Source organism: Methanothermococcus okinawensis IH1 (assembly GCF_000179575.2).
GTDB lineage: Archaea > AGJL01 > Methanococci > Methanococcales > Methanococcaceae > Methanofervidicoccus > Methanofervidicoccus okinawensis.
In genome coordinates this window covers 1-57,671 of record NC_015636.1, presented here as the reverse complement: position 1 = coordinate 57,671, position 57,671 = coordinate 1, and the positions used below count along the sequence as shown (strand labels likewise).

The 57,671-nt window shown below is 28.3% G+C and carries 59 protein-coding genes and 1 pseudogene (1 of these 60 running past the window's edge); 30 read left to right on the top strand and 30 right to left on the bottom strand.

Features of this window, described 5'->3' with window-relative positions:
- A protein-coding gene (locus tag METOK_RS00295; protein ID WP_013866243.1) for a hypothetical protein crosses the window boundary here: on the top strand, nucleotides 1-183 show its 3' portion. 627 nt of this gene lie to the left of the window's left edge; the window shows 183 of its 810 coding nt (coding positions 628-810); its start codon lies beyond the left edge, outside the window; the stop codon is at nucleotides 181-183.
- Between the two features lie 47 nt (nucleotides 184-230).
- Here METOK_RS00295 and prf1 read toward each other — a convergent pair whose 3' ends face one another.
- Nucleotides 231-1,490: a peptide chain release factor aRF-1 gene (prf1, locus tag METOK_RS00290; RefSeq protein ID WP_013866242.1), complete on the bottom strand. Its 1,260-nt coding sequence runs from the start codon at nucleotides 1,488-1,490 to the stop codon at nucleotides 231-233.
- Between the two features lie 534 nt (nucleotides 1,491-2,024).
- Here prf1 and galU point away from each other — a divergent pair.
- The 15 genes from galU (at nucleotide 2,025) to METOK_RS00220 (ending at nucleotide 18,226) form a co-directional block, all read left to right on the top strand.
- A complete protein-coding gene (galU, locus tag METOK_RS00285) occupies nucleotides 2,025-2,882 on the top strand; it encodes a UTP--glucose-1-phosphate uridylyltransferase GalU (RefSeq protein ID WP_048057970.1) in 858 nt (285 codons plus the stop codon).
- A 91-nt stretch (nucleotides 2,883-2,973) separates the two neighbouring features.
- Nucleotides 2,974-3,891 carry an SDR family oxidoreductase gene (locus METOK_RS00280; protein ID WP_048057808.1) on the top strand — a complete coding sequence of 306 codons (918 nt, stop codon included), beginning with the start codon at nucleotides 2,974-2,976 and terminating at the stop codon, nucleotides 3,889-3,891.
- Between the two features lie 38 nt (nucleotides 3,892-3,929).
- Complete coding sequence (locus METOK_RS00275) at nucleotides 3,930-6,668, top strand: nucleotide sugar dehydrogenase (protein WP_048057807.1); 2,739 nt, start codon at nucleotides 3,930-3,932, stop codon at nucleotides 6,666-6,668.
- Entirely contained in the window at nucleotides 6,665-7,645 is a 981-nt protein-coding gene (locus METOK_RS00270) for an NAD-dependent epimerase/dehydratase family protein (RefSeq protein WP_013866238.1), read from the top strand. Before METOK_RS00275 ends, METOK_RS00270 begins: the two co-directional genes overlap by 4 nt.
- Nucleotides 7,646-7,672: 27 nt before the next feature.
- The gene (asnB, locus tag METOK_RS00265) at nucleotides 7,673-9,607 is read left to right on the top strand and encodes an asparagine synthase (glutamine-hydrolyzing) (protein WP_013866237.1); all 1,935 of its coding nucleotides are present in this window, start codon (nucleotides 7,673-7,675) and stop codon (nucleotides 9,605-9,607) included.
- A complete protein-coding gene (locus METOK_RS00260) occupies nucleotides 9,589-10,761 on the top strand; it encodes a glycosyltransferase family 9 protein (protein WP_013866236.1) in 1,173 nt (390 codons plus the stop codon). Before asnB ends, METOK_RS00260 begins: the two co-directional genes overlap by 19 nt.
- A gap of 26 nt (nucleotides 10,762-10,787) precedes the next feature.
- Complete coding sequence (locus METOK_RS00255; RefSeq protein ID WP_013866235.1) at nucleotides 10,788-11,777, top strand: class I SAM-dependent methyltransferase; 990 nt, start codon at nucleotides 10,788-10,790, stop codon at nucleotides 11,775-11,777.
- Entirely contained in the window at nucleotides 11,774-12,793 is a 1,020-nt protein-coding gene (locus METOK_RS00250) for a glycosyltransferase family 4 protein (protein WP_013866234.1), read from the top strand. The genes METOK_RS00255 and METOK_RS00250 overlap by 4 nt, the downstream gene beginning before the upstream one ends.
- Nucleotides 12,794-12,819: 26 nt before the next feature.
- A complete protein-coding gene (locus METOK_RS00245; RefSeq protein ID WP_013866233.1) occupies nucleotides 12,820-13,458 on the top strand; it encodes a class I SAM-dependent methyltransferase in 639 nt (212 codons plus the stop codon).
- Nucleotides 13,459-13,637: 179 nt separating this feature from the next.
- Nucleotides 13,638-14,609 carry a glycosyltransferase family 4 protein gene (locus METOK_RS00240; protein ID WP_013866232.1) on the top strand — a complete coding sequence of 324 codons (972 nt, stop codon included), beginning with the start codon at nucleotides 13,638-13,640 and terminating at the stop codon, nucleotides 14,607-14,609.
- Entirely contained in the window at nucleotides 14,602-14,790 is a 189-nt protein-coding gene (locus METOK_RS08770; RefSeq protein WP_013866231.1) for a hypothetical protein, read from the top strand. Before METOK_RS00240 ends, METOK_RS08770 begins: the two co-directional genes overlap by 8 nt.
- Nucleotides 14,787-15,704: a glycosyltransferase family 4 protein gene (locus METOK_RS00235; RefSeq protein ID WP_013866230.1), complete on the top strand. Its 918-nt coding sequence runs from the start codon at nucleotides 14,787-14,789 to the stop codon at nucleotides 15,702-15,704. The genes METOK_RS08770 and METOK_RS00235 overlap by 4 nt, the downstream gene beginning before the upstream one ends.
- A gap of 5 nt (nucleotides 15,705-15,709) precedes the next feature.
- On the top strand, nucleotides 15,710-16,408 hold the full coding sequence (locus METOK_RS08285) for a methyltransferase domain-containing protein (protein WP_013866229.1): 699 nt from the start codon (nucleotides 15,710-15,712) through the stop codon (nucleotides 16,406-16,408).
- Between the two features lie 28 nt (nucleotides 16,409-16,436).
- Nucleotides 16,437-17,501: a glycosyltransferase family 4 protein gene (locus METOK_RS00225; protein ID WP_013866228.1), complete on the top strand. Its 1,065-nt coding sequence runs from the start codon at nucleotides 16,437-16,439 to the stop codon at nucleotides 17,499-17,501.
- Entirely contained in the window at nucleotides 17,498-18,226 is a 729-nt protein-coding gene (locus METOK_RS00220) for a class I SAM-dependent methyltransferase (protein WP_013866227.1), read from the top strand. Before METOK_RS00225 ends, METOK_RS00220 begins: the two co-directional genes overlap by 4 nt.
- On the opposite strand, the gene METOK_RS00215 is transcribed toward METOK_RS00220, so the two are convergent.
- The 7 genes and pseudogenes from METOK_RS00215 to METOK_RS00185 all read right to left on the bottom strand — a co-directional run bounded on the left by METOK_RS00215 (nucleotide 18,173) and on the right by METOK_RS00185 (nucleotide 24,695).
- Nucleotides 18,173-19,447, bottom strand: coding sequence for a lipopolysaccharide biosynthesis protein (locus METOK_RS00215; RefSeq protein ID WP_013866226.1), 1,275 nt, complete (start codon nucleotides 19,445-19,447; stop codon nucleotides 18,173-18,175). The two genes, METOK_RS00220 and METOK_RS00215, sit on opposite strands and share 54 nt — an antisense overlap.
- 17 nt (nucleotides 19,448-19,464) lie before the next feature.
- Nucleotides 19,465-20,652, bottom strand: a complete 1,188-nt coding sequence (locus METOK_RS00210) for a glycosyltransferase family 4 protein (protein WP_013866225.1) — start codon at nucleotides 20,650-20,652, stop codon at nucleotides 19,465-19,467.
- A gap of 214 nt (nucleotides 20,653-20,866) precedes the next feature.
- Nucleotides 20,867-21,394 (bottom strand): D-glycero-alpha-D-manno-heptose-1,7-bisphosphate 7-phosphatase, encoded by a 528-nt coding sequence (locus tag METOK_RS00205; protein ID WP_013866224.1) that lies wholly within the window; start codon nucleotides 21,392-21,394, stop codon nucleotides 20,867-20,869.
- A 122-nt stretch (nucleotides 21,395-21,516) separates the two neighbouring features.
- Nucleotides 21,517-22,425: a bifunctional heptose 7-phosphate kinase/heptose 1-phosphate adenyltransferase gene (locus METOK_RS00200; RefSeq protein WP_013866223.1), complete on the bottom strand. Its 909-nt coding sequence runs from the start codon at nucleotides 22,423-22,425 to the stop codon at nucleotides 21,517-21,519.
- Between the two features lie 83 nt (nucleotides 22,426-22,508).
- Nucleotides 22,509-22,987: pseudogene (rfaE2, locus tag METOK_RS09030) on the bottom strand (D-glycero-beta-D-manno-heptose 1-phosphate adenylyltransferase).
- 55 nt (nucleotides 22,988-23,042) lie between these two features.
- On the bottom strand, nucleotides 23,043-23,597 hold the full coding sequence (gene gmhA, locus METOK_RS00190; RefSeq protein WP_013866221.1) for a D-sedoheptulose 7-phosphate isomerase: 555 nt from the start codon (nucleotides 23,595-23,597) through the stop codon (nucleotides 23,043-23,045).
- 150 nt (nucleotides 23,598-23,747) lie between these two features.
- Nucleotides 23,748-24,695: a hypothetical protein gene (locus METOK_RS00185; protein WP_013866220.1), complete on the bottom strand. Its 948-nt coding sequence runs from the start codon at nucleotides 24,693-24,695 to the stop codon at nucleotides 23,748-23,750.
- Between the two features lie 174 nt (nucleotides 24,696-24,869).
- Here METOK_RS00185 and glmM point away from each other — a divergent pair, with 174 nt between their 5' ends.
- Complete coding sequence (glmM, locus tag METOK_RS00180) at nucleotides 24,870-26,246, top strand: phosphoglucosamine mutase (RefSeq protein WP_013866219.1); 1,377 nt, start codon at nucleotides 24,870-24,872, stop codon at nucleotides 26,244-26,246.
- 75 nt (nucleotides 26,247-26,321) lie between these two features.
- On the opposite strand, the gene METOK_RS00175 is transcribed toward glmM, so the two are convergent.
- The 4 genes from METOK_RS00175 to hdrC all read right to left on the bottom strand — a co-directional run bounded on the left by METOK_RS00175 (nucleotide 26,322) and on the right by hdrC (nucleotide 30,138).
- Nucleotides 26,322-27,311, bottom strand: a complete 990-nt coding sequence (locus METOK_RS00175; RefSeq protein ID WP_013866218.1) for a mechanosensitive ion channel family protein — start codon at nucleotides 27,309-27,311, stop codon at nucleotides 26,322-26,324.
- Between the two features lie 277 nt (nucleotides 27,312-27,588).
- On the bottom strand, nucleotides 27,589-28,356 hold the full coding sequence (dph5, locus tag METOK_RS00170) for a diphthine synthase (protein ID WP_013866217.1): 768 nt from the start codon (nucleotides 28,354-28,356) through the stop codon (nucleotides 27,589-27,591).
- A 208-nt stretch (nucleotides 28,357-28,564) separates the two neighbouring features.
- Entirely contained in the window at nucleotides 28,565-29,461 is an 897-nt protein-coding gene (gene hdrB / locus METOK_RS00165; RefSeq protein WP_013866216.1) for a CoB--CoM heterodisulfide reductase subunit B, read from the bottom strand.
- An 86-nt stretch (nucleotides 29,462-29,547) separates the two neighbouring features.
- A complete protein-coding gene (gene hdrC / locus METOK_RS00160; RefSeq protein ID WP_013866215.1) occupies nucleotides 29,548-30,138 on the bottom strand; it encodes a CoB--CoM heterodisulfide reductase subunit C in 591 nt (196 codons plus the stop codon).
- A 219-nt stretch (nucleotides 30,139-30,357) separates the two neighbouring features.
- Here hdrC and METOK_RS00155 point away from each other — a divergent pair, with 219 nt between their 5' ends.
- The 6 genes from METOK_RS00155 to METOK_RS00130 all read left to right on the top strand — a co-directional run bounded on the left by METOK_RS00155 (nucleotide 30,358) and on the right by METOK_RS00130 (nucleotide 37,536).
- Nucleotides 30,358-31,479 carry a hydrogenase large subunit gene (locus METOK_RS00155; protein ID WP_013866214.1) on the top strand — a complete coding sequence of 374 codons (1,122 nt, stop codon included), beginning with the start codon at nucleotides 30,358-30,360 and terminating at the stop codon, nucleotides 31,477-31,479.
- Nucleotides 31,480-31,637: 158 nt separating this feature from the next.
- Nucleotides 31,638-32,018 carry a CBS domain-containing protein gene (locus tag METOK_RS00150; RefSeq protein ID WP_013866213.1) on the top strand — a complete coding sequence of 127 codons (381 nt, stop codon included), beginning with the start codon at nucleotides 31,638-31,640 and terminating at the stop codon, nucleotides 32,016-32,018.
- 4 nt (nucleotides 32,019-32,022) lie between these two features.
- The gene (locus tag METOK_RS00145) at nucleotides 32,023-32,235 is read left to right on the top strand and encodes a heavy-metal-associated domain-containing protein (RefSeq protein WP_013866212.1); all 213 of its coding nucleotides are present in this window, start codon (nucleotides 32,023-32,025) and stop codon (nucleotides 32,233-32,235) included.
- 172 nt (nucleotides 32,236-32,407) lie between these two features.
- The gene (locus METOK_RS00140) at nucleotides 32,408-34,705 is read left to right on the top strand and encodes a heavy metal translocating P-type ATPase (RefSeq protein WP_048057806.1); all 2,298 of its coding nucleotides are present in this window, start codon (nucleotides 32,408-32,410) and stop codon (nucleotides 34,703-34,705) included.
- Nucleotides 34,706-34,828: 123 nt separating this feature from the next.
- Nucleotides 34,829-36,415: an NAD(P)H-hydrate dehydratase gene (locus METOK_RS00135; protein ID WP_013866210.1), complete on the top strand. Its 1,587-nt coding sequence runs from the start codon at nucleotides 34,829-34,831 to the stop codon at nucleotides 36,413-36,415.
- A gap of 230 nt (nucleotides 36,416-36,645) precedes the next feature.
- On the top strand, nucleotides 36,646-37,536 hold the full coding sequence (locus tag METOK_RS00130) for a PHP domain-containing protein (RefSeq protein ID WP_013866209.1): 891 nt from the start codon (nucleotides 36,646-36,648) through the stop codon (nucleotides 37,534-37,536).
- Nucleotides 37,537-37,588: 52 nt separating this feature from the next.
- Here the strand turns inward: METOK_RS00130 and hisH are convergent, their stop codons facing one another.
- The 7 genes from hisH to METOK_RS00095 form a co-directional block, all read right to left on the bottom strand.
- Nucleotides 37,589-38,203, bottom strand: a complete 615-nt coding sequence (gene hisH, locus METOK_RS00125; RefSeq protein ID WP_013866208.1) for an imidazole glycerol phosphate synthase subunit HisH — start codon at nucleotides 38,201-38,203, stop codon at nucleotides 37,589-37,591.
- Between the two features lie 9 nt (nucleotides 38,204-38,212).
- Nucleotides 38,213-38,758, bottom strand: a complete 546-nt coding sequence (locus tag METOK_RS00120; RefSeq protein WP_013866207.1) for a TATA-box-binding protein — start codon at nucleotides 38,756-38,758, stop codon at nucleotides 38,213-38,215.
- A 122-nt stretch (nucleotides 38,759-38,880) separates the two neighbouring features.
- On the bottom strand, nucleotides 38,881-39,186 hold the full coding sequence (gene rpl12p, locus METOK_RS00115) for a 50S ribosomal protein P1 (protein WP_013866206.1): 306 nt from the start codon (nucleotides 39,184-39,186) through the stop codon (nucleotides 38,881-38,883).
- Nucleotides 39,187-39,301: 115 nt separating this feature from the next.
- Nucleotides 39,302-40,318, bottom strand: a complete 1,017-nt coding sequence (locus METOK_RS00110; protein ID WP_013866205.1) for a 50S ribosomal protein L10 — start codon at nucleotides 40,316-40,318, stop codon at nucleotides 39,302-39,304.
- A 12-nt stretch (nucleotides 40,319-40,330) separates the two neighbouring features.
- On the bottom strand, nucleotides 40,331-40,972 hold the full coding sequence (locus tag METOK_RS00105; RefSeq protein ID WP_013866204.1) for a 50S ribosomal protein L1: 642 nt from the start codon (nucleotides 40,970-40,972) through the stop codon (nucleotides 40,331-40,333).
- Between the two features lie 180 nt (nucleotides 40,973-41,152).
- A complete protein-coding gene (locus METOK_RS00100) occupies nucleotides 41,153-41,458 on the bottom strand; it encodes a DNA-directed RNA polymerase subunit L (RefSeq protein ID WP_013866203.1) in 306 nt (101 codons plus the stop codon).
- A 196-nt stretch (nucleotides 41,459-41,654) separates the two neighbouring features.
- Nucleotides 41,655-42,272 (bottom strand): DUF2067 family protein, encoded by a 618-nt coding sequence (locus METOK_RS00095; RefSeq protein WP_048057805.1) that lies wholly within the window; start codon nucleotides 42,270-42,272, stop codon nucleotides 41,655-41,657.
- A 294-nt stretch (nucleotides 42,273-42,566) separates the two neighbouring features.
- On the opposite strand from METOK_RS00095, the gene METOK_RS00090 reads away from it, so the two are divergent.
- Both METOK_RS00090 and METOK_RS00085 read left to right on the top strand, forming a co-directional pair.
- Nucleotides 42,567-43,517: a tyrosine--tRNA ligase gene (locus METOK_RS00090; RefSeq protein ID WP_013866201.1), complete on the top strand. Its 951-nt coding sequence runs from the start codon at nucleotides 42,567-42,569 to the stop codon at nucleotides 43,515-43,517.
- 155 nt (nucleotides 43,518-43,672) lie between these two features.
- Nucleotides 43,673-44,734, top strand: a complete 1,062-nt coding sequence (locus tag METOK_RS00085) for a mechanosensitive ion channel family protein (protein WP_013866200.1) — start codon at nucleotides 43,673-43,675, stop codon at nucleotides 44,732-44,734.
- A 36-nt stretch (nucleotides 44,735-44,770) separates the two neighbouring features.
- On the opposite strand, the gene METOK_RS00080 is transcribed toward METOK_RS00085, so the two are convergent.
- Complete coding sequence (locus tag METOK_RS00080) at nucleotides 44,771-45,574, bottom strand: TatD family hydrolase (protein ID WP_013866199.1); 804 nt, start codon at nucleotides 45,572-45,574, stop codon at nucleotides 44,771-44,773.
- 190 nt (nucleotides 45,575-45,764) lie between these two features.
- Between METOK_RS00080 and fucA the strand changes: the two genes are divergently transcribed.
- Entirely contained in the window at nucleotides 45,765-46,322 is a 558-nt protein-coding gene (gene fucA / locus METOK_RS00075; protein WP_013866198.1) for an L-fuculose phosphate aldolase, read from the top strand.
- Here the strand turns inward: fucA and METOK_RS00070 are convergent.
- The 3 genes from METOK_RS00070 to cbiD all read right to left on the bottom strand — a co-directional run bounded on the left by METOK_RS00070 (nucleotide 46,291) and on the right by cbiD (nucleotide 48,558).
- The gene (locus METOK_RS00070; RefSeq protein WP_013866197.1) at nucleotides 46,291-46,569 is read right to left on the bottom strand and encodes a UPF0147 family protein; all 279 of its coding nucleotides are present in this window, start codon (nucleotides 46,567-46,569) and stop codon (nucleotides 46,291-46,293) included. The two genes, fucA and METOK_RS00070, sit on opposite strands and share 32 nt — an antisense overlap.
- 135 nt (nucleotides 46,570-46,704) lie before the next feature.
- Complete coding sequence (locus METOK_RS00065; protein WP_013866196.1) at nucleotides 46,705-47,076, bottom strand: 30S ribosomal protein S6e; 372 nt, start codon at nucleotides 47,074-47,076, stop codon at nucleotides 46,705-46,707.
- 336 nt (nucleotides 47,077-47,412) lie between these two features.
- Nucleotides 47,413-48,558, bottom strand: a complete 1,146-nt coding sequence (cbiD, locus tag METOK_RS00060) for a cobalt-precorrin-5B (C(1))-methyltransferase CbiD (RefSeq protein WP_013866195.1) — start codon at nucleotides 48,556-48,558, stop codon at nucleotides 47,413-47,415.
- A 214-nt stretch (nucleotides 48,559-48,772) separates the two neighbouring features.
- Here cbiD and METOK_RS00055 point away from each other — a divergent pair, with 214 nt between their 5' ends.
- Entirely contained in the window at nucleotides 48,773-49,543 is a 771-nt protein-coding gene (locus METOK_RS00055) for a 7-cyano-7-deazaguanine synthase (RefSeq protein ID WP_013866194.1), read from the top strand.
- A gap of 25 nt (nucleotides 49,544-49,568) precedes the next feature.
- Here the strand turns inward: METOK_RS00055 and METOK_RS00050 are convergent, their stop codons facing one another.
- Together METOK_RS00050 and METOK_RS00045 are read right to left on the bottom strand one after the other, a co-directional pair.
- Nucleotides 49,569-50,027, bottom strand: coding sequence for a GNAT family N-acetyltransferase (locus METOK_RS00050; protein ID WP_048057967.1), 459 nt, complete (start codon nucleotides 50,025-50,027; stop codon nucleotides 49,569-49,571).
- 46 nt (nucleotides 50,028-50,073) lie between these two features.
- Nucleotides 50,074-51,096 (bottom strand): cobalamin biosynthesis protein, encoded by a 1,023-nt coding sequence (locus METOK_RS00045; RefSeq protein WP_013866192.1) that lies wholly within the window; start codon nucleotides 51,094-51,096, stop codon nucleotides 50,074-50,076.
- 115 nt (nucleotides 51,097-51,211) lie between these two features.
- Here METOK_RS00045 and METOK_RS00040 point away from each other — a divergent pair, with 115 nt between their 5' ends.
- On the top strand, nucleotides 51,212-51,409 hold the full coding sequence (locus METOK_RS00040; RefSeq protein ID WP_232210813.1) for a type II toxin-antitoxin system HicB family antitoxin: 198 nt from the start codon (nucleotides 51,212-51,214) through the stop codon (nucleotides 51,407-51,409).
- Nucleotides 51,402-51,554, top strand: a complete 153-nt coding sequence (locus METOK_RS08760) for a type II toxin-antitoxin system HicA family toxin (RefSeq protein ID WP_232210811.1) — start codon at nucleotides 51,402-51,404, stop codon at nucleotides 51,552-51,554. The genes METOK_RS00040 and METOK_RS08760 overlap by 8 nt, the downstream gene beginning before the upstream one ends.
- 113 nt (nucleotides 51,555-51,667) lie before the next feature.
- Here the strand turns inward: METOK_RS08760 and METOK_RS00030 are convergent, their stop codons facing one another.
- The 5 genes from METOK_RS00030 to METOK_RS00010 all read right to left on the bottom strand — a co-directional run bounded on the left by METOK_RS00030 (nucleotide 51,668) and on the right by METOK_RS00010 (nucleotide 56,980).
- Entirely contained in the window at nucleotides 51,668-52,750 is a 1,083-nt protein-coding gene (locus METOK_RS00030) for a tryptophan--tRNA ligase (protein WP_013866190.1), read from the bottom strand.
- Nucleotides 52,751-52,910: 160 nt separating this feature from the next.
- Nucleotides 52,911-53,834, bottom strand: a complete 924-nt coding sequence (mmp11, locus tag METOK_RS00025) for a methanogenesis marker protein 11 (protein WP_013866189.1) — start codon at nucleotides 53,832-53,834, stop codon at nucleotides 52,911-52,913.
- Between the two features lie 15 nt (nucleotides 53,835-53,849).
- Nucleotides 53,850-54,392 (bottom strand): hypothetical protein, encoded by a 543-nt coding sequence (locus tag METOK_RS00020; protein ID WP_013866188.1) that lies wholly within the window; start codon nucleotides 54,390-54,392, stop codon nucleotides 53,850-53,852.
- Nucleotides 54,393-54,570: 178 nt separating this feature from the next.
- Nucleotides 54,571-56,289: an archaeosine synthase subunit alpha gene (arcS, locus tag METOK_RS00015; RefSeq protein ID WP_013866187.1), complete on the bottom strand. Its 1,719-nt coding sequence runs from the start codon at nucleotides 56,287-56,289 to the stop codon at nucleotides 54,571-54,573.
- 97 nt (nucleotides 56,290-56,386) lie between these two features.
- Nucleotides 56,387-56,980, bottom strand: coding sequence for a stage II sporulation protein M (locus METOK_RS00010; RefSeq protein ID WP_013866186.1), 594 nt, complete (start codon nucleotides 56,978-56,980; stop codon nucleotides 56,387-56,389).
- A 124-nt stretch (nucleotides 56,981-57,104) separates the two neighbouring features.
- Between METOK_RS00010 and METOK_RS00005 the strand changes: the two genes are divergently transcribed.
- Nucleotides 57,105-57,584, top strand: a complete 480-nt coding sequence (locus tag METOK_RS00005) for a phosphatidylglycerophosphatase A (protein WP_048057966.1) — start codon at nucleotides 57,105-57,107, stop codon at nucleotides 57,582-57,584.
- Nucleotides 57,585-57,671 lie beyond the last annotated feature (87 nt).

Sequence of the window (57,671 nt, the reverse complement as noted above, 5' to 3'; positions counted from 1 at the left end):
GGTGGAAAAGGGGGAAAATTTCCAAAGATGGGGAGACATATTTCAAATGTTAAAACAGAAGATGAAATTATTGATATAGTTGATTTAATAGTTGAAAAATATGCGAAATATGGAAAAAAAAGGATATATGATTTAGTTAAAGAGTATAATGTTAATACCATTGAAGATATTGAAAATATTTAAAATAATAGAATGATTAAATATTAGATAGCATAATGGGGCATTTTAATTTAATCTAATCTATATCTCAATATAGCCGCAATGCCCTTAAATGCTTTGTATATTTGGCTTCCCTCTTCAGTATCTGTTGAAACTATTCTCAAATTAGCTCCTGATTCATCACACAATCTTGCAAAATATTCTATTATGTCCTCTATTTTATCGATATAAAGCATACCTCCACATTTTGGACAGGTTTTTGTTTTTAGAGATTCTTCTAATTTTGGAATATCTTCATTTTTTATATTCATCTCTTCCATATAATCACAATTATTACATCTTATCGTTACTCTCGACATATTGATATTATCTGTAATAATAAGTGTATCGACTGCCCCCATTTCAAGATATTTCATAACCTCTTTTTCACCATACGCCGCAAGACCTCCATCCTCTTTTATGAGTTCTTTAAAGAATTTTTGGACAACTTCTTTTTCCTTCATTAAGTCTAAATCTCTTAAAAGACCTGATGCCTTATCTAAAAGTTCCCTAACTCCGAACTCCTCGGTATAACATAAATCGTAGGTTTCCAATATTATCTTTTTTAATTCATGATGCAAATAATCCTTATTTACAAATTCGTTTTTTGTGTTTCCAGGACCTCCAACAAGAATTCCTTTTAATTTTTTTTCTTGAAGTAATGGTAAAAAAGCCTCGTTTGCATATTCCCCCACTCTTACCATGAATTGATTTGCAGCGTCATCAATAAGTCTTTCAAGCCTTCTAGCAGACTGACCTCCTGCTTTGAATTTTCCAGGAACTCCACTTGTTAATCTTTTTAAGATTTGAATGTTTTTTCCTTTAACAAGAGCAAGGGTAGCTTCATTTCTGTCAATAAGTATAATCCCATATATATCCTTCTCCTGAATAAAATCCTCCAACGGTTCTGTATAAAATTGAGAATCACACCTATATACAAATGTTTTTACAGGTTCAGGTGGTTCCAATACATAGGTTTCCATTTTCTCAGTTCCAGGACCTCCCCTCGGAATCATTCCAGCAAATATAATTACTCCTTTTTCAAGGGGTTCTTTTAAAAGTTTTAATCGCTGCAATATTACCTCAATCGCCGATTGGACATTTTTTCTTGTTGTTTTACTTTTAATATTTGAAGATTGTGAGAGCTCCTCTCTTAAATACTGTCCCACATCAGAAAGTCTTTTTCCCGCTGGAATATATAGGCTTATTAATTCCGTTCCTTTTCCTTTTTTGTTTTTTAGTTCCTTTAACGCCTTTTTGAATATATATGTATCAGTTGCCGAATTACTCATTGAAATCACCTTAATTATTAATGATTATTTTAACACTTTTAATATTATTAATATTGCTTTAAAATTTTTAAATTAAACTTTTAGCTAATTTTAGATATTTTTTTGATAATTTTGACTAATTTTATAACTTTTAATTTATCACGCATATATTGTTATATTTAATGTAATAAAAATTAAAAAAGTATGGTAATAAATTATATCATAATATTAATATTATAATATATTCTATATATTTAAATATAAATATAAATTAATTTAGTTCAAATTGGAATTATAAACTTAAAAAAGACCTATATAAATCTAAATAACTGCATAGATGTTGTTTTTATATTTATTTTTGTTTTCATCTACTCACCAATTTAGCAATAATTAGTTAAAAATTATATATATAGTTTTGGATTTTTAATCCTATATTATTTTTTCGAAAATAATAAATAGTTTAGTTAAAAGATAATAATGATAATGGAAAGTAATTAAAGCAATAATACAACAATATATATAAAGTTTAATGATTATGGTGGTATGATGAGAAAAATGATAAAAAAAGCGGTAATACCTGCGGCGGGTTTTGGAACAAGATTATTACCCGTTACAAAAGCCAAACCAAAGGAAATGCTTACGGTTGTGGATAAACCCATTATACAGTATGTAATCGAAGATTTATCCGATGCAGGTGTTAATAATATTTTAATAATTACGGGAAAAGGAAAAAGTGCCATAGAAAACCATTTTGATAAGAATTTTGAATTGGAGGAGAAGTTAAAAAACAGCGGGAAAAAGGAATTACTGAATATGGTTAGAAAAATCGACAATCTTGCAAATATATATTACACCAGACAGAAGGAACAGAAAGGACTTGGAGATGCTATATACTGCGGAAAAGAATTTGTTGGAAAAGAGTATTTTTTAGCCATGGTTGGAGATACGATATATTCCCAAAATGTCGTAAAAAAAATGCTTGAAGTATATGATAAATATAAATGTTCTGTAATTTTGCTTGAAAGAGTTCCAAAGGAAATAGTTTATAAATATGGAGTAATATCTGGAAATGAGATTGAAAAAGGCATTTTTGAAATAGATAATTTAGTTGAAAAACCATCAGTTGAGGAAGCTCCATCAAATTTAATAATAACTGGTGCTTATTTGCTATCGCCTAATATTTTCAAACATTTAAAAAATACAAAAACAGGAAAAGGTGGGGAAATCCAATTAACCGATGCCTTAAGATCCCTTTTAAAAGATGAAAAAATAATAGGGGTTGAAGTAAATTGCAAAAGATACGATATTGGGGATATTGAGGGGTGGTTAAAGGCTAATGTTGAAATAGCATTAGAAAAAATGCCTGAATTTAGAGATTATTTGAAAGGGATTATCAAAGATAAAATAATGTAGCAAAATAATATTAAAATAATATTGAATTGAATAAATGATATTAATATATCCTATTAATATATCCTATTTTATTAATTTTTATGGTGATAATGTGAAAGTTTTAATTACTGGTGGGGCAGGATTTATTGGAAGTCATATTGTTGATAAATTTTTAAATAACAATCATGAAGTTGTTGTTTTGGATAATTTGAGCACTGGAAATTTTAGGAATATTTCTAACAATAAAAATAATAATAAAAATATTGAATTTATAAATAAAGATATCCGCGATAATGACTTAAATCTTGAAGGTATTGATGTGGTTATACATCATGCAGCCCAGATAAATGTTAGAACATCCGTTGAAAAACCAGTTTATGATGGAAATATAAATATTTTAGGAACTATTAATCTACTTGAAAAAATAAGGCAGTATGATGTTAAAAAAATTATATTTGCATCATCGGGAGGGGCAGTATATGGTGAGCCACATTATATGCCTGTTGATGAAAAGCACCCCGTAGCTCCGTTATGTCCCTATGGAATGAGTAAATATTGCGGGGAGGAATACATAAAATTATATAATAGATTATACGGATTAAATTACACGATTTTAAGATATGCAAATGTATTTGGAGAGAGACAAGACCCAATGGGAGAGGCAGGAGTAATAAGTATATTTATAGATAAAATCATGAAAAATCAAAGACCTACAATATTTGGGGATGGAAATCAGACAAGAGACTTTGTTTATGTTGGAGATGTGGCAAATGCAAATTTAATGGCTCTAAATTGGAAAAATGAAATTGTAAATATAGGAACTGGAAAAGAAACATCAGTTAATGAGTTATTTGATGTAATCGCAAGGGAATTGAATTACAAGTACAAACCGATATATGATAAACCGAGAGAAGGCGAGGTTTATAGAATAGCACTAAATATAAATAGGGCAAAGGAGCTCGGATGGAAACCTACTGTGAATTTAGAAGAAGGTATTAAAAGGACTGTTGATTGGATGAAAAGCTTATAATGAAATATGATACTATTAAATATTTTATTGGTGATAGTATGAAAATATCAGTAATTGGAACAGGATATGTTGGATTAATTCAAAGTGTAGGTTTAGCAGAATTTGGATTTGATGTCGTAGGTATAGATATAGATGAAACCAAGGTAAAACATCTAAATAATGGTAAATGTCCATTGTATGAGGATGGGTTGGATGAGCTCCTACAAAAACATGTTGGAAATAAATTAAAATTTACAACATCATACGAAGAGATAAAGGATTCTGATGTTATATTTTTATGCGTGGGAACACCGCAGGATGATGAAGGAAATGCAGATTTAAGATTTATTTATTCAGCTACGGAATCCATTAAAAAAATATTGGATAATGAGCACTATAAAATTATTGTTATAAAATCCACAGTTCCTGTTGGGACAAATAGAAAGATTAAAGCATTATTAAAAGATTATAATGTTGATATAGTTTCAAATCCAGAATTTTTAAGAGAAGGAATTGCAGTTCATGATTTCTTTAATCCTGAGAGAATTGTATTGGGCTTTGAAAATTTAGAGAACAAAAAACCAATAGAGATTATGAAAAAGGTTTATGGCAATTTTAACAACACTCCGTTTATAATTACCGATTGGGAAAGTGCTGAGATGATAAAATATGCATCCAATGCATTTTTGGCAACAAAAATTTCCTTTGTAAATGAGCTCTCAAAGTTATCCGATGAAGTTGGTGCAGATATAAAAACTATAAGTAAAGCCATGGGCATCGATAAAAGAATTGGAAACAAGTTTTTAAACGCTGGAATAGGCTATGGAGGGAGCTGTTTCCATCCTGATGAAGTAATATTTGTAGATTTTGGAAATGGATTGGAATGTATGACATTTAAAGAATTATTTGACGAGCTCAGTAAAAACAATAATAGAAGCGTAAAAATATTATCTATTAATAAAGATTTAAAATTGGATTTGGTAAATCTAAAATTAATAACAAAAAGAGATTATTCCGATGATTTAATTGTTTTAAAAACTTCGATGGGAAGAGAAATAAAAATAACAAAAGACCACCCTATCGTTGTATTGAATGGAAATAAACTACATATTAAATTGGCAGAAGATGTTAAAGAAAGGGATGAAATAGCACTACCTAATGGAGAATTTAATAGTAATTGTAATAAAAATAATAATAACAGCAATAATATTAATAATATCATTACAATCGATGTATTGGAAGAAATAAAAAATACACCATTAATTGAAAAAACATTTTTAAATAATAAAAATATGGTGTTGAATGAATTTGATAATATAAGAGCTCACCTATCGAACAAGTATATCTATGATATAAAGAAGAATGGAACGGTGAGAGTAAAGGATATGCTACCTATAAGAAGCATATTAAATAAATATAACCATAATTCAAATAGGCTATTCACCGTTAGAAGCAAATCTACAACAATTCCATCGGTTATAAAAATAGATGGCGATTTTGCTAGATTGATAGGGTATTACTTAGCAGAAGGTTGGATTTCAGAGGATTGTAATAAAAAAGGTAATGTTAGAAAAAGAATGGGTTTCTCATTCGGAGCTCATGAGGAGGAATATATCAACGATGTTAAAAACATATTGAATAAATTGGATATAAATTACATCGAAAAGATTAAAAATGGTTCTCATGCCATAATAATATCTTCAAAATTGTTGGCATATATATTCGAAAAGGTATTAAAATGCGGAAATAATTGTTATAACAAGCAGATACCACCGCAGATATTTAATTCACCATCAAATATTAAATGGGAATTCTTAAAAGGTATTTTAAGAGGAGATGGTGGTATTGTTAAACTAAACAATAATAAAAATTTAAATATTGAATATGGAACAGTAAGTAAAAAATTGGCAAATTCTTTGATGGTATTATTGCAATCATTCGGCATCATTACATCACTAAAAAGATGCCACAATAACAAAAGCACTACATTGACATATATTATAAGAATAAACGGATTAAATCAGGTTAAAAAAATCGGAGAATTATTTGGGGATAAATGGAATAACTACAAAGAAATTGCAGATAATTATAAAAGGAATATAAAACCTGTTGGTTATAAAAAATCTGATAACTATGCATCGTTGAAGGTTAAATCCATTGAAAGAGAATATTATAATGGAGAGGTATATAGTGTAGAAACAGATAATAATTTGCTAATATCTTCTTATGGATTGTTAGTTCATAACTGCTTCCCGAAAGATGTTAAAGCACTTATAAAACAGTTTGAAAACAACAATATATCTCCAAAATTGATTAAAGCCACCGATGAAGTAAATGAAGAGCAAATAATCTGGTTCTTCGATAAAATTAAAAATTATTATAACAAAGATATAAATCAAAAAACCTTCGCAGTGTTGGGTTTGGCATTTAAACCAAATACCGATGATTTAAGAGAAAGTCGAGGTATAAAATTAATAGATTTACTTTTAAAAGATGGTGCAGTAGTTAAAGGATTCGATTATGTTGAGAAAGCGAGAGAAAATACCATTAATAGATATAAGTTAGATAAATCAAAAGCATTTTATGGATATAACTTATATATATTGGATAATTTATACGAAACCGTAAAAGATGCCGATGCTATTATAATTACCACAGAATATGATTTTAATAATGAAGATTGGGAAAAAATAAATAAATTGGTTAAAAATAAAGTTGTATTTGACGGTAGAAATATTATCGATAGAGATAGAATAAAGAAATTAGGATTTGAATATTATGGGGTAGGTAGGAGATGAAATATAAAAATATTTTAATAACTGGAAGTGCTGGATTTATCGGATTTCATTTAAGCAAATATCTGTTGGAAAATTATAATGATATTCAGATAATAGGAATTGATAATCTAAATAATTATTACAATCCTATTTTAAAGGAAAAAAGAAATGATATATTAAAAAATTATGAAAATTACAACTTTATTAAAATGGATTTTTCTAATTGGCATGATTTAGTCAATAATTTAAAAAATAAGGATATTGATTTAATAATACATCTTGGAGCTCAGGCTGGTGTGAGATATTCTTTGGAAAATCCTTGGGCTTATGAATCATCAAATATATTGGGAACATTAAATATATATGAGCTCGCTAGAAAGTTGAATATAGAGAAGGTGGTTTATGCTTCTTCATCGTCGGTTTATGGAGGGAATAAAAAGATTCCATTCAGTGAAGACGATAATGTAGATAAACCTGTTTCTTTGTATGCTGCAACAAAAAAATCAAATGAATTAATGGCATACACTTACCACCACCTATACGGCATAAAGATGACAGGGTTAAGATTTTTCACAGTTTATGGTGAGTATGGAAGACCTGATATGGCATATTTTAAATTTGCAAAGAAAATAATATCAAATGAACCTATTGATATATATAATTATGGAAATATGGAGAGAGATTTTACCTATATATCGGATGTCGTAGATGGGATAAATTCAGCTATTAAAAAGGATTTTGATTATGAAATTTTTAATTTGGGGAACTCACGACCTATTAAGTTGATGTATTTTGTAGAGCTCATAGAACAATATCTCAATAAAAGTGCAGAAAAGAATTTTTTGCCTATGCAGGATGGGGATGTTTTAAGAACCTATGCAGATTTAAGTAAAAGCAGGAAATTGTTAAATTATAGTCCAAAGGTTTCTATTGAGGAAGGGCTAAAAAGGTTTTGCAATTGGTTTTTGGAAAATAAAGAATGGTTGTTAAAAACATAAATATAAATTATGAGTTCTGGTGGAATAATGTGTGGAATCAATGGCATGATTAGATTTAATGGAGATATTGAAATAGATGAGCTCAGCTCCATGAATGAATCCATAAAACATAGGGGGCCTGATGATGATGGAGTTTTTGTTTATAATGGTATAGATTATTCTGTTGGATTGGGACATGTGAGATTATCGATTTTAGACTTATCGGAAAAGGGACATCAACCTATGGGATATGTTGTTGAAAATGATAAAATTATTTATAACGACAACGACCTAAATAATGCCGATATAGTTATTGCCTATAATGGGGAAGTTTATAATTATTTAGAATTGAAAGAAAAATACCATTTAAAAACTGAAACAGGGACGGATACAGAAATTATTTTAAAATTGTATGCTAAATTTGGTTTTGACTGTGTAAAAGAATTTAATGGAATGTGGGCATTTTGTATCTTTGATAAACGGAAAAATATAATTTTTTGTTCAAGGGATAGATTAGGAATAAAACCTTTTTATTATTATTTTAATGAAAACTCCAAAGAATTTATATTTTCTTCTGAATTAAAAGGAATAATATCAGTTAAACCAGTAAATAAAAAGGAAAATATTAATAAAGATGCTGTCGGATTGTATTTTGCATTAGGATTTATTCCTTCTCCATATTCCATCTATAAAAATGTTTTTAAATTAGAAAGTAGGCAAAATTTAATATTTGATTTAAATAGTAAAGAGATTAAAAAAAATTATTATTGGGAGCTCCCACAATATAATCCAATTCATGATAAAAATAAATTGATTGAAGAGGGTAAAAAGCTATTATATGATGCCGTTAAACTAAGAATGCGTTCAGATGTTCCAGTTGGTGCATTTTTAAGCGGCGGGTTGGATAGCTCCACTGTTGTTGGGGTTATGAAAGAATATACAGATTTAAAAAATTTACATACTTTCTCCATAGGATTTGAGGGAAAATACGATGAAACACCCTATATAAACATAGTCAAGGACTATTTTAAAACAAATCATCACCACCATTATTTTAAAGAGGAAGATTTTGAAGAGCTCATTGATAAATATAGCTGGATTTATGATGAACCTTTTGGAGATTATAGCGGATTTCCAACATATAAAGTTTCTGAAATGGCAAAACAATTTGTTACGGTGTGTTTAAGTGGTGATGGAGGGGATGAGGTTTTTGGAGGATATAAATTTCATCTAATTAGCAAAAGAATAGAATATTTAAAAAAAATCCCCATATCTGTTAGAATGATATTTTTTAACATATTGAACAATAATTTACTAAAAAAAAATCCTACTTTTTATTTAATTAAAGAAGCTATTAAGTTATCCTTAATTAAAAATTATGAAAAATTTTACTCCGAATTACTTGACGGAGATTTTATTATTTCCAGTAATGGTAAAATTTGGATAGAAAAAAATTTAAAATACTGCTTAAATAAAACTAATAGTCAATTATCGGAATCTATTAGAGTTTTTGACTTGTTATTTAGAACATTATCTGATAATTTTTTAGTTAAAGTAGATAGGGCTTCGATGGCAAATGCATTGGAAGTTAGAAGTCCATTTTTAGATTATAGATTTGCAGAATTTAGCCAAAAAATCCCAAATGAATATAAAGTAGATTTCTTTAAAACAAAAAAACTAATGCGAAAGATTATTAAGGACATTTTGCCTGATGAGATAGTTAATAGAGGAAAAGGAGGTTTTGAGCCACCGCTGGATAAATGGATATTGGATGATAAATATAGAGGTTTTTTAGAAAATGGACTTAATATTTTAGAGGCCCTTGGGTTGAAATCTCTTGCTAAATTTTATAAAAACAAGATTTTTGGGTTAAATCAAAAATATATCAAAAATGCAATAAAAGATAATAAAATATGCTCCATTTATAAAATTAGGTTGTTTTTATTTGCTAAATGGTGGGAAAGATGGATAAATACGCAATAAAACAAATGTTGAATTATATAAAATATATAATTGTTAAATTTACAGAGCTCCTATTTTATATTAAATATACAATAACTCCTAAAAAAAATATAGAGTATGCCAAATCGTTTAAAAAAATCGCTTTAATATGTGTAAAACCTATGGGATTAGGGGATTTGATAATGGATACTCCTTTTATAAAGACTCTCAGAAAACATTTTCCTAATGCAGAAATACACTTGATAACTGATAAAGATATATTTGATAATGTACATGAATTGGATAAAATAATTGTAGTCAATGGGGGGATTTTTAGTTTAATGAAGGAGTTTTATAAATTAAGAAAAGAAAACTACGATTTAGGAATAATAATGAATCGATGTATAAATCAAACAATATATTTAGAATTATTAAACCCAAAATACAAATTAGGATATTTAGCAGGTTGGAAAATACTGGCAAATTTCAGATTAAAAAAAGATAATCTCAGATTTACTAAAAATGAACATTTTTGGAATATGTCTCTTAAAATAGCTAAGAGCTTAGGTATTAATGACTTAGAAGAGAAACTTATAGATATCGATTATTCAGAGGATGTAAAAAGAAATGCAAAAAAAGCATTTGATGATTTAAAATTGGACAGTGATAAAAAAACAGTTATAATAAATCCATTTGTATTGTGGAAATCAAGAAAATGGGATGACGATAATTATATTGAATTGATAGAAAAAATACATGGTGATTTTAATATTGTTCTTTATGGGGGACCAGATTCGCTAAAATCAGTTGAATATATCCAGAAAAAGTTGAATGAGAAAGGCATATATATTAAAAGTGTTGCTGGAAAGTTAAAACTCAAAGAAGCATTTTATTTTTTAAAATTTGCGGATTTATTTATTACTTCTGATAGTGGTCCAATGCATTTTGCATTTTTAATGGGAGCTCCGACGCTAGCGTTGTTTGGTCCAGTAAATCCACTTTATAGATTACCAAAAAACTTTAAGAAATATAAAATATACGATTATTTATGGTATCATGATTTTAAACCCTTAAAAAAGTTTTATAATTATGAATACGAATATATAAATAAAGAAATTAACGGGTTGAAGGCGATACCTGTCGAAGAAGTTAAAAATAAAATTTATGGGTTTTTTGAAAAAGGAGAGTTTTATTAACTTAGAGATTATAAACTGGTGATGCCATGGATAGAATTAATTGCCCCTTATGCAATAATAAAAATTATAAAACAATTTTAAAAAAAGATGATTTATCAAAATATTACCATCTTGTAAAATGCAAGGATTGTGGTTTGGTATTTATAAATCCTTTGCCAACGGAAGAAGATTTAAATAGATACTATAATATAGAATATGCAGTGCCAGAATATCAAAAAATAAAATTGATAAAAAAAGCCAATAAAATTTTGAGTTTATTATCCAAATATGGGCTGAGCTCAGATGCAAAAATCTTGGAAATAGGGGCATCTCATGGTTTTTTTTTAAATGAAGCCAAAAAACAAGGGTTTGTCCCCTATGGTGTCGAGCTGTCAGAAAAAGCATGTAATAATGCAAAAAAATATTTTGGAATTAATATTGAAAATGTAGATTTCCTTCAATCTAGTTTTATCAATAAAAAAGAGTATTTTGATGTTGTTGTTTTGTTGGATGTTTTAGAACATCTTACCAATCAAAATGAAATATTAAATGGAATAAATACGGTCTTAAAAAGAAAAGGTATATTAGTACTAACTTTACCAAATATTGATTCATGGGAATTTAAAATCTGTGGAAAATATTGGGAATGGCTGTCCCCTCCTGCACATTTATTTTATTACTCGCCAGACAGTATTGAAAAAATGTTAAAAAAGCATGGTTTTGATATGGTCTATTTAGAGACATATTATGGAGATACTGCTGGAAATATATTGTTTCATATATATCTGTCCTTTAAACAGTTTTTGTTTTATAATCTTAAATATATTGTAGGTAAAAAAAAGTTACTAAAAATTAGGGAAAATATAAGAGATAATTTAAGAAATGAAACATCAAAAGAAGGTAAAGAGTTTGTTGGTATTGATTCCATTGTATTTAAATTATGCAATATTTTATGGAAACCCTTTAATTCTGTGGATAATTGGAGATGCAAAAAAGGAAAAGGACCGTCAATTTTAGTAATTGCGGTGAAAAAATGAATAAAAATATTTATCTGATATCATGGTATTTCCCATCATTCCCAGGAGGTGCTGAAAAGTCCATAATGCAGGAATTAAAAAAATATCAAAAAAATGGATATAATGTTTTTGTAATTTGTTTTGATGAATACTATTCAAAAGGGAAATTTAACATAGATGGGGTGTCAGGAATAAACTACGGTTTAAAATTACAATTTCCATCTATTTTAAGATTTTATGGTTTATTATTTAATAAACGATATATTTGGAATATATTAAATATGTATATTAATAGTATTAAAAAGAGTGAAGTTTTGACTCAAACTCTAATTGCCCCAATAGTAGCCGAATTTTGTATCAAACATAGTATAAAATACACATATTATTTAAGGGATGAGCTCAACCTAAATGAGTTTCATAATTATGAAAAAGGATTTAGAAAAATTTTAAAAACTCTTAAAACAGTAATTGAATTTCCAGCAATACGGTATTATAAAGTTAAAAACATTATTGCACTTAAAAATGCACATAAAATAATATCCAATTCAAAATTTATGCATAATTTGCTTAAAAAAAAGTATGGATTAGATTCTGAAATTATTTATCCTGATATTTGTTATTCTCATCTCGACAAAACTGCCATGAAGAAAGAAAATCAAGTATATATCACATTTATAGGCGGAGAAAATGCCATGAAGGGTTATGATATCGTTTTAAAGATAGCAAAAAAAATGCCTGATGAAAAATTTTTAATTGTAGGGCCTTACCATAAAAAATTTAAAAAAGGAAATATATTATTCATACCATACCAAAAGAATGTCATGGAAATTTATAAAGTATCTAAATTAATCCTGATGCCGTCTCGATGGAATGAAGCATTTGGGAGAATTGTATTGGAGGCTAACTATTTAGGGATTCCAGTAATAGCAAGTAATAGGGGAGGATTACCTGAAGCAAATAACAATAAGGAACTTATCATAAGTGATTTAGAGAATATTGGTGAATGGATAAGAAAAATTAGACAATCAATAAAATAAGAGATAAACCTATATCTGGTGAAAAAATGGGTCGAAATAAAATAATTAAGAAATATATTCAAAATAAGGTAGTTTTAGATGTTGGTTTTTTGGGAGAAAATAAAAAAGTAGAATTTTCATCACTCCACAATTTTATAATAAAAAATTCTAAGGAAGTTTGGGGTCTTGATATTGATAAAGATAGGATAAATAAATTAAAAGAAAAGGGATATAATGTAATATATGACGATGTCCAAGAGTTAAAAAATTTGATGAAATTAAATAAAAAATTCGATGTAATTATTGCAGGGGAGTTAATAGAACATTTGGAAAATCCCGGGGTGTTTTTGGATAATATAAGTGGATTTTTAAATGAAAATGGTATATTGGTACTCACAACACCCAATATGTTTTCATTAAGATATATATTAAGACATGCACTATTTGGACAAGAATCTCCTTATTGGGTAGATAGAAATGCTGAAATAAAATATGGGCATGTTATTGGTTTTTCAAAAATGTTATTAGATAATTTATTATTGCGAAAAGGTTTTGAAATTTTAGAATTTAAATATACAATAAAAGATGAATATGGTGGTTTTAAAGGCAATTTAGAGAAATTTATCTCGTCATTTTTTCCAAGATTTGCTCCATCTTTGATTGTAGTTTGTAGGGTGAGAAAATAAAAATCTTATATTTATTAAACTCAGATTTTGGGGTCAGAAACACCATTGGAGCAAGAGCTCTACCTATAGCTAATGAAGTAGTTAAATATAATACCATAACAATATTGTGCAGAGGATATAATAAAGTCCTAAATAAAAATTATAATATGATTCAAATTTTCCCCTATGCTCCACTAATAATGAAATTCTTAACTGCAATTCCTATTTATATATCAAAAAAATTTCCATCAAATAAAATTAAAAACTATTTATTTGAGTATTTCGCCACAAAAAAATTAAAAAGGTTGGATTTAAATAAAATTGATATTATTCATTCTTGGAATTTTCTGCCAAATGTATATAGTTATTTAAAAGAAAAAAATCAAAATATAAAAATTATTCAGGATGTCCCAATGGCATTTCCAAATGTCTTGAAAGATTTGGAAAATTATAATGCATTATTTAAAGGAGAAAAAACGGAGCTCCCATGCTATATAAAAACTTCTTTAAAATATATTGATTATTACATAGTTCCATCGGACTTTGTAAAAAAATCATTAATTAATGAGGGGATTGATGAATCTAAAATTTTCGTTGTGCCATTTGGAGTAGATATTACTAAATTTAAACCTATTGAAAAGGATTACAGTGGAACATTTAAAGTTGCATTCTCAGGAAATGTCAATAATAGAAAGGGTATTCCTTATTTAATTCAAGCTTGGAAAGAATTAAACCTAAAAGACGCAGAATTAAACATATATGGTAGGGTTTATCCTGAGGTTAAAAAATATTTCAAAGATACTGAAAAATATAATATAAAAGTTCATGGATTTGTAAATAATATAAATAATGAGCTCTCAAAAAATCATCTATATGTATTTCCATCTTTATTAGAAGGTTCTGCAAAATCAGTATATGAGGCATTAGCATGTGGTTTGCCTGTTATAACTACTCCAAACTCTGGAAGTGTTGTTGAGGATGGAAAAGAAGGATATCTAATTCCTACGCAAGATATTGAAATATTAAAAGACAAAATATTATTTTTTTATAATAATAGAGACAAAACAAAAGAGTTTGGAAAAAATGCAAGGAAAAAGGCTGAACAATACACTTGGGAAAATTATGGAAAAAGGATTAATGAAATTTACAATCTGGTGAATAGTTATGAATAAAATCTTGTATGTTCATAATGCAGATTTTTCAAAACCTTGTGCAAATAGAATTCAAGTATTAAATATGTGCAAGGCATTTGAAAAAATTGGAGTAAGTATTACATTAATAAGTTTTAATTGTGATAAAAATATAATAAAAAAATCTATAATGAAGATATTGATTATAATACAATTTCTTTGAAACCTTTTGTAAATTATTATTTTAGAAGTTTATTGTTATTTTTGAGATTTTTGACTATAAAAAATGATTATAAGTATATATATACTAGAGATTTGATATTTGCTTTTTTAGTTTCAAGATTCTTTAAAGATAAAAAAGTAATTTATGAATTACATGATTTATCAAATGGTAAAATGTGGAACTTTCTGTTTAAACGAACTTTTAAAAATTTACAAGGATGTGTGGTTATCAGTAAAGGTTTAAAAGAAGAGTTAATAAAAAATGATTTTAATGGCAATAAAATATATGTATTATATGATGGTGTGGATTTAGAAAAATTTGATATTAACATTTCAAAAAATGAGGCAAGGGAAAAATTAAATTTACCAAAATATAAAACGATAATATCATATACTGGAAGTTTGCAGAGTTGGAAAGGATATGAAACATTTTTAAAGTCTTATGACTATTTAAAAAATAAAGAAAATATTGTTTATTTGGTTGTTGGCGGTAGTAAAGAGCAAGTGAATAAGTTAAGAGAAGAATATATAAATAAAAACATAATTTTTATTCCTTTCGTTGAAAACTCCAAGATTCCATTATTTTTAAAAGCATCGGATGTTTTAGTTATTCCAAATTCTTCTAAATATGAAATTTCAGTTAAATATACTTCCCCATTAAAGTTATTTGAATACATGGCATCAAAAAGGCCAATTATAGCAAGTGATTTGCCAAGCATTAAAGAAATTGTAGATAATAACGAAGTTTTATTTTTTAAACCTGATGATGAAATGGATTTAGCTGAAAAGATAAAGAAATTTATAAAAGATAAAGAATTACAAAACAAATTAGTAAAAAATGCATTTGAAAAGGTTAAAAATTACACTTGGAAGAAAAGGGCTGAAAAAATTGTCGAGATTTTTAATAATTGGTGATATGTATGAAAACATTTATTAAATTATATTCCAAAACATTTATTAAATTTTCGAAAATATTTTCAAGAGAAAATCTTTATAATTACTTAGATGAATCTATTGAAAAATACATTTTACAGAATCCTGATTTTAATACTTGTAATTTAAAAATAATAAATATAGGAGCAGGTGGAGGAATAAGTTATCATTTAAAAAAGAAAATTAAATGTATTGAGATAGATATTGATGAAAAAAGAAAACCTGATTTAGTATTAGATATACAAAATATGAATATAATAGATGATAATTCTATTGATATTATTTTTTGTTTAGAAGTTTTGGAGCATGTGCGAAACCCTTTTAAAGCCGTTGAGGAAATAAAAAGGATTCTAAAACCAGGTGGTATATTTGTAGGTTCAACACCCTTTATTATGCCAATACATGACGAACCTTATGATTATTTTAGATACACGAAATACGGAATTTTGAATTTGTTCAATGAATTTAAATGTTTAGAATTAAAAGAAAGAAATTCATATATAAAATCATGGTATGTCATATTAGTAAGATTGTTAAATATTGGGAATATTAAACAAAGGCTTATTGGAATTATATTATTTCCATTCATGTTATTGCTACTTCCTTTTATATTACTTTTTGATAAAATAATTACTAATAGACAGTCTACAACAGGTTATTTTTATGTTTTTAGAAAAAAACGGTGAAAAAATGAAAATAATTCGGTGATGTAATATGAAAAATATTTTGTTAATAACAAATGAATTGAATACAACAAATGGGTGGGCAACTGTTGGATATCATCTGAATAAAGAGCTTAATAATGAATACAATGTAATAGTTTTATCCCAAAATACCGATAAAAATAATAAATGTAATCTAATAACTTCAAACCATTACTATAATTTTTATAGATTATTGAAAGATTATTCTACTATTAAAAATAGTTTACACAATAAAAACTTTGACTTAATTATATGTAATATAGAACCTTTTTTGCCACTCGCTGTTTTACTTAAAAAATATTTTAATTCAAAATTGATATTATTTGGTTTTGGAACTTATATTTATTATCCTTTTGTAAAATTTCCATATAAATACTATAACAAATTCTGGATTAAATATGTAGATAAAATTATAGTTCCTAGTAAATTTACATATAACAAAGTTAGGGTGTGGTATAAAAAAGATAACTTGTTTATTGTTAAATTGGGTGTCAATATTGATGAATATCATCCTGTAAATATAAAAAAAGAGAAAGCATTTGTATTTGTGGGAGCACAGAAAGAAAGGAAAGGAGTAACATATCTAATATTAGCATTTGATAAATTAGTAAAGGAATATCCTGATGTAAAACTATATATGGTTGGAAAAAAATCAGAAAAATATTACAATTTTGTAAAAAATCATAATTTACATGAAAATATTATATTTACAGGAGAAGTTAATCATAATGAACTATTAGAATACTACTCAAAGAGTTTTGCCCATGTTTTACCATCTATTAATACAAAAAATGCATTTGAAGGATTTGGACTTGTCCATTTGGAAGCAAATGCATGCGGTATTCCTTCTATCGGTTCATTAGGAACAGCAAATGAGGAGGTTATTGTTGATGAATATAATGGTTTTTTATGCCCACAAAAAGATGTTAAATGTTTGTATGAAAGGATGAAAACTTTACTTGAAGATAAACAATTATATTCAAAAATGTGCAAAAATTCTTTAAAATATGCAAAAGAACACACATGGGGAAAAACTGCAGAAAATTTTAAGAGAATAATGGGTGAATTAGAATGAGAAAACTAATATCAAGAATAGTTGAAACTCTGAAACTTATATTTGGACATTATCCTAAAATGAAAATAAATGTTGATTATGATGAATATTGGTTAGTAAAAAGGGGGAAAAATTTAGGATTGTTATCGGATTTTCAAAGAGGGAGGGCAAATGTTATATTAAATCACTTGGAAAATAACACCACTATAAAAGATGTCGGGTGTGGTGATGGCGCAATATTAAATTATTTATCTAAACATATCAAATTTTCAAAAATTTATGGTGTTGATGTTTCAGATATAGTATTGGAACATATAAATAAATTAGGATTTGTTCCAATAAAATTAGACATAAATAATTTAAATGAAATTAAAAATCTCCCTAAAACAGATTATACTTTAGCGTTGGAACTTTTAGAACATTTACCTAACTCAGAGGAAGTTCTTTTAGAGTTGTTGAAAACAACTAATAAAAAACTTATATTTTCAATTCCCAATACTGGATTCATAGGTCATAGATTAAGATTGTTGTTTGGAAGTTTCCCATTACAGTGGAGAACTCATCCTGGAGAACATTTGAGATTTTGGACATATAACGATATAAAATTTTGGTTGAAAGAGTTGGGACTGTCTAAAAACTCAAAAATATATCTTTATGAAGGAATTCCATTATTAAATAAAATATTCCCAAGTTTATTTACCATGGGGATCCTTGTAGTGATAGAAAAAGAAAAAACTAATAAGTAGGTTTGCAAATCTATATAGTATACGTGATATTATCGCACCAAGTAATCCATAATAATATATAAACGCCAGTGCAAAAATGATTAATAAAAAATTTGTAATAAAATACATCTTGTTTAAATAATCTCCTTTTTTTTCTTTTATCAAATAATTATATGGAAGAATGGATAAAAAACTTATAAAGCTCAAATGAAAAATCATACTCAACAAAACATAGTCATAATATTGTGGATAAAACCATTTAAAAATAAACGGAGCTCCTATCCAATATATTAAAATTAAAAAAATAACAACTAAAAAAAACTTTTTAAAATGTTTCATTAATTCTTTTTTACTCATGTCTTTGGAAGCAATCTTTGGAAGAAGCATGGGGCTAAATGCATTTGCAACTATTTTTATTTGATTTGGTAATAATGTAATAATTTTAAAAATAGCTAAATCAGAAAATCCTAAAAAATAAGCAATAATCAAACTATCAAAATTGTTGGCAATATTTGAAAACGCCTGAGAATAACTAATACTTTTTCCAAATTCAATACTATGTTCATCAATTTTGTTGTTTTTTACAAATTTTTTAGCATAAAATAAACTAAAATAACCATTAATAATAATTTGAACTAAAACTGTAATAACGACAATCCAAAAAACACTTTCTGTAAAATACACCGTCACAACTATCAAAATTGTTGAAATAATACCAAAAAATGAAGATAATTTAGCTAAAATATCGAATCTTTTTTTACCATTTATTAAGTTAGGATAAAATCCAGAAATTGCATAAAACGGAAATATGGAAGATAATATTAAAAAAATAAGCATTAAATCAAATTTTCCGTAAAAATATTCGTAAATGGAAAATCCCAACAATAATAAACTTCCCACCCAACTCCATTTAAAAATTTCTTTCAGAGCTCTAAAATATGTTCCTTCATAACCTTTTGCAACAGCTTGAACAACGGCAACGCCCATTCCTGGAAGTGCAAATATCCCGGCGATACCTAAAACTGTCATTGCAAAACTATACTCTCCAAAAACTTCTTTCGATAACATGTTAGCAAAAACTATACTTAAAATAAAGCCCTTCAAAGTTCCAAAGAACTGCCCAATGCTTAACCAAAATCCGCCTTTTATAAAATAGGGAAGGTCTAAACCTACCCTTGAAGAATATTTCTTTGTAAGAATATATATTTTATCTTTTAAATTGTTGTAGTATTTCTTTATCATGCAAATCCCGTTTAATTTTACTTTTGCAATATTTTATTAAAAACTTTTTTATATTTTTCAACTGAGCTCCCCCAATCAAAATTATCATTTATAAATTTTTTTGCATTTTTTCCATAAATTTCCATTAAATCTTTATTTCTAATTAATTTAATAATTCCATCTTTAACTAACTCGGAACTGTTATCTTTCAACAAAACACCCGTGTTTCCATCGATAATAACTTCATCCCCTCCTTCATAAGGACTTGCAACGATAGCCTTTCCACAACACATGGCTTGAAGTAGTGAGCTTGACAAACCACCGCCTTTGTAGGATGAATGAATATATATATCACATGCTTTAACGATGCCTATTGCATCTTTAAAATCTTTTTTCCCAGTGAAATAAATTCCATTGTCTAAATATTCTCCTGAAAGTTTTTTAAGTCTTTGTAGGTCTTCACCATAACCTACAATAATTAAAACAGTTTTTTCTTTTATATCCTGTGGTAGTGCAATATAGGATTTTATAATATTTTCAACACCTTTCCATTTATACAACCTTCCTACAAAACATAATTTAATTTTGTTTTTAAATCTTTCTTTTATATAATTACTTTCTTTTATACTATCAATATATTCTATTTCCAAACCTCGGTATATTACAGGAATATTATCATTATCATCTTCAATGAAATTCTCTACAATAAACTTTTTAACAGCCTTTGATATTGCTATTACATAATCGGATTTTTTAAATATTATATTTCCAATAATTTTATCATAAAAATATGCTACTTTGTTTGTAAATTCATTTTCTACTTTAATAAATGCACTTCCATGCTCAACATGGATTAATTTTTTCCTATTGTATCTAAGTTTTGCAAAAAGAAACCCCAACAATGTATTTGAAAAGAACCTTGTTCTTGTCATTACTATATCAAAATCAATATTATACAAATTAAAAAACATCTTCCAAAATTTAATACTAAATATATTTGGAACAGGGTAATTGGATATAATTTCAAATGCAGGATAACGATAAATCTTAACATTGTTATGTCTTATTTCAAATTCATTATACTTTGGGATATTTGGTGCAAATATATAGATATTGTAATTTTCATCGTTTGATAAATATTTTACGAATTCATCCACATGAGTTTCCAAACCCCCTATATGTGGAACATAATATCCTGGGAAGATAATCAGTTTTATAGCATGCATATTTACCACATTAATAAAAATAATAAATAACTAAAAACTTATTGGGAGGCCATAATATTAACAGTTATTTAAATTATACGTTATGATATTTTATATATATGGTAATGTAATTACAATGCAGAGCTATTAGCATTATATCAAACAATGTTTTTTATAAATGGATTCAAGTATTACCCTTAAATTATATCAACATATGCATTAAAAAATATGCGAATTATATATGAGCTCCTATAATTCCAACACACTCATATAAATTCTTAGCAGTAAAATCTGCATAGCTTTCCTCATTGTCATGTAATATTCTTATAGTTTTACAACCTGAGCTCCTACCACAAATAATATCGCTTTCACTATCCCCAATCATCCAGCTTTTAGCAAAATCTATATTCCATTTTTCCTTAGCCTTTAAAAGCATGCCATTTTTTGGTTTTCTACAATTACATGTTCCCTCCAAATGTGGGCAATAGTATATATCATCTATCTCAGGCAATCGTTTTAACATATAGTTATGAACAACTTTTAAATCGTCTTCTGTCATTATCCCCTTTGCAATACCCTGCTGATTGGTAACTACGATTAATAAATATCCCATTTTTTTAAATTCAATTAATGCATCTTTTACCTTTGGAAGTATCTCAAATTCCCCAATATTTTTAACATAATCCCCAATTAACTGTTTATTGATTACTCCATCCCTATCAAGGAATATGGCTTTATTATTATTCTTATCAATGATTTCCATAATTTCCCATTATTATTTTTTAATTTTGTTACATTATTATTTTATTTACCTTAATAACGATAGTATGTTTTTTAATACTTCTGGAATAAATGGCAATATTATAATTAAAATTACTCACCATATTATACACTAAACAACTCCTCCAAACTAACTGTTGCAGTTCCGACTTTTCCAACTACTATGGAGCTCGCCTTATTTGCCAGATTAACTGCATCTACTAAATCATATTTTTTACTTAAAGCATAGCCAAGCGTGGCAATATATGTATCTCCTGCACCAGAAACATCGTGTATTTCCTTAGCCTCAGTTGGAATGTGATATATCTCACCGTCAAGTGTAATTAGTGTAGAACCTTTTTCACTTCTTGTAATTACCACATTTGCATTATATTTACCCACAATGTCTAATCCAGCTTTTTCAACATCTTCATTGGTGTTTTTTATATCTCTTCCAACAATTCCGGAAGCTTCTTTTAAATTTGGTTTTATTAGATATACATTTTTATATAGGTGTATATTGTCAGGTTTTGGGTCTATCAATATTCTACCTTTAAACTGTTTTTTTATAGTTTCCATTAAATCTTCTGTAATTACTCCTTTTGCATAGTCTGAAATTATCAATATATCGGGATTAAGTTCTACTATTTTATCAACAAACATCTTTGAATAATTACCATTCAATGGGTGCTTTTCCTCATAATCTACCCTTAAAAGTTGCTGATTGTATCCTAATGCAACAAATCTATGCTTTACAATTGTAGGTCTTCCATCGCTTATAAAATAATATTTTATATCCTTTTTTCTGCATAATTCGACCATTTGCCTACCAAAATTACCATTTTCATTACATATTCCCAATAATACAACTTCTTCATTTAAAGATGAGATATTGTTGGCAACATTGCCTGCCCCTCCAAGTGTATATCTTTCTTTGACTACATTTAATACAGGAACTGGTGCTTCTGGATTTATCCTTTCAACCTTCCCGTAGGTATATTTATCAAGCATTACATCCCCTAAAACGCATATCATATTTTCCCTCATTTATTATTTTATTTTCATTCCTTTATATCTTATTTTTTATTTTATCTATTTATTTTTTTATTTTTTATTCATTATTTATTGCCGTATTTCTCCAAAACCCATTCAATTATATTTGTTGTGGAAAATCCCTTAATTAATGGAATTATCTTTATTTCCCCGCCATATTCTTTAATTATTTCTGCTTCTGGCAAATCTTCTTCCTTATAGTCCCCTCCTTTTACATGAATATCTGGCTTTATAATTTTTATTAAATTTATAGGCGTTTCTTCATCAAATGGAACTACAAAATCGATTGATTTTAAATTATTTAATACATATATTCTTGATTCTAATGGAATAATGGGTCTTTTATCCCCTTTTATTTTTTTATGGATTTGTCGGAGTTGATACCAACTATTAAAACATCTCCAAATCTTTTTGCATGATTCAAATATTCAACATGTCCTTTATGGATTATATCGAAACACCCATTTGTAAATACAATTTTTAGATTTTGAGCTTTTAATTCACTTACTATATATTTTAATAGAGCTCTGTTGGTAATTATCATGGTTTCACAGATTTTTTATATTTTTCATTTTTGTTTTTAAATTTTTTATGTTATTTTATAATTCCTTTTCAACTTCTTCACATATCACATGGTATATCGTTAGATGACATTCCTGTACCCTTGCAGTATTATTTGAATCAACAATTAATGGCAAATCCACAATATCCTTTAATTTTCCTCCGCTTTTTCCAAGTAACCCAATGGTGTATATATCCATTTCTTTTGCCTTATTGACTGCATTTATTACATTTTTGGAGTTTCCACTTGTGGATATACCAACTAAAACATCCCCCTTTTTACCAAGTGCTTCAACCTGCCGTTCAAATATTTTATCAAATCCATAATCATTTCCTATTGCGGTTAAAATAGATGTATCTGTTGTAAGAGCTATTGCTGGAAATCCTCTTCTTTCTAATTTAAATCTTCCCACTATTTCTGCTGCAAAATGCTGAGCATCTGCGGCACTCCCACCATTTCCACATATTAATAATTTATTTCCATTTTTTAATGAATCTTTTATTATTTCAATACATTTTTTTAAATTTTCCTCATTTTTATTTATAAAGTTTATCTTCACATTTGCAGATTCTTTAAAGTAATTTTTTAACATGATACACCTCTAATCTTTATAATGTAGTATGAAGAATAGATATGAATTATTACTAAAATCGTTTATTTTTATTTTTATATATTATTATAGCTATTGTTATATTCTTTACTATTATTATATTTTTTATCAAATTAAATACTATATTTTTATTTATTTTTGCTTATTATTGACAAATTTTTCAAATATCTCATAATTCCAATTTCCAAAATAGGTATGTTTTCCAGTTAAATTCAGATGGTTTAATGTTAAGTTGTCTTTGAAATATAAAAGTTTAGGAGCTCTTGCAAAGACATTTATTTCGTCTCCTACAAATATAAAAAATGGTTGCATAAAGTTTATTTTTGGATGAGAATATGATATATTCACAATAGCGGGGTAGTGTTTTCCATCTATGGAACCAAATATCCAACCTTTTACCCTATCAAAAATCGATTGTTTTATATGAATATACTGGCATGGATAGGTTTTGTTATTATATGTGATGGAAGTATATTGAATTTCCATATTGTCCAATTTTTTATTAAATAGCTTTATAGATTTTGCCAATTTTAATTTATACTTCTTAACAAGCTTTTCATCGGGTAATTTTTGATGTATTATGCATTTTTCAACTTCATTATATTTTTTTAGTTTGCAGAGTGCATTTAAGTTTGAAATATATTCCTTTAATTCCACATTATATTCTTCTAAATAATAACATTTTCCAAATATCAGTTTTGGGACATATCTTGCATATTCTTTTGGTATTTTAGCAATAATTTTATTTAATATTATATTTCCAAGTTTATTTCTTTCATTATCGTTTAAATTTACTAATTTAGCATTTGGATTAAATCCATTATTCTTTAAAAATAAAATAGATTGAGATTCACTTTTAAACAGCGGAACTTCGTTAAAATACAACACTGACCTGAACAATGGATAATTTTTTCCATATAACAATAAATCATCTCTTTCAACAATATGTAAATTTTTAAAATAATTTCTATATTTTGATATATCGTTGTTTTTATAGAACCCCCACAATATTTTAGAAAAATAGATTACCTCATCATCATTATTTGATGATACAATATTATATAATACATCGGATAACATACATAGTACCTTTAATTATTACTTATAATCTATTATAATTTATTATATTTATTTTTATACTATATGGTTATATTGTATGGACATATAAAATATTTCTATATCATATTTTTCATTAGTATATCTATTCATTGTTTAATATTTAATTTTAATTTATAAATAATAATGTGTGATATCATGAGATTGTTTGGAACATCAGGCATAAGAATGAAAAATTTAAATCCAGAGATTGCGTATAAGATAGGATTTGCAGTATCTCAAATAGCTAAAAATGTTGTAATAGGAAGGGACACTAGAACAACAGGAGGATTAATTAAAAATGCACTTATTACAGGACTTTTAAATGGGGGAGCTGATATAACAAACATAGGGATTGTTCCAACACCAACCCTTGGTTTTTCGGCAAGGGATTACGATATTGGTATTATGATTACGGCATCCCATAATCCACCAGAATACAACGGCATAAAACTTTTTAACAGGGATGGAACTGCATTTAGACCAGAACAGGAAAAACAAATAGAAAAAATTGTATTCAATAAAGATTTTAAAAGGGCAGACTGGAATTGTATTGGAAATGTTTGGAAGGATGAAACTGCAATAAAGAGATATAGGGATTTTATTCTTAAACATATCGATATAGACAAACATTACAATGTTGTTGTAGATTGTGCAAACTCAGCTGGTTGTGTAGTCTCACCCTATTTATTTACCGATGTCGGAGCTCATGTAATATCTGTAAATGCCCATATCGATGGAAGATTTGTAGGGAGGATGCCAGAACCCAATGAAAAGAATTTATACGAAACTATGAAAATGATTAGGGGATTGAATGAAAGGGATAAAACGGATAATGGCAGTAATAGTAACGGCAATAATATCAATAAAAAATACATAGGTATTGCCCATGATGGTGACGCCGATAGAATGATAGCCATAGATGAAAAAGGAAGATTAACCGATTTTGATAAATTGCTTGCCATATTCTCTCGATATATTGTAGAAAAAACCAATAAAAAAACAATAATTACCACAGTAGATGCTTCAATGTCCATTGATGTGTATTTAAAAGATTTAAATGTAAATATCATTAGAACAAAAGTTGGAGATGTAGCAGTTTCAGAAGCCTTAAATAAATATAATGCCATTTTTGGAGGAGAACCATCTGGAACATGGATTCATAGGGACATACATTTAACTCCGGATGGTATTTTATCGGGATTGAGGATTTTAGAGATGATGGAATTCTACGATAAAAAATTATATGAGCTCATAGATGAAGTCCCATCCTATGTGAATTTAAGGGAAAAATTTCCATGTCCAGATAATAAAAAATTGGATATAATGAATTATGTAATTGAACATGGAGAAAAAATATATCGTGTAATCCCTGAGACAATTGACGGAGCTCGGTTTAATTTAGATGATGGATGGGTGCTTATAAGACCTTCTGGAACTGAACCTTATATAAGGATAAGGGTTGAAGCGAAAAATCCTAACATGGCAAAGGAGCTCTTGGAAAAAGGTATTAAATTAGTTAAAATGGCAAAATAATATATATAATTTTTTATTAATTCATTATTATTTATATGTTATATAGATATTCCCTTCTTATCATTCATTATATTATTATTTATCGTTAATTTTATTATTATTTTCTTTTTTAGGTCGATGTATAACTTCCAAATGTGGGTAGGCTATTTCAACATTATCTTCTTTTTCAAATTTTGCAAGTATATTTCCTATAATTTTGGTTTTTATATCTGCACATTTGAATGCATCAACTAAATACCTTACCTTTATTTCAATAGCACTGTCTAAAAGTTTCATTCTTATAATTGGTTTATCAATAATTTCTGCCCTTGCAAATAACCTTGGTTTATTTTTCCAAACTTCTGCGAGCTCTTGCATGGTATCTCCAACAATATCATTGCAAGCTTCAAAAATAAGCTTTTTAGATTTTCTCCAATCACTTTCATAGGTTATTCCCACAGTAATATAATCCCATATATATAAAGAACCTCTTGTATAATTTATTAGAGCATTTGTTAAGACATACGCATTAGGAATTGTCAAATTTCTTCCTGTTGGTTCATTATCAACTTCTCTTAAATAAATATGCATGATATCTATCTTATATACATCGCCTATTCCTATATCTTTTATGCATATCCTATCGTTAATTTTAAAAGGTCTCATTATAATAAGATATATCCATCCTGCAAAGTTCATAATAGGGCGTTGTAATGAAAATGTTAATGCTGCACCTATAAGACCAAGGGACATTACAAGGGAGCCAATACCTTTATATAAAGTGGAAATTGCAATTAAACCTGTAATAGTCCATATTATATATTTAACTACTGATGAAAACATAGGATAATCTCTTAAATCCCCTTTTTTTTCAAAAAATTTTCTGATTAATTCCATAGATATATCTAAAAATATTAATGTCCCGAGAATTAACACCATCAATATAATAATTTTTCCACTATACTCTCTTAATGTAAATATGTAATTATATACATCTAATTTTGTTCCCAAATAATACAATATAACAAATAAAATTATTATTTTAACTAATATTTTGGTATTAAATATTAAACTTCTGTTAATCATATTTTCCCATTTTAAAGAAATTTAAAATAAAAATATTAGGGTGGGTCATTTTGTATATTCTTTAAATATCAACACTAAATATTAAAACAAATTTAATCGTTCCCATATATGAAAATTAAAAAGTTAATGGAAACGAATTATTATGACCCACGCTAATAAAAATATATTATATTTTACTATTCATATTATTTAATTTTAATATTATTATTTATTATTTAGAATATATTTATTTATTAATCATTATTAATTATAGTTATTATTAATTATTATTTTTTCATTATAAATTTTCACAGAGGTATTTTAAAGCATCCTCCTCCATAAAGTGCAATTTTCCAGGGATAATAATACAATGCAAAGGTTTTCCAAAATCATGCTTTAATAAATCTTTTATTTTCCCATATACTATTTTTGGTTTTAAACTTCCAGCTCTTGCCACTACAATAACCTTTGTATTTTCATTTAATATATTTTCCTTTCTTTTTTCTTCAATTTTTAACAGTATTTCAAGACCTTCATTTGCAGTCATAAATTTATTTTCATCCGCATGTATATCCAAAAGGCATAGAGTATGGTATCCCATTTTTAAGTTTTCTTTTATTACATTATAGGGAGTTTCTGGAAAGTAATTTGGTTCAGGAAATACTATCGAAGTTGTTTTTCCAAATTTATACAATTGCAAACCTGTAATACCTACTGCTGAATATATTGAAGGAGCATTTATAATAATTACTTCAATTCCCTTCTTCCTCGCTTCAACAGCAATATCTACATGTGTTGTTGCTACCATAGGGTCTCCTGCGGTAAGGAACATTACATCTTTATCCTTACTTTCATTTATTAATTTTTCCGTCTCATATTCTACCTTTTCCCTATTTAAAACTGTTATTTCTTTTCCAAGGGTTTTTTCTATTTTTTCAATTGTAGTTCCCGTTAAAACAGCGGTATAAAATTCAGCGTAAATTTTATCTACTTTTTTGGCATATTCTAATGTTTTTAATGTCATATCTTTTTCATCATATAATCCCAATCCTGCAAGTATCAACATGAGCTCACCTTTGATTTTATAAAATTATATCCCTATTAAATAAAACAACTATAAAAATAGTATTAACAGTATTATAAAAATTACATAATAAAATAGTAATTAAATAATAAAAAATCTTTCATATATATTCATATTTTCATTAGCGAATAAAATTTAGAAGAAACATGAAAATAAAATAAAAAGAATAGAAAAAGAAATAAAAATTTAATTATTCTTTTAAACCTAATTTTTCAAGAACAGGGTCACAGGATATAAAGTGTAAATCGAGAGCAACATCTTTTGGTTTCATACCCATAGCAAGACCTAACAACTGTGAATAATGTATGACTGGAACGGAGTATTCTCTTTCAAATTTCTCTTTTATCTCAACCTGACCTCTATCAAACTGTAAATGACAGAACGGACATACTTCTGTTATACAGTCTCCACCTGCTTCAATTACATTTTTGATTTTTGTTTCTGTCATTGTTAATGCCGTTTCTAAGTCTCTTGCTCTTACACCACCACCTGCACCACAGCACATCTGTTTATCCTTGTAATCAACCGAGGTTGCACCAATTGCTTCAACAAGGGCATCGAATGATCTTGGTCTTTCTGCACTTTCTATATTTTTAATGTCTGATGGTTTCAAATAGTGACATCCATAATGAACAGCTACATTTAAATTAATAGGTCTCTCAACCTTTTCAGCTATTGCATCTGTTCCATAATGGAAGTATAATACCTCTGGAAGGTGTCTTACATTTATTATTCCTTTAAATTCATAGCCATATTTTGAAAGGGTTTCATTTACTTTTTTCCTTGTTTCTTCATGTTCTTTTAATATATGATTTGCCTCATACAATGAGCCATAACATCCATTACAAATGGTTAATACATCTAATTCTTTCTCCTCTGCAAGGCATAAATTTCTTGCAGCTAATGTGAGCCATGTTGGCAAATCAAATGAACCGAAAACCCCTGGTGCTGGACAACAGGATGCTTTTTCAAAAGGATGTAATTTTATGCCTAATTTATCCATAGCTTTATAGGTTGCACTTTCTATACCTGGGTATCTATTTGGTGCTATACATCCTAAAAAAAACATGTACTCTAAATCACTCATCTTTTCACCAATTTAATCTATAATATTATATAATAAATAATAAATTAATAAATGACATATATTATTAAAATTAATTAAATCTTAGTTTATTCACTTAAATCTTCCCATTCTATTGGTTTAAGTTCTTCTAATTTTTTTGTTGTTGGACAAATTCCTACCTTATCGCAGAGTCCCATATCATTCATAATTCCTCTTACATCTTCCAAAGCCTCTGGGTATTTGTGGGTTGTTGGTGGAATTTCAGTTAATCCTATATTTTTCCTTACCTCTTTTATCTGGTCATTTACAGGAACTGCATGTCCTGTTAAATAAACATACAATGTAGTTTTTCTATGGGCTAGTGCCATATATCCCATTTGAGATGCAACATTTCTCATGGCTTTGATTATGTCCGTAATTTTTACATTTCTTGGACATCTTTCATAGCAGGTATAACAGGTTGTGCATTTCCAAAGGTCTTCACTTTTTATGTAGTCTCCCAATCCTAACATTGCAGACCTTATTAATTTTCTTGTTCTAAATGCAGTTATTCTTCCACTTGGACAGGAACCTGTGCATGTTCCGCATTGATAACATCTTCTAAATGATTTTGTAGCTTCATCTTCACCGATAGCTTTTCCAGCCTCTATTACTTTCTCTGGAAATTTTGGATTAAAATCTTTTGAACTTAAAACCATATTTTCACCTCTTATATTATGTTGATATAATATGTATATATAAATGACCATACGATGTGCTTTATAATACAACTGTATAATAGTTATTAATATAATAGTTAATTTTATAAATAAAAATAATATACTCTAAAAAAATAATTTATCATAATTAATAATGAAAAATTATATTTATAATTATTATAATTATTGCCTATCATATAAAAAACTAAAAGGGATACCATGTACGAAGGAGAAATCGCAATAGGACCTATTCATTCTGCTATACTTGAACCGCATAGGTTGAGATTATTTATTGAAGATGAAATTGTGAAAGATGCCGAGCTCACCATAGGTGTTAATCATAGGGGCATAGAAAGACTTATGGAAGGGCTCCCACCAGAAAAGGCGTGCATACTTACGGAAAAAATCTGTGGAATATGTTCCCATATACATTTGTGGAATTCTGTCAGGGTTGTTGAAACGGGAAGCAATATAGAAGTTCCAGAAAGGGCTAACTATATAAGGGTAATTGTAGAAGAATTAGAGAGGCTTCATTCCCATACCTTGGTATTTGGTCATGCATTTGAAATACTTGGACATGAGACAATGTCTATGAGGGCATTCATGCTTAGGGAACCTGTAATGCAGATGTTATTTGATATAAGCGGAAGTAGAGTGCACTATTCCTGTCCTATAATCGGCGGGATAAGACCAAGATGTAATATAAAGGACAGCCAGATTTCAGGTCTTATTGAACGAATAGAAAAATATGAGGAAAATTTAAAGAAATTAGCAGATAGGACTATAAACGACCCAATGTTAGTTTCTCGTATGAAGGATATTGGTATTATGGATAGAAAGGTGGCAGCAAAATATCATGCAGTTGGACCTACTGCAAGAGCAAGCAATGTAAAAAGTGACATGAGAAAAATGGGATATGCTCCTGAATACGACCCATTTGAATTTGATGAGATACTGCTCGATGATGGCGATGTTTTAGCAAGAATTATTGTAAGAATATATGAATGCCTTGAAAGTGTTAAGATTTTAAAACAGGCATTGAAGGAGCTCCCAAATCTTCCTGAAAAATTCTACAATCCAAACTATGAAATAACAGAATTTAAGCCTATCGACATATACAACGAAGCACAGAGGGGACAGGTTTATCACTCCTATGGTGTTGATGGAGAAGGTAGAGTAAGACACTCAAAGGTAAGGACACCAACAGCAACGAATTTAGCATGTATGGAAAAAATATTAAAAGGTTATCACGTATCTGATGCTGAATTAATTATAGCAAGTTGTGACCCCTGCTTCACATGCACAGATAGGTTAATTGTATTAAAACAGTGCATTGAGTGATTAATTAAAGGAATGTAAATAATAAATAAAAATAAAATAATAAAATAAAAGAATATATAAATATAAATATATAGATATGTATTATTTATCAATAAAAAAGAGAAAGATGAAGGATATGCTATGTAATAGATGAAAATAAAAATATATAGGGGTATTTTATGGATTTAAAAGTAAAAGATGTAATAAACAAAGAATTTATAAAACTAAGTCCAGAAATGATAGGTGGTGATGCTGTCCAAATCCTGTATAAAAATAAAAAGGCATACGCACCAGTAGTTGAAGATGGAAAACTTGAAGGATGGGTTAATGCACTAGATTTATTAACGGGCTGTAAGCACTCAAAAGTTGAAGATTTAATGCTTTTTGTAGATGAGATAAAAATATTAAATGAAGATGACAAATTAACTGATGATTTGATAAGTGAAATGATTAAAAATGAAGATATTGCATACCCTGTTGTAAATAATAACAACGAAATTGTTGGAACACTGTCTGTTTTTGATATATTAGAATATATTTATAACACTAATTTGAGGTGATATTGTGAAAGAATTAAAACTTAAAATAAGCGGGATGAGTTGTAATATGTGTGTAAAAAGCATAAAAAATCTATTATCTGAATTAGATGGCATAATTGATGTGGGTATAGACTTAGAAGGGGGAATAGGCATTATAAAATATGATGAAAACATAATAACTGAAAATGACATACTAAACAGTGAGGCTTTCGAGCTGTATCCTGCTGAAAAAATATAATGCTTCCGTCATATTTCATTCTATTCTTTATTGTTCTAGGTTATTAATCTTGTTATGATATGAAATGTGATAATTAGATGATTATAAATCATATTAATTAAATCATGTGTGCCTTTTCTTATTTTTTATTTATTTTTTTATTCTACTTATTTTTATGAACATTGGGGATATTATGAATGTTAAAATTAAAATATTCGGCATGACATGTGCAGTATGTGCCAAAACCATTGAAAAAGTGCTGAGCAAAACCGATGGGGTAAATAGCATCACCGTAAATCTTGTAGATGAAAGTGCAGAGGTGGATTTTAATCCCGATGTTATTTCAATTGAAGAAATCGGCAAAAAAATTGAAAAGCTTGGTTTTGATGTTGTTGGAATAGGGGTGGATGAAAATTTAGAGGATGTGGAAGAGCATAAAGAGTTAGAACTAAAAGATAAACTGCATAGGGTAATTGTAGGGGCTGTTTTTTCAGTTATTTTATATTCCATGATGTATATGGATATTCCATACAAACCATGTTTAGCTTTTTTACTGTCTTTACCGCCGTTGATATATGTTGCAATGCCGATATTTAAGGCAGGTTTCACCTCTTTAAAGACTAAATCATTAAATATGGATGTAATGTATTCTATGGGAATGGGTGTGGCATATTTATCCGCCATTATGGCAACGGCTGGGATTCTACCAAAAGACTTCATGTTCTACGATACTACAATAATGCTTGCCACTCTTTTAACACTTGGGAGATATTTAGAAGAACGGGCAAAGGGAAGGACTTCTGAGGCCATCAAAAAGCTTATGGGCTTAAAACCAAAAACTGCGAAAATAATTAAAGATGGTAAAGAGGCTGAAGTATTAATAGAAAATGTAAAAATAGGGGACATAATAGTAGTTAGACCGGGAGAAAAGATACCTGTTGATGCTGTTGTGGTTGAAGGGGAGAGTTATGTTGATGAGTCGATGATTACAGGAGAACCTGTTCCAAATTTAAAAAAATCGGGGGATATGGTTATTGGAGGAACCATAAATATCAACGGAGCTCTGAGGATAAAAGCTGAAAAAGTGGGGAAGGATACTTTATTATCTCAAATTATAGAGCTCGTCAAAAATGCCCAATCATCAAAACCAGAGATACAGGGTTTGGCTGATAAAGTTGTTAGTTATTTTATTCCAACAGTTTTAATAATAGCTTTAATATCTGCCACATATTGGTATTTTTTAAATGGATTTTTATTTGCCATAACTATATTAATATCTGTTCTTGTGGTTGCCTGCCCCTGTGCATTGGGACTTGCTACACCTACTGCAATAACTGTTGGAATAGGTAGGGGAGCTGAGCTCGGTATATTGATTAAAGATAGTAGGGTGTTTGATGTATCGGATAAATTAAATGCCATGATATTTGATAAAACTGGAACTATTACCATAGGGAAACCTGAGGTTATGGATATAATTACAGATATGGATATTGATGAATTTTTAAGAATGATGGCGATATTGGAAAGTAATTCAGAGCATCCCATTGCCAATGCCATAGTAAAAAAGGCCTTGGAGCGGAATTTAGACATTAGTAATAAAGAGGTCGAAAAATTTAGAGCAATTAGTGGAAAAGGTGTAATAGGATTTGTTGATGGTAAGGGGGTATTCATTGGAAATAAATTATTTATTGAGGAATATATGGGAAATAATAATAAGAATAACAATACAGATGATAAAAATAATAAAAATAATAATGAAGATAACGATAAAAATAATAGAAGCAATAAAAATAAAACGAACAATGAAGATGCTGAAAATGATAATAATCATAATTACGAGAATATTGCCCAAAAACTTGAAAATGATGGGAAAACCACATTGATTGTAGCAGTAGATGGAGAAATAAAGGGAGTTATTGGAATATCAGACAAAATAAAAGAGGATGCTAAGGAAACCATTAAAGCACTGCAAAATATGGGGATAAATACATACATGATTACGGGAGATAACGAGAAAACTGCAAAAATAATCGGTAAAAATGTAGGCATTGCAGAAAATAATATATTTGCCAATGTGCTACCGGATGAAAAAGCAAAAATTGTTGAAAAAATTAGAAACAATGTTGATGGCTACGTGGGATTTGTGGGGGACGGCATAAATGATGCCCCAGCTCTTTCAACAGCAGATGTGGGTGTGGCTATTGGAGGGGGGACTGACATAGCTATTGAAAGCGGAAATGTTGTTTTAATAAAAAATAGATTAAAAGATGTAGTCGGGTTTGTAAGGCTCAGTAAAAGAATATTAAAACAGATAAAACTAAATATCTTTTGGGCATTCGCCTATAATTTGATGTTAATTCCTGTGGCAGCAGGTGTTCTTTATCCATATGGTATAGTATTTAGACCTGAGCTCGCTGCATTTGCCATGACATTAAGTTCAATTACAGTTGTAGGTTTGTCGTTGCTGCTGAAAAAGATACAACCCTTATGAAAATGATAGTAATAATTAAGAAAAAATAACAACTAAAAAATATGGTGAAATTATGGATAATTTGGAATTTTTCAATGTTCTTTTAAAAAAGTATGAGGTAAAAAATACATTTCACCAAAAGAGATGAATATTACAGACAACAATTTTGAGTATTTGGGCATGCCAAAAATTGTCCTTATGGAGAATGCTGGAAAATCCATTGCCGATGAGGTAGCAACATATTTAAAACATGAAAAAGGGATTAAGAATAAAATTTATGTATTTTGCGGACTTGGAAACAACGGCGGAGATGGATTTGTTGCAGTTCGTCATTTAATGGGATACTGCGACTATACAGATGAAATCTCAAAATCCTTTGGAGTTACACGATTTCCTTCGCTTCACTCGGAAATAATCGTAATACTACTTGGAAAAGAAATGGAAATAAAAACCTATGAATCAAAAGAAAATTTTAAGATTTTAAAAAATATAAGTGAATTGGATTTCAGATTAAAAATAAAAGAAATAGCGTGTCCAAATGAAGTATTAAAGATAATTGAGGAGATTAAAAAATATAAAAAAGATAACATCATTATTATAGATGCCATGTTGGGAACAGGTATTAAAGGGGAGCTCCGAGAACCATTTAGAACTGTGGTAAATGAATTGAATAATTTAAAAAATAAGGAAAGTAAAAGAAGTAATTTGAAAATAATCTCCGTAGATACCGAAACAAAGGGTATAATGGCTGATATTGTAATTACATTCCATAAATATAAATGGGATAATAATTTAAATAAAACATTTAACATTGATGATAAAAGAATAATACTTAAAAAAATAGGTATTCCACCAATAGCAGAGTATGTTGTAGGATGGGGTGATTTAAAGGCATTATCCAAAATTAATCCAGATTCACATAAGGGGGATAATGGAAAGGTTTTGGTTGTTGGAGGTTCTAAGGAATTTTTCGGAGCTCCGATTTTATCGGCATTGGCATGTTCAAAAATTGTGGATTTGGTAACAGTCGCTTCCGTTAAAAATACCATGGATGCTTTAAGGAATTATCCAGAGTTAATGGGTTATGAAATTGAGGGAGATTATTTTGGAGAGAAACATATAACTGAAATATCGGAGCTCTCTAAAAAATACGATGTTATTCTTCTTGGAAATGGATTGGGTGTGAATAAAAATACAAAAAGCTTTGTAAATGGATTTTTAAAAGAGATGGAAACATTAAACAAAAAGGTCGTAATTGATGCCGACGCCATAAAGGTAATAGATTATAATAATTTTAATTTTAGTGAAAATTTTATATTTACACCGCATAAGAGAGAATTTGAATATATGGGATTTGATATGAATAATATAAAGAATATGGGCAATGGTAATGGAAGTAATTCAGATAATATAAATAATATAATTGATATGGATATATCCAATATAGACTCTACAATAGTTTTAAAGGGAAAATATGATTTAATATTCAATAAAAATAACATAAAAATAAACAAAACAGGCAATGCAGGAATGACTGTTGGAGGAACTGGGGATGTTTTATGTGGAATAATTGGCGGGTTATTTAGTAAAAATGATGCCTTTATTTCGGGATGTTGCGGAGCATTTATAAATGGATATACTGGGGATTTACTGCTTAAAGAAAAGGGATATTGCTACACTGCAATGGATGTATTAAATAAAATTCCACATGTTTTAAATATATTTAATTAATATATATAAATATTGATATATAGCAAATCTAAAAGAAATAATTTATAATATATAAAAGGCAATAGTATAATGAATATAAAATATAATAATATTGGATATAATATATAACATGTTAAAAATATAAAAAACTAAAAAAAGAAAATGTAAATAATTAAAAATAAAATATAATAATCAGTAATAAAATAATAATAAAATAATAATTTAATATAATAAAAATAATGGGGGATTTTATGGAAAATAAATATTCAAAAGCAGATTTACATATTCATTCAAAATATTCTGGGGTAATGAAATATATGGGATTTAAATTTCCAGATTCTGTGGAAGAGCCAAGAAATATTATGAAATACGCCAAAAAAAAGGGTTTGGATGTAATTGCCGTTACAGACCACAATACGATAAAAGGGGGGTTGGAAACTAAAAAACTTGAAAAAGAATTTGGAATAGATGTTGTTGTTGGAAGCGAGATAATGACAAAAGATGGGGAGGTATTGGGATTATATTTAAACGAAGAAATTCCAAAAGGACTATCCGCTGAGGAAACTATTGAAATGATTCATGAACAGAATGGTTTGGCAGTAGCTCCACACCCATATAGTCCAATATGTAAGGCGTTAGGGGATAAGATTTTTAAGCTAAATTTGGATGGAGTAGAGGTATTCAATGCATACCATAGGGATGGAATAGTAAATAATATAGCATTAAAAAGGGTAATGAAAAACTACTATAAAAAACCTGTGGCATTTTTAGGTAATAGCGATGGACATATTGCAAAAATGGTTGGCAATGGATACACCACATTCGAAGGAATTAATAAGGATGATGTGTATGATGCAATAGTTAAAAGAAAGACTTCCTTTGACGGAGCTCCGACTCCACTATGGGATATAATATTGTGGAGTTATAAGGTGGTCTATGTTTCTGAAAAGGCACTTATAAAATCTACCATATCCAAAAATGATGCAAATAAAATAAATATAAGATTCTATAAAAAACTTCTTGCAATGTTTGGTGGTTTGGTATATGTTGCCACACCACTTCCAATAGTTTCAGGCATTTTAGGTAATTACTATTTAAAAAGAAAAGCTAAAAACAAATTAAAAGAGGTAAATTCAGCATAAAGATAATATAAAAAAATGTCATAATGGATATAAATTCAATAAAATAAAAATTTTAAATCAATTCAATAAAATTCTCAATCATTTTTAAGCCTGCTTTACCGCTTTTTTCAGGATGAAATTGAGTAGCATATATATTGTTTTTATTTAATACGCAGGGGAATTTGTAGCCATATTCACACACTCCTGCAATAACATCTTTATTTGTTGGATTTACATGATATGAATGAACGAAATAAAAATATTCATTATTTTTTATACCTTCAAATAATGGAATATCCATTACCTGTTCTACATTATTCCATCCCATGTGTGGTATTTTTTCAACGGTATCTTTAAATTTTATAACATTTCCTTTTATAACTCCCAATCCCTTTGCACCATTACCTTCTTCACTTTTTTCCATCAATAACTGCATCCCTAAACATATACCTAAAAATGGAACTTCATTTACGGACTTGCATATAGCATCTTTTAAGGAGCCCCCATAATCTTCTTTTGAAAGGTTTGCCATGGCATTTTCAAAATTTCCAACACCAGGGAGTATAATTTTATCCGCACTTAATATAATTTCAGGATTGTTGGTTACTACTACATCCTTAGAATATAACTCAACCGCCTTTGCAATACTTCTTAGATTTCCCGCATTATAATCTATTATTGCAATCACATTATCACTTTAAAGGAATTCCTCTTCCATTTCTTTTAGAGTATTTAATATTTTTTCCAGTGCAATATATGCATCTTCTTTATGCTTCAAACCTGTAATTACTACCTTTCCACTTCCAAATATCAATACAACGACTTTTGGATTATCCAACCTATAAACTAATCCTGGGAATTGCTCAGGTTCATATTCAGTCCCTTCAAGGGTAGCTATGTCATCCAAATTAGGTTCAATTCCGAGCTCAGCAGTGGCCACCATGTTTTGAACTTTGACCTCTGGATTTTCGTCTATTTCAAAACCAGCTTCTTTTAAATAACCAATAACCTTTTTTATTGCTATTTCCGCTTCTTCTTTACTTTTTGCACCTGTGCAGTTTAATTTACCGCTTCTAAATATTAATAAGGCAACTTTTGGCTCACTCAATCTACATACTAATCCTGGGAATTGCTCTGGTTCGTATTCTGCATTATCCAATATATCCGCAGCGTATTCCAAATCTATGTCATTTCCAATTTTAGTAGATACTACAACATTTACAATTTTTATATCGGGCTTCACAATTTCACCTAATTGTCTATATAGCCTTTATATATTTTAAATACTATATAAATATTATTTATTATTAATTTAAATGTATGGATTAATATTTTAAAAAAAGAAAGAAATTAAAATGAAAGAATTTACATGAATAAAGCACCGAGACCTGCTGCAGCAGTTGCGGTTGTGTCTTCTTCTTTCTTTTCTTCTTTCTTTTCTTCTTTTGCTTCTTCAGCAGGAGCAGCAGCAGGAGCAGCAGCTGCAACTGGAGCAACAGCAGCTTTTTCGATAGCTTCTTCAATATTTACTCCTTCTAATGCAGCAACTAATGCTTTAACTCTTGCGTCATCTGCTTCTACACCAGCAGCGTTTAATATTGATTTAACAGCATCTTCTGTAATTTCTTTACCTGCGGAATGTAATAATAATGCAGCGTATATATATTCCATACTTACACCTCCAAAGTAAAAATTTATTTTTTTATTGTTTTAATAGATATATAATATTTTCTATCAATTTATTAATTTATTATACTATTATATATTATTTAGAGATTAGTAGAAATTAGAAGAGTAGTCCAAGTCCAGCAGCAGCTGGAGCTTCTTCTTTCTTCTCTTCTTCTTTTTCTTCTGGTGCTTCTTCTTTGACTTCCTCAGCAGGATCTCCTACTGTTGAAGATAATTTTTCTTTTAACTCATCATCGAGTGCTTCATCACTGACTTCTGATGCAAGGGCAAGCATCTGTGAGTATGCTTTGCCAAGTATGTCATCTGTGGTTTTGTCTGTAAGGAATGCACTTTCGATGGATACTGCTTTTGCATCTCTAAATGCTTTCTGTAATATGGTCTCAATTGTTTCTGTGGTTGGTATTGCAGCATTAACTGATAAGTTAAATGCACTGTTAAATGCTTTTTGTATTTTTTGGACAAATTCGTCTTCATCTATCTTCAATACATCAGGAGTATATATAACTCCATCTTCATAAGCTGCTAAAAGGTTTAATCCTACTTTTGTAGGCTTTATACCAAGTGCAGAAAGCACCACTGCAACTTTATGAGGAACAACTTCCCCTTCTTTAACAATAACAGTATCTTCTCTTATTGCTATCTTACCTTTTTCAATAACTGCTGGAAGACCTGCACTTTTTAATTCCCCTAAGAATGGTCCTGGGGGCATTCCAGTTGAACCTTTTTCCACTACAATATCACATGGAGCAACAGCCCCTCCTTTTATAGGTGCTGGAGTTTTGCTTTCTTCTAATGTCTTGTAAAGCTTAAATGGGTTCATATCTGTGACTATAATAGCTGCCCCTTTTGCTATGTGCTCAGCTAACTTAGCAAATTCAGGATTATTAGTTTCTTCGGCAACTTCTTCAATAGCTCTTTTAATCAGAGTATTTCTTGACATTCTCAAAATCATTTTTCCTCTGATTTTGGCTCTAATTTCTTGAAGCTGCCTTGCAGGGACTTCCATCATGTCTGCCAATGCTACTACATTACCTTCTTTAAGCAACTTCTTTAAGTTATTTACTTCTTCAATCTTCCAAGGGGCAATTTTGTGTTCAAATTCTGCTTCTATCATAGTTCCATCCCCTTACTTTTCTATGGGGACTGCTGGTCCCATTGTTAGTTTTGTATAGGCATTTTTAACATGGTAAAGCCCCTTTTCGTATTTCTTAGCTACCGTGTTTAAAACTGCTTCAATGTTTTCAGCTAATTCTTCATCGCTCATTTGTTCAGTTCCAACCAATGTTTTGAACGATGGCTTGTCTCTTGTATTTATAACTACTGTTTTCTTAAATCTTTCAACCAACGGTTTTAAGTTTGCGTTTGCAGGAACTGGTTGGGGCATTTTTCCTCTTGGACCCAATACAGGACCTAAGGCTTTACCAACAAGTGGCATCATATCTGCCTGAGCAATGAAAAAGTCATGCTCATTTGCTATCTTCTTAGCTTGTTTTTTATTTTTTCCTAATTCTTCCAATTCATCCTGTTTTATTACAGTGAGGCCCAATTCTTCAGCCTGTGCCGCCAAATCACCTTTTGCAATTACTGCAATTTTTGGTTCCTTCCCTCGTCCATGAGGTAACACGACCTGCTGTTTTATTCTATTTTCAGGTCTTGTAAGGTCGAGCTCTTTTAAATTTACGACCAAATCCACGGACTGTGTGAAGTTTCGCGGCTTAGCAAGAGAACGAGCCTCCTTCACTGCTTTTATTATTTTTTCTCTGTCCATGTTGTAGCCTCCTGTAATTATAAACCGCAGTGAATCTATTTAAAACTTTAAATGACTTTATATTTAAAATATGTTAATTATGTTAATTTAATAACTGCGGTCAAACATGGAGCAAATCTACTATTTAATAACTATTATATAAAGATTACGCTAAAAAAATTATATGCTAAAAAATATACATTATTGATTCAAACTTTCAAGTGTTTTATTACACAAATCAATTACTTCCTTTAATGACTCTTTAAGCACTTCCTCAGCATCATTTCCATCGGTGGTTTTTACAGTTAATTTTGGATTGGAGATATATCTGCCAGTTTTGGGGTTTAAAACAGGGTGCTCAATGACATAGGATGCCATAATTACTTTATCCTTTTTTTCCAATAATATATCTTTTAGAAGATTGCACAAAGAATGGTCATCATCTATTAATTCCACCTCTATGCTGTTTTTGGTCTTTTCCAGAATTTTTATTGACTTATCATTCATGTTATCACCGGTTTATAAAATTATTTTTTTATAATTATTATTTTTTCAGTTTAATTATTTCTTTTTTAATTTCATCGATTATTTCTCTATTGTATATCTTTTTTATTTCCTCTTTTATCGAAAATACATAAAATACTTTTCCACACTATTCTTAATATCTTTATACTTTAAAAAGTCTTTATGTTATCACTAAAAATTATTCATTTAAAAAATGTTTTTTAATCAGATTTATATCCTTATTCAATACAATTTTATCTTTTTCTATTCTGAAAAATTCTTTTTCAATACATTCATCTATAATATCTTCAATATCTTTTTTGGTAAAATATGCCACTAATACGATAATGTTCCTAACAGGTTTTGAACCAACATTTACAAAACTGAGCTCAGTATTTATATCGTGTAATTCTTTTAATATTGCATTGAACTCATCAAAAGATAGGGAGCATTTTATTAAGTTTTCATCTTCCTTATATATATAATTAATTTTTAAAGATTTAAGTGCATCCAATATCAAGTTTTTATTAATGGGGTATTTTATATCTGATAGGCGATATTCAAATAATCCCTTTGGACTTGGATTATACTTTTTATGAATTCTATTTACTAAATCCATGATATTTTTATAATTCTCCATTATTTTATTCTTATCATATCCATATATTTTTATCCTGAGATTACTTATATCCTTTGATTTTTCTTCTGTATATATTGATTTTGATTCTATTGAACAGTCAATGTCCATTTTTGAAAGTTCTTTGCAAATATCCATTATCTCTCTATTGCTCGCCTTTACACTTATCATTTTTTTCATAGTCTCACCAAACAACATATATATAATAGTTTATTATTTAAATAAATTTAGTAATTTTAAATAGAATATAATATCTTAGAATTTTTCGTTAAATAAATATGATATTAAAATATAAGAAATTAATATATATCTAAGTTATAATTTAATATACTTAATATCGATTTTACAGAATTGAATTTAAATGTTATTAATATGCCAATATTTTTTAATTTTAAAATAAGAATAATTTTGTTAAAAAAGGATAAAAAAATAAAAAGAAAAAATATAAATTTAAGATAAAAAGATGATGATAATATGAGAAATGTAGAAAACACTAAGATTGAAAGCATATTAAAAAATACATCGGAAGTAATATCCGTAGATGAGTTAAAGAATGTCATGAATAAAGATAAAAAAATAGCGTATATTGGGTTTGAACCGAGCGGAAAAATTCATCTTGGACATTACCTTCAAATAAAAAAGATGATAGACCTACAAAATGCAGGATTCGATATAATAATCCTACTTGCAGATTTGCATGCCTACCTAAATCAAAAGGGAACCTTGGAAGAAATACATGAGCTCGCAGAATACAATAAAAATGTATTCAATGCCATGGGATTAAAGGCAAAGTATATTTATGGTAGTGAATTTCAACTCGAAAAAGATTATACACTTGATGTTTATAGGATAGCCCTAAAAACTACATTAAAAAGAGCCAGAAGAAGTATGGAAGTAATAGCAAGGGAAGATGAAAATCCAAAGGTTGCAGAAGTGGTATATCCATTAATGCAGGTAAATGATATAAAACATTTAAATGTAGATGTTGCAGTGGGAGGAATGGAGCAGAGAAAAATACACATGCTTGCAAGGGAAATTTTACCAAATATGGGTTATAAATCACCAGTTTGCATACACAATCCCGTGCTTACAGGACTTGATGGAGAGGGTAAAATGTCATCATCCAAAGGAAACTTCATTGCAGTTGATGATGAGCCAAATACCATTAAATCAAAGGTAAAAAAGGCATATTGTCCAATAGGAATTGTGGAAGGAAATCCAATATTGGAGCTCGCAAAATATTATTTAAATTATCCAATAACCATAGAGAGACCAGAAAAATTTGGAGGAAATATAGTTATTAACGACTATGAAACCTTGGAAAAAATGTATTCGGAAAAGAAACTACACCCTATGGACTTAAAAGGTGCTGTTGCAAAAGAAATTATAGAGATTTTAGCACCAATTAGGGAAAGATTAATGTAGATAATTAATGTAAATATATTAATATAATTTTATAATAAATAATTATTCATTAAATTTATCTATTATTTTATTACTTATTTTAAGTTATTTTATTATTACATATTTTATTATTTTATTATTTATTGTATCTAAAATATCTAAAAAAGGGATATATTATGGACTTCTTAAATATCACATACTTTGGAAACCCATTCTATGCTTATATAATTTTCATTTTGTTTATTGTATTTGGGATTATATTTGGAAAATTAACCAATTTCATTGTCAAATCTTATGTAAAAAGAATAGTTGGAAAAACAAAAACTAAATTTGATGATATTGTATTGAACGCTATTGAACATCCTATTGTAATATTGGTATTTACCGGATTTCTTTATTTCGGGTTAAAATTCCTTGTTCTTCCAAGTGCTATTAGCATCTTGTTAAACGAAGCCATTAAAATTGTAGTTATACTATGTATGACATGGTTTGCCGTTAATTTTGTTGATGATTTTATAAATTATTATGTTATTCCTGCTGTGGAAAAATCGGAAACTAAATTTGATGACCAAATAGTGCCACCTTTGAGAAAACTTCTAAAAATCTTAATTATAATTGCAGGTTTATTGATGGGACTTGAAACTGCTGGCTATGACATAACAACGCTTCTTGCTGGTTTAGGTATTGGAGGTTTAGCTGTGGCACTTGCAGCACAGGATACAGTTAAAAACTTTATTGCAGGAGTTTTAATATTTATGGATAAACCTTTTAGACTAAATCATTGGATTAGGTTTGATGGAGGAGAAGGTATTGTAGAGGATGTAGGGGTTAGAAGCACAAAAATAAGAACTTTTGATGATAGTCTTATAATTGTTCCAAATGCTAATCTTTTAGGTGCTAATATAGAGAATTTATCCGAGATGAGAAAAAGAAGGGTGCTTGTAAATATCGGCTTAACCTATGATACCTCTGTGGAAAAAATTAATAAGGCAAAAGAGATTATAAAAAACATAATTGATGAGCACAACGCCACACTTCCTCCTATAAGAATTACATTCAAAGAGTTTGGTGATTTTTCATTAAATATAAGGGTTGAATATTTTATTAGAAATTTTGGTTTTGACTATTATCTGAATACCATAGATGAAATAAATATGAAGATTAAAGAGGAATTTGAAAAAGAAGGCATTGAAATGGCATTTCCAACTCAAACAGTATATGTTAAAAAAGATAATTAAATATTTAAACTATATTTAATTAAACTATTTGTTTAATTAAACATCTAATCTAAAAATGTTCTTGGCATTATTATGGGAAATCATTTTAATAATATTACTATCAACCCCATTTATTTTCATCTTTAACACGGTTTTTGGAACGCCCAAAATATTGGATGGTGCAGAAGAGCTGTCGCTGTTTAACAAAAATCTTTCTCCACCGTATTCTTTTACTATTTTAACAGCATCCATAGGAGTTAATTTACTTGGCTGAACCGTTAATCCCATATTCATATTGGTATCATAAATCATTGGAACAGTTTCTTTTGTGCAGTGTTCTATTATCATGTGCTTCTCTGTATCTTTATGCAATCCCAAAGAGTTTATAACCTCCAAAATTGTTTTTGTAGTTTCCTTTTTATTTCTTCTTGGAGTATGAACAACTGCGGGAAGATTTAGCTCCTGTGCTATAATCAACTGTTCTTCAAAAACTTCAATTTCTTCTCTCGTGCATTTTTCAAGTCCTATCTCTCCAACTCCTACGATATATTTTTCATTTTTATTTATATTTTTTTTATTATATTTTATGCCTCTTTTTAAATATTCTCTCAGCATATTGTAATTCACATCAGGAGGTATCATTCTTGGATGTATACCCAAACAAACGAATAATTTTAATCCATTTTTGTTTGCCCTTTCAATTTCGTTATATATTATCCTATCAAAGTGAGCTCTTATTACATCCATAGAGTAAGGTTTCAATGGGTCATGTGCCAATGTTATAGCACAGTCCAAATACATTGCCATATTTTCAAAATCTTCATAAGGTCTTGTATCGGAATGTATATGAGAATCTATCATAGTGCCACCACATACATTATATATATTTTATTTATCCTTAGTTATTTTAATTTTAATATTAGGTTATAGATATAAGTATAATTTAGTAATTATAATTCAGTATTATTTTATTATAATTATTTTAGTATAGTATTATGTTATAATTTTTATAATTATTATAAATTTAGGTTATTATTAATTTGGTGATAAAATGGATAATTTAAAAGCATTTATAGATATATGTCATAAATTATACGATAGAAAATATGTAGTTGGAAGCGGAGGGAATGTTTCCATAAAAAAAGATAATTTGATATATGCAACCCCTACTGGCTCGATATTGGGATTTCTAAAAGAGGAAGATATAACGATTGTTGATATAGATGGAAACATTATAAAAGGAGCTCCGACATCTGAAATAAAAATGCACCTAAACATATACAAAAAAAGAAAAGACATAAATGCGGTGGTTCATACGCATTCGATATATTCCACAGCATTTTCAATATTGGACAAAAAAATAGAATTATTAACGCCCGAGGCACAGATATTCATAAAAAAAATAGGTTATGTTCCTTACTTAAAAGCAGGTAGTGTAGAGCTCGCAGAGGAGGTATCTAAAAGAAATGAAGATGTGATAATCTTAAAGAATCACGGTATAGTATGTCTTGGAAAAGACTTAATTGAAGCATATTTAAAAACAGAAGTTATGGAAGAGATTGCAAAATTAAACTATATTATTCATTCTTTACAGTCTCCAACTCACTAACAATGCTCCATATCTGAGTTCTTGTGTGCAATGGCATATTAGGGTCATCGCTTATATCATCTAAATATTGGATTGCAGTAGCACTTCTTACAATAAATTCCTCATTTTCATTTAAAACAGCATCTTTTGCATTTTGTGCAGCAGCTCTTATATTTCTTGGAACTGTTGTATCGTTAATAATTTCATCCAACATAAAAGCAATATTTTTTAATTTGTCCTCTGGACTAAGTTTCTTAGCTTTAAACATATAGTATCACCCCAAATGTAAATTATTTTTTAATATATTATTATCATTTTAGTTAAATTATATTCTATATATTATTACTATAAAAAGTTAAAATTGAATAGATGGTTTAAATTAAAAATTAAAAAAAGATTTAATTTATTCCTGTCCGATTAATTCAGATATTGGTTTTTCTCCAGATTCTACAACTTTTGTATTTACTTGAACTATATCTGATGAGATAGTGTTTCCTCTTATACTTTTTCTTCTTCTGATACCTTTATCGGTAGGTTTGTAGCCTGGTTTTTTGCTCAATAAAACTCTCATTTTCATACTTCCATGTATGTCATGTCTCATTGGGAATCCACATTTATCTGAACCGCCTGTAATTTTTAATTTATATCCATCTAATCCAATGGTGGAACCATTTATTTCATCACCAATTCTTTTACCTATTAATGCTGTTGTTTCTACTTCTAACTGGTATGATTTTCCATCTTTGTCAGATACTACAACTTTAAATTTTGCCATTTTATCACCTTTTTTCTTTTATGGTGACAACAGTAGAAAAACCAACTAAAAGGTTTTTCCAAGATGCCATCACCTTTTTTATTTATTTTCTTTTTAATTTCTTTTTTTAGATTTTATTTTTTATATTTTTCTTATTTATTTTATTTTATTTTTTTATATTTTATTTTAATTTTCTTTTTATCTTTTCATGTGCATGTTATTTAGCCTTTTTATATCCACCAAATAACTCTAATTGCATGCTTTTTCATGCTCTTATTTTTTCCTGTTTTTTCCAGTTTCGCCCATCTTTGACTATATTATATCATAATCATTTTTATACTTTTTCATAGTTATCTATTATGGATACCTTCCCAATATATTCCCTTTCATATCAATGATAATACAACTAAAATTTATACCTGCCCATCTATTGCGAGCTCTCTCAACTACTCTATTTGCTATACTATTAAAAACTTCCGTTAAAACTCCCTCTTTTTTTAGAATTTTTATAATTTCCTCCGTTGTGTTGGCATATAATATATTTTTTAAAATTTCTCTGTCTTTAATATATAAAGAACTGTATGCAGTTAATACCTCATTTCTCCCATCTGCAACCTTTGAATGAGTATTGTATATGCCTGCGGCGAGTTTTATAATCTTCCCAGAATGACCAAATATTAAAATGTCATTAACTCCTTTTTCCAGTGCTTTATCAAGCATAAAATCCCAAAAATTAGAAACTTCAACAATTTGGTCATCGGATACATCAAACATCTTCTTTGCATATTTTGTTCCAATGTTTCCAGGTGTAAATATGAGATTTTTATAGTTATTTGCAAGTGCAACATCAATCTGCGGAACAAGGGATTTTTTATAGGCATCATTTGACATCGGTCTAACTATGCCTGTTGTTCCAAGTATTGAAATACCACCCACTATTCCAAGCTTTGGATTAAGTGTTTTTTTTGCGAGCTCAGTTCCTTTTGGAATTGATATTTTAATTACAACTCTATCATGTTCATCAAGTAGTGGAATAATATTGTTTCTTATGAGCTCCTGTGGTTTTGGGTTTATGGCATAATTTCCTTTTTTTATTTGTAACCCCTCCTTTGTAACAATACCTATGCCTTTTCCGCCTATAATCTCTACTTTTGGTTTAGAATCATGTATTTTAATATTATTATAGTTATTATCATTTATCTTATTATCATTTATTTTATCATTATTTATTAATTTAACTTCCGTAATAATGTCTATTCCGTTTGTAATATCTATATCTTCACCTGCAAACTTCTTAACAGTTACTACTGCTTTTTTAGATTTGGCATCTACATCTAAATTTTCAATTGGAATTATTAATTTATCCCCTTTATCATTTTCCAACTGCACATAATCCAATTTTATTCCTTTTTTTAAGTAATAAACCCCACAGTAAGCACCAGCTGCGGCACATGAGCCTGTTGTATATCCAAACTTTTTTTCTTTCCTAAAATCGTAAATCATAAATTTCACGGCATATTTTTATACTACATAATGGCTGAAAGAGTATAATGGTGATATATAGTTATATTATATGTTATATTTTTATATATATTTTTTAAACTATATTTTAATTATATTAATTATATTTAATTATTTTAATATTATTTTGCTTAATATTTAATAAATAGATGCAACACCAGTATAACGCGGTAAAAAATATATAATAAGGGTAACTATGGAGAAAAAGATAAGAAACATTAGGATAAAGGCGTCATTAAAAAATTTAGATTATTTGTATAATACGCATATACTAAACGATAATATATACAACGGTTTAAAAAATCTTTTGGAATTGAGAAAAAATTTTAATGCTTTTTTAGATATTTCAAAAAATGATAAATTAAAAAAACCAAAAGCGTTGGTGGCATTTAGTGGTGGTGTAGATAGTGTTGCATCGTCCATAATAGCAAAAAAAATCTTCGATATAACCGCTATTACGGCATACTCGCCTATTATAATGCGTCCAGATAATAAAAAAAATATATCTGAATTGGCAAAGAAATTAAACATAAAACATGAATTTGTAGATATTGATTTAAATGAGGTTCAAAAAGACACCCTAAATGGAAAATATCATCCCTGTGGAAGATGTCATAAAATCATAGAAAAGGCAGTTTTAAGTTATGCAAAAGAAAATGATATAAAATATATTATATACGGTGATATGCTTTCTGTTGGATATTTATCCATTATTCAAGAAGAAAATGACATTATACGAATAAATATGCCCTCCTATTTAGTGATTACAAAAAATGATAGTAGGAAGATTTTAAAAAAGAATAATATTACTATATCTCAAAAATATGGATGCCCCCTTCTTAGAGCTGCCCACAAATACAACCACAATAAAAAATTCACAATCCAAAGAATTTTAAGAGAAGTCAGAGCTCAGGTTATAGATAAGGATGAAGGGTTAAATAATATTTTAGAAGTGCTAAATATATGATTATATAACTGTATAATTATATAAATTATATAAATTTTCTCAAAACTATCAAATTTGTAAATCTCCAATTTTTAGAGTTATAAAACTTAATGGCTTTGGTGTTGTCTTTATCGGCAAGTAAAGTCAGTCTTGTTATGTTATTTTCTTTGCAGTATTTCTCTACTTCTGATAAAAGTCTGCTTCCGATACCTTCTCCACGAAAATTCTTATCAACAATTAAATCCTCTAAAATCCCAACTTTTCCACCTTCTGCGGTTGAAATTAGCAGTTGAATTGAACACATACCTACAACAAGATTGTTATATTTTGCAACAAAAATTTTAGCATTTTTACTATTTAATAGAAGATTTAATCCATTTTTCTGTTTTTCTTCATTAGGTTTAAAATCCTTTTCTATCTCAAAGAGCTCCTTTAACAATTTAACCATGTGGGGAATATCCTCTTCTTTTGCAGTTTTAACTATTATTTTTCTTTTATCTATCATTTTACCATTTTTTATTTTTTTATTTATTAGTATTTTATTTTTATTTTTATCCAATAGATATAGAAATAGAAACCCCATTCTTCTTAAATTTCTTTAAAACCAAATTTATATGGTTTATGTAATTTATATCCCTATTTATATCCATATTGCTTATATCTTTAATATTTTCCAAGTCATTTAATTTTTTTACCCCCAATATAGAAACAGGTTCAGAAACTCCATAAACGCCAATAGTTTTAAAGACAAAATCAGATTTTATTAAGTCATCTCTAATTTTGTAAATCTCGGATATATCTTTTCTATCAAATATAAATAACTTTTTTTTAAATCTCTTAGCAGTTTCTAAAATTCCTTTCTCGTCCTTTTTCACATCAACCGTTGCAAAGGCATTCACTCGCCATATTGGAATGTCTCTTAAATATAATGCTTTTTTAACAGCCCAATATACATTATAGGATTTAATATTCTTCCGAGCTCCGATACCAACAACAATATTTTTTGGTTTCAATATTATATCCCTATCTACAATTACATAGTTATTATTGTGATATTTTATATTATAGGTATTTAATACATTTTTTAGCGGTTTCCAACCATTGGGAAGGGTTAAATCAACCTTTTCATACAAAACCTTTTTATTTATCTTTAAAATATCCTTTTTCTTTGGAACATCTAAAAAATAAATATTGGAAAGTTCATCAATGCCCACTTTATTATTTACATCTGTTGCAGTGGTGAAAACTACATTTTCTTTTAATTCTCTTCCAATTAACTTGGAAAAATAGTTTCCGCCACCTAAATGATTTGATAAAATAGGTATTATATTTTTACCGAGCTCATCCAAAACTATTACAAAGGCATCTTTTGTTTTGTCTTTCTTAATTTTATCGATATATTTTCTTAAAACAATACCTGTTGCCATTATAAAAATAAAGCCCTTCTCATTTCCATCAATAGTTAAATCTTTTGAATGATAAATTCTATTATCATAAAAATAATAATCCAAAATATGTTTAATATTATTTGCTAAAATTTCGCCCTTTTTTGTAATATAAACTATTTTTATCATAATTCCACCAACATAAATAATATATATTTGATAATGTTATAGTTAAATAATAATTAAAATATAATTAAAAACATTTTAAAAATATTATCAATTGGTGAGAAAATGTTGGTTAAATTTGAAATATATAATGATGGAGAATATTGGTGTGCAGAAGGTATTGGGGTTTGATATATTCACACAAGGAAAAACACTGGATGAGTTAATGGACAATATAAAAGAAGCTGTTGAAGTGCATTTTGAGGAGGATATTCAATTTGGAAAGCACATTACCATATTATCAATGTCTGAGATAGAGGTGGCTCCTATTGGTTAAACTTCCCAGAATTTCAGGCAATGCACTAATTAAAGTTTTAATAAATAATATAGGGTATAATATAGTTAGGCAGAATGGAAGTCATATTAGGTTAAGTAAAAACACGGAAAAATGGTATTCACAATATTACAATTCCGAACCTTGAAGAACTGGCGAAAGGGACGCTAAATAGTATATTATCAAGCGTATCTAAATGGAATAATATTTCAAAGGATAAATTAATTGAAATGATAAAAAAAATTAAAAATTAAAAAATAATCATTCTTTTATAATTTCCTCGGCAATTTCTCTTGCACATGCTCTTTTTTCACTTAAATCATTTAAGAACTCTGTAATTTTTTCATAGCATAATTTTTTACACTGACCGCAGGTGAGCTCACCACTTTTACATTTGTCATATATCTCTTTAAGTTCTTTATCATCATCAATTAAATGATAGGTATAGAGCTCATATACTACACATTCCTCAGGCACTCCTCCGAGTTTTTTTTGCTCTTCAAGAGTTTCTCTACCTCCTGTTTTACAAGACATTACCTTTTTCCTAAGGGATTTGGACGGTTTATCGCTTAAAAATATTGCAGTCTCTGGTTTGGATGAGCTCATTTTACCTCCTAAAAGTCCCGTCATAAATCTGTGGTATGTTGATGAAGGAGGTATAAATTTGAATTCCTTTGCCCTATTTGCTATATCTCTCGTTAATCTTAGATGAGGGTCTTGGTCAATACCCACAGGAACAACAACAGGTGTTTTTTCCTTTAATTGAGGATGAAGAATGTCGGCAACCTGAATAATTGGAGCAATCATATGCCCCATATTTGTTTCACCACTAAATCCATATATTGCTTTCATTTCACTAAAATTAACTCGTTTAGCCAATTTTAATGCTAAATCCTTAACAACTTCATTTTTTGATTGAAGATAAACATTTATTTTATTTGGATTTAAACCCAGTGCTATGTAATTTGTGATATATTCCTCAACTGCAAGATTTTTTGTCGTTTCAAAATCCATACCTCTTGCCCAATATGCCTCTAAATCTGCAATTGGTATATATATTTCTGTATTGTAATTTTGATAATAAAGGAGCTGGTCCACTATCATCTTATGTCCAAAGTGCATTTTACCAGAAGGCATCATACCGCTTAAAACTGTAAATTTTTTATGCTCTTTCATCGATTTTATTATTCTTTCAAAATCTCTATGTCCAAAGATTATGCCCCTTCTCATAAGGTGATGTGGATTCTCAATATCTTTTAATAAGTCCTTAATAGGTTTTATTCCAAAGTTTTCCATTGTTTTTTTATAATCAACATCATCTGAAACATCCCAAGGTGTTATCAATTATCTCACCTAATATTATACTTTAATTATAAATTTAAGTTATAATTTAAAATTCTAAATTTTATATTTTATATCATCATTTAAATTACAATAATTAAATTTTAGTTTTTTACATTTTGTTTTACATGTTATTTTTATTTTTTATTAATTTTATTTTTTATTATTCTAAGTCATCTGGTAGTTTTGCAGCTTCCTCGTGATGTTCTGCAAGTCCAAGTGCTGCAACTGCCCCGATTATTCCGCCTTCCTTTTCAAATATTTTTATTACATCAATGTTATTTCTCATTGCCACAGATTTTGCCTCTTCAACAGAAACCATACCTTTTTTTGCTTTATTTGTATATAATTTCATGCTTTTTGAGGGCGTAATTCCATAATATACTGCCATTGCCGTTTTATCTGATAAACTTTTTTCTTTCAAATAATTTTTAACTAATTCTTTAATTTTATATTTATATTCTGGATATACTGCAAATGTTAATGCTATGGATACGCAATTTTGCGTTTTGTTTGGATTTCCAGGATAAAGCTGAATTATAGTGTGGTCTATATAATACCCAATACCTTCTTTCTCAACCAATTTTCCAATTTCGTTTGCAAGAACCCATGTAGCACCTTCTTCTTTTGTATCGGTGTCATCAATGCCTATTATTACCTTTTCCATTTTTGGAGTAATTACTACTCCTTTTCCAAGCTTTGAACCACCGCCTTTCTCATGCAATATAGCATCTATCACATTCTCGGCATTTTTTCTCAATTCAATGCCCACGCCTGCACCAGCCAATCCTGCATAAACAATATGAACATTATTATTTTCAATAAAAACCTGTTCAATGCCCGCAGCAGATAATGATGGGACTAAGTTTAATTTACATTTATCTATTTTTAACACAAAATGATGTTTATTTCCATCCCTCCATGCTGAAACAATAAGAGGGGATGTTCTTTTATATTGATATATCATCCACTGAGCTCCGTTTGGACATGGATGTTCTTCTATGAGCTCGACTATACCCAATTCTTCATCGACCATGGCTATTATTTTTTTATACGAAATATCGTTTATATTGCTATATTTGCCCATACTAATATCCCTCTTTTATCCGTTTTCCTGATTTAAATGTTGAATAATTTTTTGGTAAATGTAGTCATATAGCTCTTCATTATTGTTATTGTCTATTTCAAATTTTTGTAATCCGTAATTAAGTATTATTAATTCAAGCTCCCATTCAATAGTTTCAAGTTCATTTTTAAGTTCATCTATTCTATTATGTATATCCCATTTTAATGAATCATCAACATTTATTATAATATCTCTCATTTTTTTAATACAATCGTTTAACTCATTGTAATTTACCACATTTATATTATTGGTATTATTTAGTTCATTTAATTGATATTTAAGTTTGTTTAGAGTATTTAAATACCCTCGTAGTTCATTACTTAAAAATTTTGCATCGCTGACATTCAAGGTATTTGAATTATTATTGTCTAAGTCTTTTAATGTATCTTCTAAAATACCTATTTCATTATTTAGGTCTATGTATTTTTTTAAATAGTTTTTTAATTTTTCGGTTTCACTATATTCTTTATCTTTTAAAAGTATCAACTCTGCAATCATTTTTATTTTATTAATTTCCATCCCCTCCATCCAAGATATAATATGTAAAATTAATATGTAATATATATCATGGAAATAATAATAATATGTGATAAATAATAATAAATAATAATATAATACTAAGAAGTTATAGGTAATAATATTTTAAAAATTTATTATTTTTTATTAATTTTATAATTATTATTTTTAATATTATCATTTAATCGTAATTTACATGCCTTATATTTGCCAAAGAACCATGTTTTGCCTTTTTCATTTCTAAGCCACTCATCAGAGCTCTGCCTACACCCACCACTTTATCATCATATATTATTACAATCTCATCATTTACGGAAATATTTTCATCACAATCTTTAAATCCTGGTGCAAATAATGAACCTTTTTTAACCTTAAAATCCACTTCTACCCATTTTGTTTTTCCAAGTAAATTTCCTCCATCATAGGTTAAAACTAACAACCCATTTTCTTCATTTAAAGAGCATATTTGAACCAATTTATTATTTTGTTTAATAAAGAATTTTCTATGGCGACCTTTGATAATTACATCCTCGGGAATAAAATCTTTATTAAATTGGAATTTTGCAAGCTGTTTGTAATTATGGATAAATTGCATCTTTTTAGTTTTTGAAATATTTATATTATCTTCCTTTTCTCCTTTTAGTTTTAATTCTTTTAAGGTTTTTTTCAGATTTTCGAGAGATTCCACCGATGTTGGATTACCATCCTTAGATGTAACTATACAACTACCGTATTTTTTATACTCATTTTCATCCAAAATTTCCAAATAATGTTCTGGCAAATGTGCAATTATATTTAATTCACCGAATTTATCCTTTGCATTGCTCAGATATTCTTTTAAATGTTTATTTATAAATTCGATTTCTTCCGAGCTCCATTTACCTGTGACTGGAATATCATAATTTACTACACCTTCCAGAGCTCTTGGAACTACGCCATAAGGAGATGTAAGAATTACCTCTTCCACTGGGAAATTCACAGAATTTATGGTATTTATGAAATATTGGTGAGATTTTGAATGGGAATAAGGTTTTTTCGATGAACAAGGTAATAAAACGACTGTATTTGTAAATGCCTCATAATTCTTCATCTGTTTAATATATTTTTTTACCTCTGGAATGGTGGTTTCGTTAATTGTCACAATAATTTTTTTACCTTTGGATAGAGGAATATTTCTTAAATCTGGGTTATATCTCCTATAATTTCCAAATAAATATGGGTCAGATATGGCTGTTTCTTCTACAAGATTTCTTAAACATCCCTCTTTTATGCAGTATTTCACCTCTTCAACTACTTCATCTAAAATTGATATATTATGTTGTAGGAGTTCCTCAAAAGATTTATTTTTTATACATATCATCCTATTTTTTGTAAAGTAATATCCAAGGGATGCATAATATGATGCAGATGAGTAATCAAAATAATCTACGCCCAAATATACCAACAATGGTATTTCCCATGGAAGTGCCGTAGGAAAATATATAGCTGTATTTGGTGAGATTTTTTCCCTTAATTTTGGAATTAACAACAATTCTTTTCTCTTAATTAATCTCCTTCCATCTGCAATTACTATTAAATTAGGTTCTAAATCATTTAAATTAACAATATCTTTATTATCTATATTATCAATATATTTTCCAAAATTCACAATATAATATTTAATTTCTTTATCATCAACTTTAATTGTTCCATAAACTTCTTCCTTATTTATTTTCATTAGGTAATTTGCAATGTCTTCTGGACAATCAAATGGTATTTTCAATAGGGGGGATTTTATATCCTTTAATATATTATCATCAATCATTTTTGGGGTCATATTTTGGTTTTTTTTATTGCATTCGGGTTTATAATATACTTCCTTGCAAATTCTTCCTATGTCATAATAAATTGGTTCAAGCATTTTATCACTTTTTTATTAAATATAATCTAAATTTTATTATTTTATAACATAATATAATAATATAATAATAATCTAATATAATAATCTAATATAATTTTTAACCAACTATAAGTTTTTTTATCTCCAATGTAATAGAGCTCTCAATTATAGCTGCAATTATAAACAACAACATGGATACAAATAATATTCTCAAAGAATCTTTGTAATATAATACACTATCCTCATCCTTTTTTAATCTTTTTATAAATGCATTACATAACACTATTCCAGAACTGCTTGAAAGTATCAATGCAGGAATTTCCACAATACCGTGTGGCAATACAAGAAGTATAAATGTTAAGGGCTTACTAATATACAATACATAAGCTAAAATAAAGGCATTTGATATTATAATTAATGTCGAAAATATTGTTAATATATAATTTAAAATTCCAACACTTAAATTATGAGACACTATAATGGAAAATATATTTAATGAAGATTCGTTTTTAATATCTAATGAATTTACATATTCTGAAAATTGATTAAAAATCATTTCTCCAAATTCTTTAACCCATGTAATATCTAAATAAAGTAATATATATGAAATTATAAATGACATTAAAAACAATATTGTAACGGCATATATTATATATTTCTGTCTTTTAAGGGCATATATAACTTCCAATAGTTCGTATGTTGTTTTACTCATAACCTATCACGAGATTTTTTATAAATAATATATGTAATCTTAGATAAAAATATTTTCAATAATATTTAATTAATAAATATTTAATTAATATTATGGTGGTATTGTGGATAATAATATGAACAATATGAATAATAGTATGGATAATGACATATATAATAGCAGTTATAATGTATCCAACATTTTAAATATTTTAGAAAAGTATGGCATAACTATAAAAAATATGATGGATTGTGGTATGGAGCTCTGTATTTCCAACGATAATCTAAACAACATTAGAAAAAAACTTGAAGAGATAATCCTAAAAAACTTAAATAATCCAAATGTATCTACCTTGATAATCGGTGCTATAAAGCTTGAAGAAGAAGGGATTAAAGGCAATCTACCATTTAATTATAATGAAGACCCCAATTATATATATGTAGATGAAGTTATTGGCATGGCAATAGCCAATGAAATTGCAGGGACAAAGGCAATATTTAATTTTAAATGGTATGATGCTAAAAAACCTGGAATTGTAGGAGCTCTGGATAAAAAGGGATATGTATTTTTAGACGATGCCATAGCAGGTTTTATTGCGGGATGTATGTCAAAAGTCTTTGAATAATAAAAATAATATGTATAATATCGATATACATTTAATTTAAAATCAAGATAAAAGATAATAAACTAGTAAATTATTAAGTTAGTAATT

Bases quoted from the DNA above. Each gene is read 5' to 3' on its own strand.
- METOK_RS00090 (WP_013866201.1), top strand. From the start codon at position 42,567: ATGAGAAATGTAGAAAACACTAAGATTGAAAGCATATTAAAAAATACA.
- METOK_RS00215 (WP_013866226.1), bottom strand. From the start codon at position 19,447: ATGATAAAGAAATACTACAACAATTTAAAAGATAAAATATATATTCTT.
- METOK_RS00100 (WP_013866203.1), bottom strand. From the start codon at position 41,458: ATGAATGATAAGTCAATAAAAATTCTGGAAAAGACCAAAAACAGCATA.
- METOK_RS00135 (WP_013866210.1), top strand. From the start codon at position 34,829: ATGAATATTACAGACAACAATTTTGAGTATTTGGGCATGCCAAAAATT.
- METOK_RS00055 (WP_013866194.1), top strand. From the start codon at position 48,773: ATGGAGAAAAAGATAAGAAACATTAGGATAAAGGCGTCATTAAAAAAT.
- rpl12p (WP_013866206.1), bottom strand. From the start codon at position 39,186: ATGGAATATATATACGCTGCATTATTATTACATTCCGCAGGTAAAGAA.
- gmhA (WP_013866221.1), bottom strand. From the start codon at position 23,597: ATGTTAAAAAATTACTTTAAAGAATCTGCAAATGTGAAGATAAACTTT.
- METOK_RS00200 (WP_013866223.1), bottom strand. From the start codon at position 22,425: ATGATATGCGTTTTAGGGGATGTAATGCTTGATAAATATACCTACGGG.
- METOK_RS00185 (WP_013866220.1), bottom strand. From the start codon at position 24,695: ATGTTATCCGATGTATTATATAATATTGTATCATCAAATAATGATGAT.
- dph5 (WP_013866217.1), bottom strand. From the start codon at position 28,356: ATGTTGATACTTGCAGGATTGGGATTATATGATGAAAAAGATATGACA.
- METOK_RS00155 (WP_013866214.1), top strand. From the start codon at position 30,358: ATGTACGAAGGAGAAATCGCAATAGGACCTATTCATTCTGCTATACTT.
- METOK_RS00105 (WP_013866204.1), bottom strand. From the start codon at position 40,972: ATGGACAGAGAAAAAATAATAAAAGCAGTGAAGGAGGCTCGTTCTCTT.
- METOK_RS00175 (WP_013866218.1), bottom strand. From the start codon at position 27,311: ATGATTAACAGAAGTTTAATATTTAATACCAAAATATTAGTTAAAATA.
- METOK_RS00245 (WP_013866233.1), top strand. From the start codon at position 12,820: ATGGGTCGAAATAAAATAATTAAGAAATATATTCAAAATAAGGTAGTT.
- METOK_RS00005 (WP_048057966.1), top strand. From the start codon at position 57,105: ATGAATAATAGTATGGATAATGACATATATAATAGCAGTTATAATGTA.
- METOK_RS00045 (WP_013866192.1), bottom strand. From the start codon at position 51,096: ATGATAAAAATAGTTTATATTACAAAAAAGGGCGAAATTTTAGCAAAT.
- METOK_RS00010 (WP_013866186.1), bottom strand. From the start codon at position 56,980: ATGAGTAAAACAACATACGAACTATTGGAAGTTATATATGCCCTTAAA.
- cbiD (WP_013866195.1), bottom strand. From the start codon at position 48,558: ATGATTTACGATTTTAGGAAAGAAAAAAAGTTTGGATATACAACAGGC.
- fucA (WP_013866198.1), top strand. From the start codon at position 45,765: ATGGATAATTTAAAAGCATTTATAGATATATGTCATAAATTATACGAT.
- METOK_RS00150 (WP_013866213.1), top strand. From the start codon at position 31,638: ATGGATTTAAAAGTAAAAGATGTAATAAACAAAGAATTTATAAAACTA.
- METOK_RS00110 (WP_013866205.1), bottom strand. From the start codon at position 40,318: ATGATAGAAGCAGAATTTGAACACAAAATTGCCCCTTGGAAGATTGAA.
- mmp11 (WP_013866189.1), bottom strand. From the start codon at position 53,834: ATGGGCAAATATAGCAATATAAACGATATTTCGTATAAAAAAATAATA.
- METOK_RS00250 (WP_013866234.1), top strand. From the start codon at position 11,774: ATGAATAAAAATATTTATCTGATATCATGGTATTTCCCATCATTCCCA.
- galU (WP_048057970.1), top strand. From the start codon at position 2,025: ATGATAAAAAAAGCGGTAATACCTGCGGCGGGTTTTGGAACAAGATTA.
- prf1 (WP_013866242.1), bottom strand. From the start codon at position 1,490: ATGAGTAATTCGGCAACTGATACATATATATTCAAAAAGGCGTTAAAG.
- METOK_RS00140 (WP_048057806.1), top strand. From the start codon at position 32,408: ATGAATGTTAAAATTAAAATATTCGGCATGACATGTGCAGTATGTGCC.
- glmM (WP_013866219.1), top strand. From the start codon at position 24,870: ATGAGATTGTTTGGAACATCAGGCATAAGAATGAAAAATTTAAATCCA.
- hdrB (WP_013866216.1), bottom strand. From the start codon at position 29,461: ATGAGTGATTTAGAGTACATGTTTTTTTTAGGATGTATAGCACCAAAT.
- METOK_RS00020 (WP_013866188.1), bottom strand. From the start codon at position 54,392: ATGGAAATTAATAAAATAAAAATGATTGCAGAGTTGATACTTTTAAAA.
- METOK_RS00255 (WP_013866235.1), top strand. From the start codon at position 10,788: ATGGATAGAATTAATTGCCCCTTATGCAATAATAAAAATTATAAAACA.
- METOK_RS00080 (WP_013866199.1), bottom strand. From the start codon at position 45,574: ATGATAGATTCTCATATACATTCCGATACAAGACCTTATGAAGATTTT.
- METOK_RS00275 (WP_048057807.1), top strand. From the start codon at position 3,930: ATGAAAATATCAGTAATTGGAACAGGATATGTTGGATTAATTCAAAGT.
- METOK_RS00050 (WP_048057967.1), bottom strand. From the start codon at position 50,027: ATGATAGATAAAAGAAAAATAATAGTTAAAACTGCAAAAGAAGAGGAT.
- hdrC (WP_013866215.1), bottom strand. From the start codon at position 30,138: ATGGTTTTAAGTTCAAAAGATTTTAATCCAAAATTTCCAGAGAAAGTA.
- METOK_RS00260 (WP_013866236.1), top strand. From the start codon at position 9,589: ATGGATAAATACGCAATAAAACAAATGTTGAATTATATAAAATATATA.
- METOK_RS00210 (WP_013866225.1), bottom strand. From the start codon at position 20,652: ATGCATGCTATAAAACTGATTATCTTCCCAGGATATTATGTTCCACAT.
- METOK_RS00270 (WP_013866238.1), top strand. From the start codon at position 6,665: ATGAAATATAAAAATATTTTAATAACTGGAAGTGCTGGATTTATCGGA.
- METOK_RS00240 (WP_013866232.1), top strand. From the start codon at position 13,638: ATGAAATTCTTAACTGCAATTCCTATTTATATATCAAAAAAATTTCCA.
- METOK_RS00070 (WP_013866197.1), bottom strand. From the start codon at position 46,569: ATGTTTAAAGCTAAGAAACTTAGTCCAGAGGACAAATTAAAAAATATT.
- METOK_RS00065 (WP_013866196.1), bottom strand. From the start codon at position 47,076: ATGGCAAAATTTAAAGTTGTAGTATCTGACAAAGATGGAAAATCATAC.
- METOK_RS00205 (WP_013866224.1), bottom strand. From the start codon at position 21,394: ATGGAAATCATTGATAAGAATAATAATAAAGCCATATTCCTTGATAGG.
- METOK_RS00130 (WP_013866209.1), top strand. From the start codon at position 36,646: ATGGAAAATAAATATTCAAAAGCAGATTTACATATTCATTCAAAATAT.
- METOK_RS00225 (WP_013866228.1), top strand. From the start codon at position 16,437: ATGAAAAATATTTTGTTAATAACAAATGAATTGAATACAACAAATGGG.
- METOK_RS08285 (WP_013866229.1), top strand. From the start codon at position 15,710: ATGAAAACATTTATTAAATTATATTCCAAAACATTTATTAAATTTTCG.
- METOK_RS08770 (WP_013866231.1), top strand. From the start codon at position 14,602: ATGAATAAAATCTTGTATGTTCATAATGCAGATTTTTCAAAACCTTGT.
- METOK_RS00085 (WP_013866200.1), top strand. From the start codon at position 43,673: ATGGACTTCTTAAATATCACATACTTTGGAAACCCATTCTATGCTTAT.
- asnB (WP_013866237.1), top strand. From the start codon at position 7,673: ATGTGTGGAATCAATGGCATGATTAGATTTAATGGAGATATTGAAATA.
- METOK_RS00220 (WP_013866227.1), top strand. From the start codon at position 17,498: ATGAGAAAACTAATATCAAGAATAGTTGAAACTCTGAAACTTATATTT.
- METOK_RS00095 (WP_048057805.1), bottom strand. From the start codon at position 42,272: ATGAAAAAAATGATAAGTGTAAAGGCGAGCAATAGAGAGATAATGGAT.
- arcS (WP_013866187.1), bottom strand. From the start codon at position 56,289: ATGCTTGAACCAATTTATTATGACATAGGAAGAATTTGCAAGGAAGTA.